At 53.6% G+C, this 57,671-nt stretch carries 50 protein-coding genes and 1 riboswitch (2 of these 51 cut by a window edge); of the genes, 26 read left to right on the plus strand and 24 right to left on the minus strand.

What is annotated here, in order from left to right:
* Positions 1–82, plus strand: the final stretch of a protein-coding gene (locus AINA4_RS02060) for a Gfo/Idh/MocA family oxidoreductase (protein ID WP_281787300.1). It extends 869 nt beyond the left edge of the window; only the last 82 of its 951 coding nucleotides appear in the window; the start codon falls outside the window, past its left edge; the stop codon is at positions 80–82.
* Positions 83–142: 60 nt separating this feature from the next.
* On the opposite strand, the gene AINA4_RS02065 is transcribed toward AINA4_RS02060, so the two are convergent.
* From AINA4_RS02065 to AINA4_RS02090, 6 genes are read right to left on the minus strand one after another with little or no spacing between them, the layout of a single operon-like run.
* Positions 143–919, minus strand: coding sequence for an NAD(P)-binding domain-containing protein (locus AINA4_RS02065; protein ID WP_281787301.1), 777 nt, complete (start codon positions 917–919; stop codon positions 143–145).
* A 7-nt stretch (positions 920–926) separates the two neighbouring features.
* Positions 927–1,907, minus strand: a complete 981-nt coding sequence (locus AINA4_RS02070; RefSeq protein WP_281787302.1) for an aldo/keto reductase — start codon at positions 1,905–1,907, stop codon at positions 927–929.
* Between the two features lie 15 nt (positions 1,908–1,922).
* Positions 1,923–3,317 (minus strand): class II fumarate hydratase, encoded by a 1,395-nt coding sequence (locus AINA4_RS02075; RefSeq protein ID WP_281787303.1) that lies wholly within the window; start codon positions 3,315–3,317, stop codon positions 1,923–1,925.
* Positions 3,318–3,352: 35 nt separating this feature from the next.
* Complete coding sequence (locus AINA4_RS02080) at positions 3,353–4,015, minus strand: carbonic anhydrase (RefSeq protein WP_281787304.1); 663 nt, start codon at positions 4,013–4,015, stop codon at positions 3,353–3,355.
* Entirely contained in the window at positions 4,012–4,656 is a 645-nt protein-coding gene (locus AINA4_RS02085) for a DUF4245 domain-containing protein (RefSeq protein WP_281787305.1), read from the minus strand. The genes AINA4_RS02080 and AINA4_RS02085 overlap by 4 nt, the downstream gene beginning before the upstream one ends.
* Positions 4,653–4,883, minus strand: coding sequence for an exodeoxyribonuclease VII small subunit (locus tag AINA4_RS02090; RefSeq protein ID WP_096381916.1), 231 nt, complete (start codon positions 4,881–4,883; stop codon positions 4,653–4,655). Before AINA4_RS02090 ends, AINA4_RS02085 begins: the two co-directional genes overlap by 4 nt.
* Positions 4,884–4,981: 98 nt before the next feature.
* On the opposite strand from AINA4_RS02090, the gene AINA4_RS02095 reads away from it, so the two are divergent.
* Positions 4,982–5,962, plus strand: coding sequence for a zinc-binding dehydrogenase (locus AINA4_RS02095; protein ID WP_281787306.1), 981 nt, complete (start codon positions 4,982–4,984; stop codon positions 5,960–5,962).
* A 24-nt stretch (positions 5,963–5,986) separates the two neighbouring features.
* Here the strand turns inward: AINA4_RS02095 and xseA are convergent, their stop codons facing one another.
* On the minus strand, positions 5,987–7,207 hold the full coding sequence (gene xseA, locus AINA4_RS02100) for an exodeoxyribonuclease VII large subunit (protein WP_281787307.1): 1,221 nt from the start codon (positions 7,205–7,207) through the stop codon (positions 5,987–5,989).
* Positions 7,208–7,295: 88 nt separating this feature from the next.
* Here xseA and AINA4_RS02105 point away from each other — a divergent pair, with 88 nt between their 5' ends.
* The gene (locus AINA4_RS02105; protein WP_281787628.1) at positions 7,296–8,291 is read left to right on the plus strand and encodes a 4-hydroxy-3-methylbut-2-enyl diphosphate reductase; all 996 of its coding nucleotides are present in this window, start codon (positions 7,296–7,298) and stop codon (positions 8,289–8,291) included.
* A 2-nt stretch (positions 8,292–8,293) separates the two neighbouring features.
* Here the strand turns inward: AINA4_RS02105 and AINA4_RS02110 are convergent, their stop codons facing one another.
* Entirely contained in the window at positions 8,294–8,779 is a 486-nt protein-coding gene (locus AINA4_RS02110) for a DUF6264 family protein (protein ID WP_281787308.1), read from the minus strand.
* Positions 8,780–8,782: 3 nt separating this feature from the next.
* Positions 8,783–9,808: a class II fructose-bisphosphate aldolase gene (fbaA, locus tag AINA4_RS02115; RefSeq protein ID WP_281787309.1), complete on the minus strand. Its 1,026-nt coding sequence runs from the start codon at positions 9,806–9,808 to the stop codon at positions 8,783–8,785.
* Between the two features lie 211 nt (positions 9,809–10,019).
* Between fbaA and glpX the strand changes: the two genes are divergently transcribed.
* Entirely contained in the window at positions 10,020–10,958 is a 939-nt protein-coding gene (gene glpX / locus AINA4_RS02120) for a class II fructose-bisphosphatase (RefSeq protein WP_281787629.1), read from the plus strand.
* Here the strand turns inward: glpX and AINA4_RS02125 are convergent.
* Both AINA4_RS02125 and rmuC read right to left on the minus strand, forming a co-directional pair.
* Complete coding sequence (locus tag AINA4_RS02125) at positions 10,955–12,190, minus strand: MFS transporter (protein WP_281787310.1); 1,236 nt, start codon at positions 12,188–12,190, stop codon at positions 10,955–10,957. The genes glpX and AINA4_RS02125 overlap by 4 nt on opposite strands.
* A 15-nt stretch (positions 12,191–12,205) precedes the next feature.
* A complete protein-coding gene (gene rmuC / locus AINA4_RS02130; protein WP_281787311.1) occupies positions 12,206–13,438 on the minus strand; it encodes a DNA recombination protein RmuC in 1,233 nt (410 codons plus the stop codon).
* Between the two features lie 79 nt (positions 13,439–13,517).
* Here rmuC and AINA4_RS02135 point away from each other — a divergent pair, with 79 nt between their 5' ends.
* The 8 genes from AINA4_RS02135 (at position 13,518) to AINA4_RS02170 (ending at position 32,028) form a co-directional block, all read left to right on the plus strand.
* The gene (locus AINA4_RS02135; RefSeq protein WP_280799163.1) at positions 13,518–15,014 is read left to right on the plus strand and encodes a CoA-acylating methylmalonate-semialdehyde dehydrogenase; all 1,497 of its coding nucleotides are present in this window, start codon (positions 13,518–13,520) and stop codon (positions 15,012–15,014) included.
* Positions 15,015–15,020: 6 nt separating this feature from the next.
* Positions 15,021–15,614, plus strand: coding sequence for a hypothetical protein (locus AINA4_RS02140; protein ID WP_281787312.1), 594 nt, complete (start codon positions 15,021–15,023; stop codon positions 15,612–15,614).
* On the plus strand, positions 15,611–15,829 hold the full coding sequence (locus AINA4_RS02145) for a DUF6186 family protein (protein WP_281787313.1): 219 nt from the start codon (positions 15,611–15,613) through the stop codon (positions 15,827–15,829). The genes AINA4_RS02140 and AINA4_RS02145 overlap by 4 nt, the downstream gene beginning before the upstream one ends.
* A gap of 21 nt (positions 15,830–15,850) precedes the next feature.
* A complete protein-coding gene (ychF, locus tag AINA4_RS02150; protein WP_281787314.1) occupies positions 15,851–16,924 on the plus strand; it encodes a redox-regulated ATPase YchF in 1,074 nt (357 codons plus the stop codon).
* The gene (locus AINA4_RS02155) at positions 16,917–17,477 is read left to right on the plus strand and encodes a dihydrofolate reductase family protein (protein WP_281787315.1); all 561 of its coding nucleotides are present in this window, start codon (positions 16,917–16,919) and stop codon (positions 17,475–17,477) included. Before ychF ends, AINA4_RS02155 begins: the two co-directional genes overlap by 8 nt.
* Before the next feature lie 20 nt (positions 17,478–17,497).
* Positions 17,498–18,178 carry an SOS response-associated peptidase gene (locus tag AINA4_RS02160; RefSeq protein WP_281787316.1) on the plus strand — a complete coding sequence of 227 codons (681 nt, stop codon included), beginning with the start codon at positions 17,498–17,500 and terminating at the stop codon, positions 18,176–18,178.
* Positions 18,179–18,285: 107 nt separating this feature from the next.
* Positions 18,286–19,089 carry a heliorhodopsin HeR gene (gene heR, locus AINA4_RS02165; protein WP_096381885.1) on the plus strand — a complete coding sequence of 268 codons (804 nt, stop codon included), beginning with the start codon at positions 18,286–18,288 and terminating at the stop codon, positions 19,087–19,089.
* A 192-nt stretch (positions 19,090–19,281) separates the two neighbouring features.
* Positions 19,282–32,028, plus strand: coding sequence for a YDG domain-containing protein (locus AINA4_RS02170; RefSeq protein WP_281787317.1), 12,747 nt, complete (start codon positions 19,282–19,284; stop codon positions 32,026–32,028).
* Here AINA4_RS02170 and AINA4_RS02175 read toward each other — a convergent pair whose 3' ends face one another.
* A complete protein-coding gene (locus tag AINA4_RS02175) occupies positions 32,029–33,327 on the minus strand; it encodes a threonine/serine exporter family protein (RefSeq protein ID WP_096381880.1) in 1,299 nt (432 codons plus the stop codon).
* 71 nt (positions 33,328–33,398) lie between these two features.
* Here AINA4_RS02175 and AINA4_RS02180 point away from each other — a divergent pair, with 71 nt between their 5' ends.
* Together AINA4_RS02180 and AINA4_RS02185 are read left to right on the plus strand one after the other, a co-directional pair.
* The gene (locus AINA4_RS02180) at positions 33,399–34,178 is read left to right on the plus strand and encodes an SDR family oxidoreductase (protein ID WP_281787318.1); all 780 of its coding nucleotides are present in this window, start codon (positions 33,399–33,401) and stop codon (positions 34,176–34,178) included.
* Entirely contained in the window at positions 34,178–34,642 is a 465-nt protein-coding gene (locus AINA4_RS02185; protein ID WP_281787319.1) for an SRPBCC domain-containing protein, read from the plus strand. Before AINA4_RS02180 ends, AINA4_RS02185 begins: the two co-directional genes overlap by 1 nt.
* Here AINA4_RS02185 and AINA4_RS02190 read toward each other — a convergent pair whose 3' ends face one another.
* Entirely contained in the window at positions 34,643–35,446 is an 804-nt protein-coding gene (locus AINA4_RS02190; RefSeq protein ID WP_281787320.1) for an SDR family oxidoreductase, read from the minus strand.
* A gap of 130 nt (positions 35,447–35,576) precedes the next feature.
* Between AINA4_RS02190 and AINA4_RS02195 the strand changes: the two genes are divergently transcribed.
* From AINA4_RS02195 to AINA4_RS02215, 5 genes are all read left to right on the plus strand, one after another.
* Entirely contained in the window at positions 35,577–36,002 is a 426-nt protein-coding gene (locus AINA4_RS02195; RefSeq protein ID WP_281787321.1) for a DUF1761 domain-containing protein, read from the plus strand.
* 30 nt (positions 36,003–36,032) lie between these two features.
* Positions 36,033–36,245, plus strand: a complete 213-nt coding sequence (locus tag AINA4_RS02200) for a YgaP-like transmembrane domain (RefSeq protein WP_280799151.1) — start codon at positions 36,033–36,035, stop codon at positions 36,243–36,245.
* Positions 36,246–36,320: 75 nt separating this feature from the next.
* Complete coding sequence (locus AINA4_RS02205) at positions 36,321–36,533, plus strand: DUF4287 domain-containing protein (protein WP_281787322.1); 213 nt, start codon at positions 36,321–36,323, stop codon at positions 36,531–36,533.
* A complete protein-coding gene (locus tag AINA4_RS02210) occupies positions 36,530–36,892 on the plus strand; it encodes a DUF1801 domain-containing protein (protein ID WP_281787323.1) in 363 nt (120 codons plus the stop codon). Before AINA4_RS02205 ends, AINA4_RS02210 begins: the two co-directional genes overlap by 4 nt.
* Positions 36,893–36,917: 25 nt before the next feature.
* Complete coding sequence (locus tag AINA4_RS02215) at positions 36,918–37,436, plus strand: heme-binding protein (RefSeq protein WP_281787324.1); 519 nt, start codon at positions 36,918–36,920, stop codon at positions 37,434–37,436.
* Positions 37,437–37,452: 16 nt separating this feature from the next.
* Here AINA4_RS02215 and AINA4_RS02220 read toward each other — a convergent pair whose 3' ends face one another.
* The 5 genes from AINA4_RS02220 to AINA4_RS02240 are packed head-to-tail and all read right to left on the minus strand — an operon-like array spanning position 37,453 to position 43,034.
* Positions 37,453–38,607, minus strand: a complete 1,155-nt coding sequence (locus AINA4_RS02220; protein ID WP_281787325.1) for a cysteine desulfurase family protein — start codon at positions 38,605–38,607, stop codon at positions 37,453–37,455.
* Between the two features lie 7 nt (positions 38,608–38,614).
* Positions 38,615–39,478 (minus strand): carboxylating nicotinate-nucleotide diphosphorylase, encoded by an 864-nt coding sequence (gene nadC / locus AINA4_RS02225; RefSeq protein WP_281787326.1) that lies wholly within the window; start codon positions 39,476–39,478, stop codon positions 38,615–38,617.
* 2 nt (positions 39,479–39,480) lie between these two features.
* Positions 39,481–41,019, minus strand: coding sequence for an L-aspartate oxidase (gene nadB / locus AINA4_RS02230; RefSeq protein WP_281787327.1), 1,539 nt, complete (start codon positions 41,017–41,019; stop codon positions 39,481–39,483).
* A 3-nt stretch (positions 41,020–41,022) separates the two neighbouring features.
* Positions 41,023–42,309, minus strand: coding sequence for a quinolinate synthase NadA (gene nadA / locus AINA4_RS02235; protein WP_281787328.1), 1,287 nt, complete (start codon positions 42,307–42,309; stop codon positions 41,023–41,025).
* Positions 42,306–43,034: an NUDIX domain-containing protein gene (locus AINA4_RS02240; RefSeq protein WP_281787329.1), complete on the minus strand. Its 729-nt coding sequence runs from the start codon at positions 43,032–43,034 to the stop codon at positions 42,306–42,308. The genes nadA and AINA4_RS02240 overlap by 4 nt, the downstream gene beginning before the upstream one ends.
* A gap of 200 nt (positions 43,035–43,234) precedes the next feature.
* Positions 43,235–43,326: riboswitch (glycine riboswitch) on the plus strand.
* A 132-nt stretch (positions 43,327–43,458) separates the two neighbouring features.
* Here AINA4_RS02240 and gcvT point away from each other — a divergent pair.
* The 5 genes from gcvT to AINA4_RS02265 all read left to right on the plus strand — a co-directional run bounded on the left by gcvT (position 43,459) and on the right by AINA4_RS02265 (position 49,525).
* Positions 43,459–44,598, plus strand: coding sequence for a glycine cleavage system aminomethyltransferase GcvT (gene gcvT, locus AINA4_RS02245; RefSeq protein ID WP_281787330.1), 1,140 nt, complete (start codon positions 43,459–43,461; stop codon positions 44,596–44,598).
* A 2-nt stretch (positions 44,599–44,600) separates the two neighbouring features.
* Positions 44,601–44,972, plus strand: coding sequence for a glycine cleavage system protein GcvH (gene gcvH, locus AINA4_RS02250; protein WP_114128703.1), 372 nt, complete (start codon positions 44,601–44,603; stop codon positions 44,970–44,972).
* Between the two features lie 71 nt (positions 44,973–45,043).
* Complete coding sequence (gcvP, locus tag AINA4_RS02255) at positions 45,044–47,944, plus strand: aminomethyl-transferring glycine dehydrogenase (protein WP_281787331.1); 2,901 nt, start codon at positions 45,044–45,046, stop codon at positions 47,942–47,944.
* A 181-nt stretch (positions 47,945–48,125) separates the two neighbouring features.
* Positions 48,126–48,917 carry a bacteriorhodopsin-like gene (locus tag AINA4_RS02260; RefSeq protein WP_096383469.1) on the plus strand — a complete coding sequence of 264 codons (792 nt, stop codon included), beginning with the start codon at positions 48,126–48,128 and terminating at the stop codon, positions 48,915–48,917.
* Positions 48,918–48,979: 62 nt separating this feature from the next.
* On the plus strand, positions 48,980–49,525 hold the full coding sequence (locus AINA4_RS02265) for a cysteine hydrolase family protein (RefSeq protein WP_281787332.1): 546 nt from the start codon (positions 48,980–48,982) through the stop codon (positions 49,523–49,525).
* Here AINA4_RS02265 and AINA4_RS02270 read toward each other — a convergent pair.
* The 5 genes from AINA4_RS02270 to AINA4_RS02290 form a co-directional block, all read right to left on the minus strand.
* Complete coding sequence (locus AINA4_RS02270; protein ID WP_281787333.1) at positions 49,522–50,124, minus strand: TetR/AcrR family transcriptional regulator; 603 nt, start codon at positions 50,122–50,124, stop codon at positions 49,522–49,524. The two genes, AINA4_RS02265 and AINA4_RS02270, sit on opposite strands and share 4 nt — an antisense overlap.
* A gap of 51 nt (positions 50,125–50,175) precedes the next feature.
* Positions 50,176–50,733 carry a hypothetical protein gene (locus AINA4_RS02275; RefSeq protein WP_281787334.1) on the minus strand — a complete coding sequence of 186 codons (558 nt, stop codon included), beginning with the start codon at positions 50,731–50,733 and terminating at the stop codon, positions 50,176–50,178.
* A gap of 84 nt (positions 50,734–50,817) precedes the next feature.
* A complete protein-coding gene (locus AINA4_RS02280) occupies positions 50,818–51,375 on the minus strand; it encodes a hypothetical protein (RefSeq protein WP_281787335.1) in 558 nt (185 codons plus the stop codon).
* A gap of 25 nt (positions 51,376–51,400) precedes the next feature.
* Complete coding sequence (locus tag AINA4_RS02285; RefSeq protein ID WP_281787336.1) at positions 51,401–52,180, minus strand: type II CAAX endopeptidase family protein; 780 nt, start codon at positions 52,178–52,180, stop codon at positions 51,401–51,403.
* On the minus strand, positions 52,181–54,430 hold the full coding sequence (locus AINA4_RS02290; RefSeq protein ID WP_281787337.1) for a hypothetical protein: 2,250 nt from the start codon (positions 54,428–54,430) through the stop codon (positions 52,181–52,183).
* 173 nt (positions 54,431–54,603) lie between these two features.
* On the opposite strand from AINA4_RS02290, the gene typA reads away from it, so the two are divergent.
* Positions 54,604–56,511, plus strand: coding sequence for a translational GTPase TypA (gene typA / locus AINA4_RS02295; RefSeq protein ID WP_281787338.1), 1,908 nt, complete (start codon positions 54,604–54,606; stop codon positions 56,509–56,511).
* 28 nt (positions 56,512–56,539) lie between these two features.
* Here the strand turns inward: typA and efeU are convergent, their stop codons facing one another.
* On the minus strand, positions 56,540–57,355 hold the full coding sequence (gene efeU, locus AINA4_RS02300) for an iron uptake transporter permease EfeU (protein WP_281787339.1): 816 nt from the start codon (positions 57,353–57,355) through the stop codon (positions 56,540–56,542).
* Between the two features lie 157 nt (positions 57,356–57,512).
* On the opposite strand from efeU, the gene AINA4_RS02305 reads away from it, so the two are divergent.
* Positions 57,513–57,671: the 5' portion of a hypothetical protein gene (locus tag AINA4_RS02305; protein WP_281787340.1), read on the plus strand. The gene runs 252 nt beyond the window's last position; the window shows 159 of its 411 coding nt (coding positions 1–159); the start codon lies at positions 57,513–57,515; its stop codon lies beyond the right edge, outside the window.

The following is a 57,671-nucleotide window of genomic DNA, read 5'->3' on the forward strand; positions in this document are numbered from 1 at the left end:
CCGTGAACCTAACGCGAGCGTTGCTCAGGTTCTTCCCTGCTACATCGTTCTCGACAAATTGCAGCAGCAGCTGGACTACTAAACCTTTCTGCCACCTCCAGGACAGAACGAGTTATCCCCTACACTGTGCGGGGATAACTCGTTAAGACTTCTTCGTCGGAGGCTGAGCGTGTGGAATTTTCTTCCCATGCATGATGCGGCCGTGCGTGAACTGGATGGGTGCAATCATGGTGCTTTCGTATCCGCTCTGCGCCAAAATCTCCACCACATCCTGCATTTCTATTTGGTGGCGCTTAAAGTTGTGCGCGGCATCGTTGATGAGTTCTTGAGCTGTGGCAGCAGTCATGCCCTCGAATTGCCGCTGAATTTCCTGCCAGGCAAAGTCCTGCATTCCGACGCTCTCGGCAGCCCACAGAGTATCTGTGAGAGCTCCAGTGAGGGATTTAGCCAAAAGATTTCTCAGAAGCTGACGCGTGGCAACATCACCTGCCTTATCTGAAATAAAGAAGGCAGGAAGGGATAAGACAGTGAGTTCAGACACAAGTCGCAACGCTGCAGCACCAGATGCTTCTACACCTACCTCTGCCACAAGGGCGGCATCTGCACAGGCGCCCTCAGGAACTGTTTGTTCAATGCGCTGTTTGAGGTCAGGAGTTCCTGCAGAGAAATCTGCATAGATTGCTCCTGCTTTCAGGACAGGAGCAATCTTCTCTGCAGTTGAATGAGCAAGATGGGGTGCGCTGTGCACGAGAACGATATCTGCACCCTCGACGGCGTCTTCGATGCTCGAACTGAACGGAATAGGGACATACCGCGAGACATGAGAATCAAAGCCCGCCACGTCTGCGCCGGCGCCCTTGAGTGATACGGCTAACTCAAGCAAGGAGTCAGATAAACCGATAACAGCGATACGAGTCATGGAGTTCCTAGCGGTCAAACATTTTCATCTGCGCGGCCGTGTGGTGATCACCAACGGGTTGAGTGACGTTATCCAGACGCGCCACCTGGTCATCACTGAGCACAACATCCACCGCCGCGAGGTCCTCTTCGAGGTGGTTAATGCGCACAGTGCCCGGAATGGGGGACCAGTCCGAACCCTTCGCCAACAGCCACGCAAGAGCGAGCTGAGCAGGCGTGCAGCCTACTTCTTCAGCAATGTTGATGACCTCGGTCAGGATTTCTTTGTTCTTCTCGAATGCTTCTGGCTCAAAGCGAGGATTGGTTAAACGCCAGTCGTCGGCGTCGAACTGGTCCAGTGACGTGATCTTTCCGCTGAGCATGCCACGACCTAGAGGGGAGTAAGGGACAAAGCCAATACCTAGCTCCCGCAACAATTCGAGAGTGCCGTCTTCACCATCTCGAGTCCACAATGAATATTCCGATTGCAAGGCTGTTATCGGGTGGACGGCGTTAGCCCGGCGAATGGTTTCTTTACCCGCTTCGGAAAGACCAATGTGGCCAATTTTGCCTTCAGTAATGAGTTCCTTTAGTGTTCCGATCACGTCTTCGATCGGAACAGACTTATCCACGCGGTGCTGGTAGTAGAGATCGATGTAATCCATATCCAGGCGCTTGAGGGATTGCTCCACGGCATAACGAATATTTGCTGGAGTTGAATCCATCCCTAACCTGCGATCAGGTCCCTCGCCAGTCATGAGGCCAAACTTGGTGGCAATAACAACTTTGTCGCGATGTGCCTTGAGGGCCTTGCCCACAAGGACTTCGTTCTTGAAGGGGCCATAGATTTCAGCAGTGTCGAAGAATGTCACACCGAGATCTAAAGCACGGTGAATCGTGGCAATGTGCACCTCGTCGGGCTGGTCCTTGCCCGTGAAGAGGTGTGACATTCCCATGCAGCCCAAGCCGATTCGAGAAACGGTGAGCTCGCGTAACTGGGTGTATTTCACGGGGGGATCTCCAAGTTAGGGATGTGTCATGGACAGTACATCTAGGGCACTGTCGAGTTGTTCAAGCGTGAGCTTCTTACCATCGACATAGCCGAGTTCCAGCGTGGCTTCGCGGATAGTGATGCCGTGAGCAACGGCATGCTTGGCGATCTTTGCTGCTGCTTCATAACCGATGTATTTATTCAGCGGTGTCACGATCGAGGGACTGGACTCAGCCAGCGCCCGAGCTCGCTTCACATTGGCCTCCAGGCCGTTAACGGTCTTATCAGCGAGGATGCGCGCAGAGGCAGAAAGTAAACGGATTGATTCCAGCACGGAGCTTCCCATCACGGGAATAGCGACGTTGAGCTCGAAAAGTCCAGACGCGCCACCCATCACAACAGCCGCATCATTACCAATGACACGCATGCAGACCATGAGTACTGCTTCGGGAACTACAGGATTCACCTTGCCCGGCATGATGGAGGAGCCTGGTTGCAGATCAGGGATATGAATTTCAGCAAGGCCGGTATTTGGCCCTGAGCCCATCCAGCGAATGTCATTACAGATTTTGGTCAAGCTCACCGCGATGGTGCGCAATGCACCTGAGGCCTCCACCAAGCCATCGCGATTGGCTTGGGCTTCAAAATGGTCACGGGCTTCAGTAATCGGCAACTTGGTTTCTTTGGCCAGTTTCTTAATCACCAATTGAGGGAAACCCTTGGGGGTGTTGATCCCCGTTCCCACGGCTGTTCCTCCGAGGGGAACTTCGGCTACACGGGGCAGGGCAGCTTTGATGCGTTCAATGCCGAGGCGAATCTGTGCTGCATAGCCGCCAAACTCTTGGCCGAGAGTAACAGGGGTGGCATCCATGAGGTGGGTGCGGCCTGACTTCACCACGTTTGCCCACTTCTTGGCTTTCTTCTCGAGTGCCTTAGCGAGATATTCCAAAGATGGAATGAGATCTTTGATGAGTGCACTGGTCACCGCCACATGCACGGACGTGGGAAACACATCGTTGGAGGACTGTGAGCAATTCACGTGATCATTGGGGTGAACAGGCTTCTTCAGTTTCTTTGAGGCGAGAGTAGCCAGCACCTCGTTCATGTTCATGTTTGAGCTGGTGCCAGAGCCTGTTTGGTAAATGTCGATAGGGAACTGATCGTCATACTTGCCCGCAATAACCTCATCGGCTGCCCACGCGATGGCATCTGCGAGGCGCTGGTTAAGCACACCCAGTTCAGCATTGGCCAGGGCAGCGGATTTTTTGATCTGCGCCAGGGCTGCGATGTGAGCTGCCTCGAGAGTGGAGCCTGAGATGGGGAAGTTCTCCACCGCGCGCTGGGTTTGTGCACCATAGAGAGCAGTGATGGGAACCAGCACTTCACCCATCGTGTCGTGTTCGACGCGGAAATCCTTGTTTGTGGCCACGAGTACTCCTGAGGTGGGGGAAGGGATGGGAAAAGTTAGATACCGATGTCTCCTACGACAACATCGGGCTTTACAGCACCTTGACCCAAGCGATAGTTGGCGCCCACGATGGCCAATTTGCCGTCGGCAATTGCTTGAGTAATAAGTTCTGAGCTTTCCATCAGCTCAGCAATGGTGTCGCGCAGGTGTTCGCGACCCACCTCGAGAGCATCTACGTCAGCGGGGTTGAGGGAACCATCCGGGGCAAACTGTCCTGCCTTGCCGGCAACGCGGCGAATGGCGGGAACAATGCGTGAGACCAAGCTCGCAATGTGTGGAGGAAGCTGTGAGGCATCTGGGCCCAGCATATTTATGGCGCCCTTGATTGCTCCACAGTTGTCGTGACCGAGCACCACAATGAGAGGAACTTCCAAGATTCCGACCGCGTATTCCAGTGAGCCCACGACAGAGTCAGAAATAATCTGGCCTGCATTGCGGACCACGAACAGATCACCCAGGCCTTTATCGAAAATAATTTCTGCGGCAAGACGGGAGTCGGAACAGCCAAAGAGAGCTGACAGTGGACGCTGCTCCTCCATGAGTTCGTTGCGGCGTTCCACATCCTGGCGGGGGTGAGCGGGGGCGCCTAGAACGAACAGTTCATTTCCGCGAATCATTTCAGCCCAAGCGTCTGCTGGGCTTAGTCGCGTTCGGTTCATTGGGTGCTCCTCAGGTCTGCCGTAATCGAGGTGGCCAGCTGTTCAAACTCAACAGGTTCAGCCGTGCCAAAGAGGACGATGGTGGCATCACCGGAGGTGGTGACCATCGCGTATTCAACATTGCCGGGATCACTCATTTCCCGGTTGTCATACACGGTCCAGACCTGGCCATCGATTGTCATTTCTCCCGTTGGGGGATATTCATTGAGAGTTTGTGAAACCCATGTCGCGTCAGCCTCAAAAGCTTCATTGAAAGCAATGAACTGATCGTTGGGAGTGATAAAGCCGATATACCAACTGGTCACTTTCCCATTGCTGGCATTACGCAGCTCTGCTGCGTTTGCACGCCAATCTTCGGGCATAGCAGGTACAAGCAAATCACGGTTTAACGTTTGCGCTGCAACCTCGCTCTGGGCCACGTAGTCAATGTTCCATTGGGGGTCACCATCGGGGCGAGGCACGAGGAAATAAATCACCAACACCAATGCCAGAGTGACCAGCATGGAATAGACAAGGTTGTTGATGGTCTTACGAGATTTGTAGAGCCTGGAATTTTCCGCCTTACGGGCAGCAGTCTCTTCCGGTGTCTCGGGCCTACCTAGCTCCGCGACAATCTTGGGTTCCTTCTTGCGAGGGCTCATTCTGCTGAGGCGCCTGCAGAATCTAAACCAGCTCGGGCGGCGTTCAGGCGCTCTTTGGCTCCGACCAGCCATTCTTCGCAGCGAGCGGCAAGTGCTTCACCGCGCTCCCAGAGGGTGAGAGTCTCTTCGAGAGTGGGGCTGCCTTGCTCGAGTTGCGCAACGACAGCGACAAGCTCGTTACGTGCTTCTTCGTAGCTGAGCTTGGAGACATCTGCTGGTGTTGCCATACCTCAATTCTACCTGCAGCGGTGGTGTGCGTTCACGTCCTGTGCACAGCATTCATGCGGGGCAGACAAACACCACCCTGGTGAGTCAGAATGAGGGTATGCGTGCAGCCGTAGCAATCAGTCAAGACCCGTCCAACCCTCTAGCGGGGCTTGTTGTTCAAGATATGCCCGAACCACAAGCGGTTCCTGGCTGGGTCAAAGTCAAAGTAGTTGCCTCCTCGTTGAACCCACACGATCTGTGGACCCTCAAAGGTGTGGGCCATCCAGCTGAGCGGATCCCGATGATATTAGGCTGCGATGCAGCCGGATATCTCGAAGATGGAACCCCTGTGATTGTTCACCCCGTATTTGGAGACGCAGAGCGCGGTCATGGTGACATCACCATGGATCCGCAGCGTGCTCTGCTCTCGGAAGTCCACAACGGTGGTTTTGCTGAATGGGTGCTCGTTCCAGAAACACATGTTGTGCCCAAGCCGGACTATTTCAGTTTTGAGGAAGCTGCTGTTCTTCCCATCGCGTGGGGTACCGCGTACCGCATGTTGTTCACACGTGCGGGACTCAAGCCTGGAGATAAGGTGCTGGTGCAAGGTGCCACCGGTGGTGTTGCCAGTGCCGCTATTTCTTTAGCCAAGGCAGCGGGTGCCACGGTCTATGCCACCACTCGAGATGAAGCGAACTTTGATTTTGCGAACAAGGCAGGAGCAGACGAGGTGTTCATCACCGGAGCCCGTTTGCCTGAACGTGTCGATATTGTCGTGGAAACCATCGGGGAAGCCACCTGGTCTCATTCACTCAAAGCGCTTCGCCCCGGGGGAACTGTTGTTATTTGTGGCGCAACTTCGGGCCCGAATGCCTCAGCAGACTTGAACCGTGTTTTCTATCAGCAGCTTTCGGTGATCGGTTCAACCGGATGCACCGTGGATGAATTTACCCACCTGCTCGCATTTATGCAGTCTGAAGGATTACGTCCCACCATAACCGACACGGTGAGCCTAGAAAACATCCACGAAGGATTCCAGAAGCTCCTAGCTGGCAAACAGCTTGGCAAGATTGCCGTGCGCGTCAGCGAAGAAAACTAAGCACTATGCCAAGAAAGAAGCAGACTACTTCTTTTTTGGTGCACCCTTCGAGACAGCATCAACCGTGCCCTCAGCGAGGGTGAGTGTAAATTCAGTGTTTGCTGGAGCATCCTTCGCACTGCGTGCGACGGAGCCGTCCGCCAAGACAGCGATGGCGTAGCCACGATCCAAGGTTTGCTGAGGCGAGAGCGCTCGCAGCTGAGTTTTCAAAGACACTGTCTCTTGCATGGCGTTGTGCAATGCGCGGTCGACAAGGTCAGAACCGCGCTGCACGTTGCGCACAATCTCTTCAGCCCGAGTGGCAATGATCCAATCAGAATCTGCCAGCACGGGTCGAGAACGCAGGCTCTCTAAGCGCTCCAGCTCAGTCGAGAGGAAACTTGTGACCTTGTTGCTGATTCGGCTCTTCGCATCAGCAACGCGAGCAAGTTCCTCACTCACGTCGGGAACAACCCGCTTGGCTGCATCAGTGGGGGTGGAAGCGCGCAGATCTGCCACGTTATCTAACAGGGGCGCATCGGCCTCGTGGCCGATGGCGCTGACCAGGGGAGTGACACAGGCAGCCGCCACACGCACTAGCTTTTCATCGCTGAACGGCAAGAGATTCTGGAAATCGCCACCACCGCGCGCAATGATGATGACATCAACCTCGGGGTCGGCATCCAGTTTCTGGATTGCGGCAATAACCTCGGGAACGGTTTGGTCACCTTGCACCTTGGTGTGAATGACCTTGAATTCAACCTGTGGCCAGCGCAGGTGAGCATTGCGTAGGACATCTTTTTCTGCGTCAGAGTCTTGACCGGTGATCAGCCCAATGCATTGTGGCAAGAACGGAAGTGGAACCTTCCGGTCAGCGTCAAAGAGGCCCTCCTTGGCCAGCTGAGCGCGAAGGCGCTCCAACTTCTCCAACAGATCGCCCAAGCCAACATGGCGTAATTCCAGAACATTAAGCCCCAACTGGCCATTCTTTTTCCAAAAGTCCACTTTGACCAGCGCAATAACGCGGTCACCCTGTTTGATGTCATCAGGCATCTTGGTGCGGGCGTTCGACCAAATGGTGAAGCCCATAGTGGAGTCTTCGGTGAGGTCTTTGAGTTTTCCAAAGATTCCCGAGGAACGCTGATCCCACTGGGTGATCTCGCCTTCAACCCACACCAGACCGAGGCGGTCTAGGTATGCCTTGAGCTTGGTCGTCAGGGCAGCAATGGGCCACGGCTCGTCCGGGGTCGATGCTACCTCACTCATACCTATCAGGCTAGTAGAGACCACGGGCAAACACTCATCTTCGTCGCCTAAGCTGGAGTACGTGAGCGCAACGAATATTGGACTGGGTATGCCCCGCATACCCCGCCCCATGAAGACCCTGGTTGAGATGCCGTCGCCGAACCCCAAGAAGGTTCTCCTGGCTTCTCCACGTGGTTATTGTGCTGGCGTTGACCGTGCAGTCATCACGGTAGAGAAGGCACTTGAAACCTACGGTGCACCCGTCTACGTGCGCAAAGAGATCGTTCACAACAAGTACGTAGTTTCAACCTTGGAAGAGGCAGGAGCCATTTTCGTCGACGAAGTCGATGAAGTTCCTGCGGGTTCACATCTCGTGTTCTCAGCTCACGGTGTCTCACCAGCGGTTGTGGCCAGCGCTGAAGCCAAGAACATGCAAACCATAGATGCCACCTGTCCGCTGGTGACGAAAGTTCACCGTGAAGCAGTGCGCTTTGCTCGCGACGATTATGAAATCCTTCTCATTGGGCATGTCGGCCACGAAGAGGTAGAAGGAACAGCAGGGGAAGCCCCGGACCATGTCACCATCGTGGATGGTCCTCACGCAGTTCCTGACATTGAGGTCAAAGACCCCAACAAAGTTGTCTGGTTGTCACAAACGACGTTGAGCGTGGACGAGACCATGGAAACAGTGCGCCTGTTGCGTGAACGTTTCCCCAACTTGCAAGATCCCCCCAGTGACGACATTTGTTATGCCACCCAAAACCGTCAGATTGCCATCAAGAAGGTTGCAGCAAACTCTGACCTTGTCATTGTTGTTGGCTCAGCCAACTCATCAAACTCCGTGCGATTGGTGGAGGTAGCACTGGAATACGGAGCCAAGGCGTCTTATCGTGTTGATTTCGCCGATGAAATTCAGCAGGAATGGTTTGACGGAGTTTCCACAGTTGGGGTGACCAGCGGAGCATCTGTTCCCGAAGAGCTCGTTCAAGATGTGCTCACAGTGATTGCAACTGCCGGATATACCGACATCGAAGAAGTAAAGACAGCCGAAGAAGACCTGATCTTCTCTTTGCCTAAAGAACTGCGGCCAAAGCGCGCGAGCTAAAACTACTTCGCAGAGTTCGCCATGTTGTTGATGGCTTCTTGGAATCCAGGGTCAGCCAACAACGAGATGAAGATGCATGCGGTGGAAAGAATATTGGAGATAACTGCTCCAATAACTGGAACCCACCACGACTTCTTCTTTGCTTGCATGCGCTCGCGTGATTTCCAAACAACTAAAGCAAGAATGACTGCCTGAATAGTGACGGCGATCCAACCCATTTGGGTGGCAAATGCCACACCTGTAAACGTGCCCATGTTGAAGTCGGGCATGAGGGTGTTGAGTTCATCAACGAGTGCGTTCATCACTGGGCGAGGGTTGATGTAATCAGCGAGGCCTGAAAAGACCGAATACACGCCAACGAAGATCAAACCCCAGGTAATGAATCGATCCAGAGCAAGGCTCCGCTCCTGCTTCTCCTCAGGAGTAAGCGGAGTCGGAGCCTGCTTGGAATCTTCAGGCTTGGGAGCCTGTGGTTTTTTATCTGACAAGAATTACTTTCCGGAGTGGCCGGCAGAACCAAGCTGCTCGGTTGAGTGGACGACGCGTGCTGCCATGGCAGTCTCCGCGATCTTTCCCCAGGCGCGGGGGTCGTAGATCTTCTTGTTTCCTACTTCACCGTCAACCTTGAGCACACCGTCGTAGTTGCGGAACATGGTGTCTGCAACAGAACGGGTAAAGGCGTACTGTGTGTCAGTGTCGATGTTCATCTTGACTACACCGTTGGCTACGGCTTCAGCAATCTCTTCATCCGTTGAACCAGATCCACCGTGGAATACGAGGTCGAAAGGCTTGGGGCCGGTGCCGAACTTGGTAGCTACACCTTCCTGGATGTCCTTGAGCAGTTCTGGACGGAGCTTGACGTTACCGGGCTTGTAGACACCGTGAACGTTTCCGAAGGTCATGGCGGCCATGTAGCGACCATTCTCTCCTAGACCAAGAGCTTCAACAGTCTTGATGCCGTCTTCCACGGTGGTGTAGAGGCTGTCGTTGATGTCGTGGGAGACACCGTCTTCTTCTCCACCAACAACACCGATCTCAACCTCGAGGATGGCGTGGATGTTCTTGGTCTTTGCCAGCATCATCTCGGCGATGTCGAGGTTTTCGGTCAGGGGCACTGCCGAGCCATCCCACATGTGGGACTGGAAGATGGGGTTGCGTCCTGCGCGAACTTCTTCTTCAGAAGCGTTGATCAAGGGGAGAACAAAGTCATCGAGAGCGTTCTTGGGGCAGTGGTCGGTGTGTAGTGCCACGGTGATGGGGTAGCTCTTTGCTACTTCGTGAGCAAACTTCGCGAAAGCAAGTGCACCGGTTGCACGTGCCTTAACGGTGTGGCCTGCGAAGTAGTCAGCACCACCAGTGGTGACCTGGATGATTCCGTCGGAACCTGCCTCGGTGAGGCCCTGAAGAACAGCGTTCAGTGTCTGAGAGCTCGAGACGTTGAATGCAGGGTAAGCAAAGCCTTTGGCTTTTGCTTTGTCGAGCATCTCTGCATACTGTTCCGGGGTTGCGACGGGCATGTCATCTCCTTGATTCTGGCGCGAATATACGTGGGAAAGCGCCTCTCTAGTCTAATCGGGATGTGAGGCCCCTCATTTATTGGTATTTCGCATCCAAATGTATTGCTGCGCGCTCGTCGAATAGAAGGTGACGCGCGTCGACGCCTAGGCTGAAATCGTGACGTCAACGAATACAGGCATTTTGAACCTCCACCCCGACCGCAACCTAGGTATGGAATTGGTGCGCGCCACCGAAGCCGCCGCGATTCGCGCAGTGCCATTTATCGGCCATGGCGACAAGAATGCTGCTGACAAAGCAGCAGTCGACGCCATGCGTGCTTTTCTCTCCACGGTGAACTTTGAGGGCGTTGTCGTCATTGGTGAGGGTGAAAAAGATGAAGCCCCCATGCTGTTTAACGGTGAGAAGGTGGGAACCGGACGAGGTCCTGCCTGCGATATTGCCGTAGACCCCATCGACGGCACCAGCCTGACGGCTGCGGGCCGCCAGAACGCAGTCTCCGTCATCGCCGTCTCTGACCGTGGCACCATGCTGGATGCCTCCTCCGTTTTTTATATGAACAAAATCGTCACCGGTGAAGCAGGCGTTGGCGTTGTTGATATTCGTAAGCCCATTGGTGAAAACATTCGTGCGCTGGCCAAAGCGATGGGTAAGCCAGTTGGCGACATTCGCGTCGCCATTCTTGACCGCCCACGTCACGAGGGTCTTATTCAGGAAATCCGCGATGCTGGGGCCGGAACACGCTTGCTGCTGGACGGTGATGTTGCTGGTGGTATCAACGCAGCCCGCTACGAGTCACGCATTGATATGTGTGTCGGTATCGGTGGAAGCCCCGAAGGTGTGGTCACCGCCTGCGCCATCAAGGCGCTCGGTGGCCAGATTCAAACCATGCTGGCTCCCAAGGATGACGAAGAGATGCAGCGCGGTATTGATGCTGGCCTCAAGTTTGATCATGTCTATGACCAAGACAGCTTGGTCACCAGTGACAACACCTTCTTTGTTGCTACCGGCGTAACCGATGGTGGTCTGGTTGAAGGTGTTCGCCGTAAGGGGCCGATTATCCGCACAGACAGCATCATTTTGCGAGGCAAGTCTGGCACCATCCGTCGCGTGCAGACGGACTACCGCGCAGATCGCTGGCTCGAGGTCTAAACCTTCGAGTGAAGTTCTACGTCAACCGTTCGGTTGCGACGCAGAATCACTGCGGCCGGCACGTTCAGTGCAACAGAGACAACCAACAGAGTAATTAGTACAACTGTCCAGCTACTGGTTGAACCATACAGAATTCCCATGAGTGGCGGAGCCAGGGCTGCGCTGAGATAGGCAACAATCTGAGCGAATCCGCTCAGTGCCATAGAACTTCTGACGTTTTCTGTTCGCAGATTCACCAGGGTCAGAGCCAGTGGAAACTCAAGACATCCTGTTCCGACGATGGCGACCCACAACCAAATCAGATGATCGGGTGCAAAAAGTAGGCCGAGATATCCCACGAGATAAAACACACTGGAGATTGTGACAAGCCAGTGAGCATGTTTCCCCATGCGCTTCGCTAGCCCTGGAACAACAAATGCTAGGGGTAAACCAATTCCAGCAAAGAGGGCAAGCAGCGCCCCGCTTTGTGCCGGGGTCACACCGGCAATATCAATCAAGATCACGGGCATCCAGGCATACATGGCATAACCGGTAATGGAAGACACGGCCAAGACGATGCCCACAGACCACGCTGTGGGGGAATGCCACGGGTGGACTCTGCGCACAAGGGGAGCGGCTTCGGGAGCATCAAAGCTGGAGTCTTTGCGGTGTGAGCGGTATTCCACAACCCATGGAATCAGGGCAAGGATGGCAAAGATTGCCCATTGCAATAGAGATCCTCGCCATGTCACAACGTGTGCAACCGGAACTGCAATCAGTGCAGGTAAGAAGGCGCTAATAGACATGACCGACATATAGATGGCCGTCATAGTGCTGACGCGATCTGGGAAATACTTCCTCACTGCGGGTGGCATGGCGACGTTGGCAAAGCCCATACCAACCAGAGCAGTGAGGGCTCCAAAAGCCAAGGTCTGCCAGTTTACAGAGAATGCGCGAAGAATGTGTCCTGCAATCATCAAGACAAGCGCCAGGATGAGTGTGCGCTCAATACCGATGCGCTTTTCAATTCGGGGAGTGAAGATACCTCCAGCGGCAAAGCTCAGAGGCGCAATGGCTCCGAGCAAGGCAATAGCTGCAGTGTTGAGCTCATAGGTAGCGCTGATTTCAGGAATGAGCGGAGAGAGCCCTGCCACAGCTGCACGCATACTGAACGCAACGAGAACAATGCCCGCAAACGCTAAAACGCGCCCGGCGAGCAAAGCGCGGGGCGCGTTAGAAGCTGGGGAACTCACGTTCCCATCATGGCACTAGCTCGCTTCAGGCTTGTCATCAGTGTCCACGAGCTCGCCTGCAGTAAGAGGTTTGGGAGCTTCATGAACCTCGATACCTTCGGGCAAGATCTTGGTGGGATCGATGCCCGGGAATTTGCGAGCTGTTGAAAGCACGCGAGTTTCGAGTGAGGAAATAAAGCCGTTGTAGTGCTTGACCGTGTTCTCGATTGCCTTACGCAGATCTTCAGTGTGCTTAGTCATGGTGCTGAGTCTGCTGTAGAGCTCAATACCGAGGTCAAAGAGTTTCTTTGCTTCATCGGTGACAACCTGCTGCTGCCAGGTGTAGGAAACAGTTTTGAGTACTGCCCAGAGGTTGACGGGGGAGGCGAGAGCTACGCGCTTACCAAAGGCGTAATCCAGCAATGTGGGGTCTGCCTCCAATGCTGAGGCCAGCAGAGACTCACTAGGAATGAACGCGAGAACAAACTCTGGACTGAAATCGAATCCACTCCAGTAGCTCTTGGAGCTCAGGGCATCAACGTGGGAGCGAACAGCCTTGACGTGCGCTTTCATGAGGCTTTCACGGCGGGCTGCTTCCTCACCAGTTGCGGTGACAGGTATCTGGCTCGCTTCCAAGTACGAATTGAAAGGTACTTTTGCATCAATCACGATGGTCTTGCCGCCAGGAAGATTAATGACCATATCTGGGCGGATGGTTCCACCATCCGTTGTCATGGTCGTTTGAGTATCAAAGTCCACGTGGGCAGTCAGGCCGGCAACCTCAACGAGGCGGCGAAGCTGTGCTTCACCCCAGGTGCCTCTGACGCTGTTAGAGCTCAAGGCTGAAGCAAGTGATTGCGTTGTCGCCCGAAGCTCTTCACCGAACTGACGAGATTGGCTGAGTTGCTGAGCAATTTGGCCATATTGTTCCTGGCGTTGATTTTCCAGATCGTTGACCTTGGTTTGCATCGCCTGCAAGGTCTCTTTCACGGGGGCGAGAGCTTCAAGAACTTTATGTTCCTCCTGAGCGCGGGCAGCATCATCTGCTTGCCTGCGGTCGTTCGCCTCACGCAGTTCAGAAAGCATGCGCTCTAGAGTCTGGATTTGCTCGTCTTTACCGGCAAGGCGGGCTTCGGCAGTTGCAGCACGGACGGCCAAATCTCCAGAATCACTCGGTAGTGATTTGCGTGATCGCAAAGCCCAACCGATGGCAATACCAGCGATGAGCCCTGCAATTAATCCCAGAACCAGAAAGAGAGTGAAGTCCATGTATTTAGTGTGTCAGCAGGTACTGACATTTCCCGGTCGCCACGGCTAGAGTAGGTACGCACAGAAGGAACTGATATTTATGTCGCAACTCCCCGTTGTTTCTCACTGGATTGATGGGGCAGAGTGCCCCTCCACGTCCGGTCGTACCGCTCCTGTTTATGACCCAGCTCTTGGTGAAATCACCAAAGAGGTTGCGTTAGCAAATCAGGCGGAAATCAATGCAGCAATTGCTTCCGCAAAAGCTGCTTTTCCCGAATGGCGTGACTCCTCTCTCGCCAAACGTCAACAGGTTATTTTCAAGTTCCGTGAGCTGCTCAACGAGCGCAAGGGTGAACTCGCAGAAATCATCACCAGCGAGCATGGCAAGGTTCTTTCGGACGCCATGGGTGAAATCACTCGTGGCCAGGAAGTGGTCGAGTTTGCCTGCGGCATCAACCAGATGCTCAAGGGTGAATACTCCGAAAACGCCTCCACGGGCGTTGATGTTTACTCAACTCGTCAGCCACTTGGAGTTGTAGGAGTGATCTCTCCTTTCAACTTCCCCGCTATGGTTCCCATGTGGTTCTTCCCTGTTGCTATTGCCGCAGGTAACACTGTTGTCTTGAAGCCTTCAGAAAAAGACCCTTCTGCAGCCATCTGGCTCGCCAAACTTCTCAAGGAAGCTGGTCTTCCTGACGGTGTCTTCAACGTTCTCAACGGTGACAAGGAATCCGTCGACGGACTTCTCGAGCACCCCGATGTTCAGGCCATCTCTTTCGTGGGATCCACACCTATTGCGAAGTATGTCTACGAAACCGGCGCCAAGAACGGTAAGCGAGTTCAAGCTCTCGGTGGCGCCAAGAACCACATGCTTGTTCTCCCCGATGCAGATCTCGACCTCGTAGCCGACTCAGCCATCAACGCTGGATTCGGTTCTGCCGGTGAGCGTTGCATGGCAATCTCGGTTGTTGTGGCTGTTGAACCAGTTGCCGACCCACTGATTGAGAAGATTGTGGAGCGCATGGGCAAGCTCACTACCGGTGATGGTCGTCGTAACTGTGACATGGGACCTTTGGTTACTGAGGTTCACCGTGACAAGGTTGCTTCTTACATCGATATTGCCAAAGCAGATGGTGCGACAGTTGTTGTCGACGGCCGCGAACAAGAATTTGACGGCGCTGCCGGCGGATTCTGGCTCGGCCCCACCCTCATCGACAACGTTCCCACCACCTCCAAGGTCTACACCGAGGAAATCTTCGGCCCTGTGCTCTCCATCGTTCGCGTGAAGAGCTACGACGAGGGTGTTGAGCTCATCAACAACGGTGCGTTCGGTAACGGAACCGCGATCTTCACCAACGATGGTGGTGCAGCTCGTCGCTTCCAGAACGAGATAGAGGTCGGCATGATCGGCATCAACGTGCCGATTCCTGTGCCTGTGGCTTACTACTCCTTCGGTGGTTGGAAGAACTCACTGTTCGGTGACACCAAGGCACACGGCGCTGAAGGGGTTCACTTCTTCACCCGTGGCAAGGCCATCACCAGCCGCTGGCTCGACCCCAGCCATGGAGGCATCAACCTGGGCTTCCCGCAGAACTAAGCATTCATGCCAGCGACCACCGAAGTTTCACGACCTCGGTGGTCGCTGAGCGCTGTTTTATGGATTTGTGTGTTGGCCATCATGGCTGGTTTCCAAACCTGGCGGGGGGCATATGTTGATGGGGCGTTGTTCTTTGCCTTAGTGGCAATGCTGATTATTGATCGGCTTACTGGCGGCCGCATCATTTTGTTGAAACAACCCGTGGTGGCTCCCAAGATAGTTATCTTGGCTATCACTGGAGTTTTGGGACTCGTCCTAGTTCTTGCCCCTCGGCACAGCTGGATCGATTTGGTTGCTTTGGTGGCCATTGGAGTCACTGTTCTTATCGTTGCCTGGGCGCCAACCCCTGAACGCCCTGAGCGCTCCCACACCTCGCTGCTGCGTTCAATGTGGTTTTGGTCGATGGCGGCAGTGGCATTGTGCGTCTGGGAGGCAACCGCCTTTGTGTTGAGCGTGACCGTCCCAGATGGGATCGACATGTTTCCGACAATCTCTGTGCTTCTTGACCCGTTCGTAGAAAACATCTGGGGCCGGATTGTTTTTGTTGGATTGTGGCTTGCTGCCGGCTTAGGTCTCCTCCAGTTGTGGAGGAAGCCATGATGTGGAATCTCGTTGCGTTCGGTTATCTCGTGATAGTCCTCACAGCAATTGCCGTTGAGATTTATGCTCAGAGAAAACCTCATGTCATTGCCCCACTGGGGGACATGCTCGATCACGTCATGAAGTCACGAACTACCAGAGTTGCCGTCATTGCGGCATGGTGGTGGTTTGGTTGGCACTTTGCCTTTGCTGAAACTGTCCAGTTGACTCTCTAGTGCCCGGTACGCTTAACCCTTGTGGCTCTAACTATCGGAATCGTCGGACTGCCCAACGTAGGCAAGTCCACCCTCTTTAATGCACTGACCAAAAACCAGGTTCTCGCGGCGAACTATCCCTTCGCAACAATTGAACCCAACATTGGTGTGGTCAACCTCCCTGATGCGCGCTTGAACAAGCTGGCTGAAATCTTTGGCAGCCAGCAGCTGTTGCCAGCTGCGGTGTCCTTTGTTGACATCGCCGGCATTGTGAAGGGGGCCTCCGAGGGTGAAGGTCTGGGAAACAAGTTCCTGGCCAACATTCGTGAGGCAGACGCCATTGCCCAGGTAGTTCGCGGATTCTCTGACCACGACGTTGTTCACGTTGATGGCAAGATTTCTCCCGCAAGTGACCTGGAGACCATCAATACCGAGCTCATTCTTGCTGACCTAGAAACCTTGGAAAAGGCAATCACGCGCCTCGAGAAGGAAGTCAAAGCGAAGAAGGCAGAACCTGCAGCCCTTGAGGCGGCCGTTGAAGCGCAAAAGGTGCTTAACGAAGGCAAGCTTCTCTCTGTTTCTGGCATCGATCTTGCCCCCATCAAGGATCTTGGTCTCATGACTGCGAAGCCGGTGATCTTCGTATTCAACGTGGATGAGTCTGTGTTGACCGATGAAGCGAAGCGCGCTGAATTGGCTGCTCTGGTTACTCCTGCGAAGGCAGTGTTCTTGGATGCCAAACTTGAATCTGAACTTATTGATCTTTCTCCAGAAGATGCTGCTGAATTGCTAGCCTCCACAGGTCAGGAAGAGTCCGGCTTGGATCAACTCGCTCGTATTGGCTTTGACACCCTCGGTCTGCAGACCTATCTCACCGCGGGTCCTAAAGAAGCTCGTGCGTGGACCATTGGTAAGGGCTGGAAAGCTCCCCAAGCAGCCGGTGTGATCCACACTGACTTTGAAAAGGGTTTCATCAAAGCTGAAATCATCTCCTTTGAGGACCTCGTTGAGACCGGTTCTGTTGCGGAAGCTCGCGCCAAAGGCAAGGCCCGCATGGAAGGTAAGGACTACGTTATGCAAGATGGCGACGTGGTCGAATTCCGCTTCAATGTCTAACATTGTCTACTTTGTCGCCTCAACTCTTGATGGCTACATCGCTGACTCTGACGGATCACTAGAGTGGCTCACCTCTATTGAGGGAGCTCCCGAGGACATTACCTCCAGCTTTATCTCAACCGTGGGTGTTCAAGTCATGGGTTCGCGAACCTATGAGTGGTTACTCGAGAATGAAAACATCCTGAGCCACCCAGAAAAATGGTCACAGTTCTTTGGTGAGATGAAAACTGTTGTGTTCAGCTCGCGGGCGCTTCCTGTACCAGAGATGGCAGACATTGCATTCGTTCATGGGTCACCTTCTGAGCTTGTAGACGAGATCACCACCCGGGCTGGTGATGAAAACATCTGGCTGGTTGGCGGTGGTCAACTGGCTTCGCAATTTCTTGCGGCGAATCTGATTGACCGTCTGGAAATCACCTACGCTCCCGTAGTGCTCGGCAGCGGGGTCAAGCTTTTTGGTGATCTCAGTGACTTTGTTCGGGTAGATATTCGTGAAACACTTCCGAGTGGAAACTTTATTCACGTAAAGTGTGACGTTTCTCTCACGTCCTAAGTAACCCTAAGGAGCACAGCATGTGTGGAGGTTACGCGCTCGCGGAACCCACTGAAGTGCTTGAGGACGTCTTTCATGTGGAAGTCATAGGTGAGAACCTGCCTGGTCCGAGTTGGAATATTCGGCCGACCAATCAGGTTCCTATTGTGGTCGACACCATTGATGCGCAAACAGGTGCTCAGCTTCGGCGCTTAGAAAGCGCCCGCTGGTCCCTTATTCCTTCATGGGTAAAGGGGGAACCACCCAAGTTCTCCACATTCAACGCTCGCAGTGAAGATGCGGCGTCCAAAGCATCTTGGCGTGATGCGGTCAAATCCAAGCGCTGCCTTGTTCCGGCCTCTGGTTATTTCGAGTGGGTTGTCGAAGACGGTGTGAAAGTTCCGCATTACATTCACTCAGACCACCTGATTGCTTTTGCAGGGTTGTATTCGTGGTGGAGAGCAGCCGAAAGTGATCCGTGGATGCTTACCGCCACCATCTTGACTATGCCGACCGTGCCGGAGCTGGCAGCGATTCACGATCGCAATCCTGTGCCACTACCTGAGCAGTACTGGGATGAGTGGCTGAACCCTTCAACGGTGGGAACTCAAGAATTGGTTGATGCCGCTGTGGCGGCAGCTATCCCTGTTGCGGCTTGCTTGCGAGAGTATGCGGTCAACCCTTTGCGCGGCAATGGGCCTGAACTTATTGAGCCTCGCTAACTGAAGTATTCACTGAAACTTCAGCCCCATTTATTGCATTAGTAGGCTCAAGCGACCAGACTGACACCTAACTGGGTTTTTCCCCAGCCAACACAGGACGGTGCACAGTGGCTCGCAAAATTCGCAGTGAAGACGAACAAATTAAACGCCTCCGGGTGTACAACATCGTTGCTGGAGCAATACACCTGCTGCAAGGTCTTGCATTCCTCTTCATTCTCACCAAGCTCAGTTCTCAAGTGATGTTCCCGGTCACCGTGGACTATATGACAGGTCCTCCCGGTGTCGATCTCCCCACCGAGCGGGTGACCCTGTTTGAAGTCAACCTGGGTCTGGGAGTTGTGGCGTTCTTGTTTATGTCTGCTTTCTTCCACTTCCTTATTTCACTACCTGGGGTCTTCACTCGCTATGCCAACGGGCTCAAGCTCAACCACAACTACTTCCGGTGGACCGAGTATTCCTTGAGTTCCTCTGTGATGATCTGGCTTATTGCTCAACTCAATGGCGCGACAGATTTCGCAGCACTGTTTGCCATCTTCGCCGTCAACGCCTCCATGATCTTCTTTGGTGCTTTGCAGGAGAAGTATGAAAAGCCTGGAAATAAGAAGTTCCTGCCGTTCATCTTCGGTTCCATGACCGGTATTGTTCCCTGGATTATCATCGCGATTTACACTCTGCAGCCAGGTTCAACCAGCGCTGCAGAGGTTCCCGGCTTTGTTTATGGCATCGTCATTTCACTGTTCATCTTCTTCAACACCTTCGCGATCAACCAGGTGCTGCAGTATCGCCAAATTGGTGGCTGGAAGAGCTACCTGCGCGGTGAGCGTGCATACATCACGCTCAGCCTGGTAGCCAAGAGTGTGCTTGCCTGGCAGGTTTTCTCCGGCGCTCTTGTTCCACTCTTTGTGAGCTAATTCAGGGCCCCTCTGGACCGTCAACGACTCGATAATTTTCCCAGCATTTCTGGTTGAGAGACTTCTGAGTCATAACACGGATCTTTGGTAGCCAAAATCCTGTTCACAGCAAACTTTCACACTACTTTCGAGTTAGACCTGAGGTCTAAAACAAGGTACTTTTAAGTGGTAACGAGTGTTACATCGTCTCCTATGAAGTATCTGAAGATTCATCTGCAACGGCGCATCGTGCACATCTATGCCACGGTGCTGTCAGTCGCAACCAAATGTTGGGAGTCCAGTCGAAAGTTTGTTGGCAGAGTCTGGAAAAAACCTCAACTTTCTCTCGGTAAATCTGTTTTCATTCCTGGATCAGCTAATTTCCTTCGAAAGCTTTGGGCAACCTGTTCAACCCTCAGCATTTTTGGGTTGCTGGCAGGTTTTCTCGTATTTATCGCAACACCGCAGCCTGCTTCTGCTGCGGCTGCGTGCGTGCCATCCAGCAGTAACTCAGGCGGTTTCACCACACTGACGTTTACCAACACCTCTGAATGTACCTGGACGGTTCCCAATGGTGTGGTTGCCTTTGATGTCCTGGCTGTGGGTGCAGGTGGTGGTGGTGGAGCTGACGCCGGAAGCGGTGGTGGTGGTGGCGCCTATTACTTCAACTCTGTGAATCTGGGTTCTTTGGTGTCGCCGTCATTCAACATCACAGTTGGTATTGGTGGTCGTCCACAAATTCACACCTCAAACTCTTCGATTCCCTCAAGCTATTTCACCAGTAACAACTTTGCAGGTTCGGCAACCACGTTTGTTAATTCAACATCTACCTTTTCAATTACGGCGTATGGCGGAGGTGCCGGTCAGTGGTCGGGACCTGATTCCGCTGCAGGATGGACTGCTGGTGGTTCAGCTCCTGCCGTAACAAACTCTCTCGGACTCACACTGGGAACTGCCACCTCGAGTGTTGGTGGCTCGGGTGGTGCCGGAATCGCATTTGGCTCGACTTGCGGTAACACCTCAGGTGCAGCCGGTATTGCAGGTACGGGGGGAATAAATGGGATAACAAGTTTTCCTGGTAGTTACGCCGGTGGTGGTGGAGGTGGTGCTTGCCTCAACGGTGCCTACGCTGCCATCGATACATCACGTCGTGGTGGTGCCGGTGTCAATGGCGGCGGTAACGGTTCTGGTGGATACGTAGGCACGACAGCTAAGTTTTTGTCTCGTGTAGCTACCGCAAACTCTGGTGGTGGTGGTGGTGCAGGTGCATCACACGGTGACATCTCACTCATTACTGACCCAGAAACTGGAATCCAGGGCTACTCCCGAAACGGTGCCAAGGGTGCCGATGGTGTTGTTAAGGTTCGCTACAAGAATGCTCCAACAAGCGTCTCAACAATCACGAGCCCAAGCAATGTCTTCGCCGCGACAGGAACATCGCCAACCTTTAGTGTCTCTTCAACTGATCCCGGCGGTGGAACAGTCAGAATCCAGTGGCAGGTTTCCACTGACTCTGGTTCAAGCTGGTCGAATGTTGGCACGCTGAATACAGGCACGAGCAATACCTACACAGTGAGTTCTGTTACGACCACCCAAAATGGCTATCAATACAGGGCTTTGGTGAGAAACTACGATGCGGGCGGAAACTATTCCGAAACTGCTTCCAACGCAGCAACACTGCGAGTCACTGCCTCAACATTGAGCAGTATTTCCTTTAGCCCAAGTACCGTCACGACGGGCACAACCACGCAATACCTTGTCAACGGGAGTGCATCAGTACAACAATCTTTCTTCGGGTGTTACTCCGATCGAACAGACGCAACAAGAACGCCCCTAGTCGGGTCTGGAACATGGATAGGTTCAGCTAATTTCAGCCGCACTAATTCAGGCACCACGCCTGAAACGTTCGTTCGAGAATTGTGGTTTAACAGGGACTCCAACGGTAATCCAGTCAACTCAGTCCCTTCTGCTGCTGACTGCACGAGAATTGCGGGAGCCTTCAGCCCAGACATCAGTGCAACGCTCGTGACTAACCCCACAGCAAGTGTGACCTCTTCCGCATCGGCATACACGCCAGCCGTGGGATCAAACTTTTCTACTACTTTGACAAGCTCCGGAATCGGAAGTTCTGTGAGCTACAGTGTCAGCCCCTCACTTCCGGCTGGATTGACGCTTTCACCCAGTACTGGAGTAATTCAAGGCACACCGACAACTGTTCAAGGAGCAACGAGTTATACAGTCACAGCAACCGGCTCCACGTATGGTTCAGCTACTCGCTCGTTCACCATTGAGGTAGTCAAGGGCACACAAACGGTTGCCTTCACCTCTTCTGCGCCATCAACTCCGTTGCCTAACGGAACGTATACTCCGACCGCGACAAGTTCTATTGGACAGACGGTTACCCTTTCGGTCAGCTCGTCCAACGGTAATGTCTGTTCAATTTCTGGGGGAGTTGTCACATTCCAGGAATCTGGTGACTGTGTCATCACAGCGACACAGGCTGGAACCTCAAATTACCTTTCCGCCACGGCAACCCAAACGATTACTGTTGGCCGTCTCTCGCAAACTGTGACTTTTAGTTCTGTACCTGCGAAAACCTTTGGGGATGCAGATTTTTCTGTATCTGCAACGACAACTGCTGGATCGCTTCCCATCGTTTACGCATCTACAGATACTGCGAAATGTACTGTCGCAGGCTCTACTGTTCGAATTGTTGAAGCCGGTAACTGTGTCATTACAGCCACGCAAACAGGAACTGCGGTTTACCTCCCCGCGTCGCAGAGTCTGACTATCTCTGTTGCTAAGGCCTCCCAGGCAACAGTCACCGTCACTAGCAACTCAACCGTTGTGTACGGTTCCACTTTGTCGCTGACAGCCTCTGGAGGTTCTGGAAGTGCGTCTGGATACGTCTTCACGAAAGTTTCTGGACCTTGCACTATTTCTGGCACAACACTGAGCACTAGTGCCGCGGGAGATTGCGTTTACAACGCTTACAAAGCCGGAGATGCAAACTACAATCAGTCGGCCACTTCAGCAAATTTCACCACCACGATTACACCCAAGCCCTTGACGCTTTCTGTGACGGTGTCACCCTCTTCTCGCGCCTATAACACCACCAGGGATGTGACCCTCGGAACAACTACCGCGTCTAACCTCACAGGAATTATCAACGGCGACGATGTCTCGGTAGATCACACCAAACTTTCTGCCACCGTTGCGACCGCAGATGTGGGCACAAATAAAGCGGTCACTGTTGCTGTGGCAAGTGGGTACCTCACTGGAACCAAGGCAGGAAATTACCAACTTCCTACAATTTCTGGTTCGCCAGTTTTGACAATTACACAGGCGACACAATCCTCCATCACATTCTCGAGTGCACTTACAACAATTTTTGGTCAAAACATCACCCTGGCTGCCTCGGGTGGTAGCGGCACAGGCGCGCTCACATTTGCAACCTCAAGCGGTGCTTGCCAAATTGCGTCATCTATTCTGACCCCGGTCAGTGCGGGAACCTGTGTTGTTGTCGCTACTCGTGCAGCTGACACCAACTACACCGCCCAAACAGCAAGCTACTCTGTTTCAATTGCCTATGCCGACCAAGCTGTCGTATCGATGACCAGTGCAACCACGGTTGAATACGGTACTAACCTCACGCTTGGTGCCCAGGGTGGTAGCGGAACTGGTGCCTATGAGTTTGCCAAGGTTTCAGGAAACTGTAGCGTTTCCGGAACCACGATGACGCCCTCTGCTGTTGGAGACTGTGTTGTCAAAGCTCGGAAAGCCGGAGACTCCGGTTACAACGTCTCCGCGTGGAGTGCGGATGTCACCATCAGCATTACTCCCAAGCCGTTGACTATTGTGGTCACTCCTTTTCCATCCTCCCGTGATTACAACGGATCACGTACGGTTATCCTCGCGACATTGTCTTCTGCGCACGTAACGGGTCTTGTTGGCAACGACTCCATCACTTTGGATAATTCCAAGATCAGTGCCACAGTTCCCGACGCTTCCGTTGGCGTCAACAAGCCCGTCACCACAGTTATCTCCAGTGGCTTCTTAGGTGGAACTCACGCAGCTAACTATCAAGAGCCCACGGTCTCAAACTCTCCGGTGCTGACAATTACCCAAGCAACTCAATCCGCTGTGACCATGAGTAGCGCAACTACCTTTGTCTATGGCAGCTCACTCACGTTGACCGCTACAGGTGGCACAGGCACTGGTGCTCTTGAATACGCTGTTGTTTCTGGAAACTGTTCTGTAACCGGCGACAGCTTAACTGCTTCCTCGGTAGGCGATTGTGTGGTCAAGGCCCGCCGCGCAGCAGACACCAACTACAGCATTTCTGAATGGTCCGCGAGCCAGACAGTGACTGTGACGCCCAAGCCTCTTACCCTCGCAGTGACTGTAAATCCCTCGTCACGTGCATTTGACACCACTAGAACTGTGACCCTCGCAGACACCACTGCAGCTGATCTCACCGGCATCATCAATAATGACGTGGTAAATGTCGATAACAGCAAGCTTTCTGCCACGGTGGCATCAGCCATTGTGGGGGATAACAAGGCAGTAACCGTCACCGTTGCCTTGGGCTATCTAACCGGTGCTGATGCGGGAAACTACCAGCTCCCCACTATTTCTGGTTCACCCACGATAAATATTGTGAAGGCAGATCAAACCACGGTGACCATGACCAGTGCCACCACAGTTGTCTATGGAAACACGCTCACACTGTCAGCGAGCGGTGGCGAAAGCGTCATGGGTTACGAGTATGAGGTTGTCAGCGGCCCTTGTTCCGTTTCTGCTGCGACTTTGAGCACAACCGCGGCTGGAACCTGCGTGGTTCGTGGCCGTCACCTGGGCGACACGAACTACAACGTTTCTGCTTGGTCAGCGAATGTCAACATCAGTGTCACTCCAAAACCATTGACTCTGTCTGTGACGGTTGATCCCTCATCAAGGCCCTACAACACCTCTACTGCTGTGGGATTGGCGGCAACATCTTCGTCCAATCTGACTGGAATTATCAACAATGACGTCGTCACTACTGACGACACCAAGCTCAGCGCTGCAGTAACCACTGCAGATGTTGGAACGAATAAGGCTGTCACGGTTACTGTCAACGCTGGGTTCTTGACTGGAACTAATGCAGCCAATTACTCGGTAAGTTCGGTCTCAGGTACTCCTGTACTCACCATTACACAGACTTCTCAGGCCTCGTTGTCATGGACCAGCGCACTCACCACGGTTTATGGCAGCACGCTGACACTTTCCGCCTCGGGCGGTTCAGGAACAGGAGCTCTGAGCTACGCCACCACTAGTGGACCCTGTACAGTCTCAAGTTCAATCGTGACGCCAACCAGTGTCGGAACCTGTGTGGTTGTTGTTACCCGCGCAGCAGACACCAATTACACAGCGCAGACATTGACCGGAAACGTTTCCATTACTCAGGCAGCCCAAGCGACAGTTTCGGTGACCAGCGCTACAACAGTCGTTTATGGGAGCACCCTAACGCTCACGGCAACTGGTGGAAGTGGAACCGGGGCTTTTGACTACGCAGTTGTCACAGGTGACTGTACTTTGTCCGGCGACGTTTTGACGGCGGGCAGCGTTGGGGACTGTGAGGTTAAAGCTCGTCGTCTCGCTAGCACCAACTATCTGGATTCGGCATGGTCGAGCAATGTCACTGTCTCCGTCACGGCGAAGCCAATCACTCTCACCGTCTCTCCCGTCAATCGTCAGTGGAATGGCGAAACCGCTGTATCGCTGGGAACCACAACCGCTGCAAGCCTCACCGGTATTGAAGCTGGTGACAGTGTCACCGTGGACCACAGCAAGCTTTCTGCATCAGTAGCAACTGCAGCTGTGGGTGATAACAAAGCAGTGACTGTGACTGTCGCTGCAGGTTATCTTGGCGGCACTGATGCTGGAAACTATCAGCTGCCGACAATCGCCGGTTCTCCCACCGTCAATATAACCCGCGCTAACCAGTCGGCACTTTCGTTCACAAGTGCAACCACGATGGTTTATGGTCAAACCCTGACCCTGGCAGCTATCGGGGGAAGCGGAACTGGTGCAATTTCGTACAGCGTCGTCAGCGGAAGTTGTACCGTGTCAACAGCTTCATTGTCAGCCGCGAATGCGGGGGACTGTGTGATCCGCGCAACCAAGGCCCAAGACTCCACCTACCTCGTTGAAACAGTTGATTACACGGTGTCAGTTGGCACAGCCACACAATCAACCGTTTCTGTGAGCAACTCCAACACTGTTGTCTACGGCCAGACCCTCACCCTCACCATCTCAGGAGGTAACGGAACGGGTGCTGCAGAATTTGAGCGCATCAGCGGCCCCTGTTCTATTTCAGGAGACACCCTGTCAACCACAGCTGTAGGGGACTGTGTCATTCACGCTCGAAAGCTCACAGATGGGGCATATGACACTTCGGCTTGGTCGGCGAACTTCACCATTACCATCACACCTAAGCCGATTAGTCTCTCGGTTTCAGTTTCGCCCAGCTCGCGCGCGTATGACACCACACGAAATGTTGCGCTCGCTGCAACCTCAGCGTCCAACCTCACTGGCATTATCAATGGCGACACCGTCACTACCGATGACACCAAGCTCACAGCCACAGTTTCTTCTGCAGATGTGGGAACCAACAAGGCCGTCACGGTAACAGTTGCTTCTGGTTATCTCACTGGAACCCACGCAGCAAACTATTCCGTCAGTTCAGTCACGGGAACCCCAGTTCTGACCATTACCCAGGCAAACCAGGGAGCCCTGTCGTGGGTTAGTGCCCTGTCGACGGTCTATGGTCAAGACATCACACTCTCCGCAACTGGCGGAAGCGGTACCGGCGCATTGAGCTATGCCAAAACAAGCGGTCCATGTACTGTTTCTAGCTCGATCGTGACCCCCACAAGCGTGGGAACCTGTGTAGTAGTTGTAACTCGTGCAGCAGATACGAACTACACGGCACAAACCCTTACAGGAAACGTGGCTATTGGGCAGGCAACCCAATCAACCGTGAGCGCAACCAGTGCCACGACGGTTGTGTATGGCTCGACCCTCACTCTCACCGCAACCGGCGGTAACGGAAGTGGAGCCTATGAGTTCCAACACATCAGCGGTGACTGTGATGTCACGGGATCAACCTTGACACCCTTGGCCGTCGGGGATTGTGAGTTCAAGGTGCGCAAGCTCAGCAGCACCAACTACCTCACTTCTGCCTGGTCAACAAATGTCACCGTCTCTATGACCGCAAAGCCACTCACCCTGACGGTGTCACCGGTTTCACGCCAATATGACGGAACACGTGTCATTACATTGGCTACGAGCACCGTGGCAGATCTGACTGGAATTGAAGCTGGCGACCAGCTCACTGTTGATCATTCACAACTCAGTGCCACAGTGGCTAACTCGGCAGTAGGCACCAACAAAGCAGTTACGGTAACGGTCGGAGCTGCTTTCCTCAGCGGTGCGGATGTGGCGAACTACCTTCTGCCCACTATTGCTGGTTCTCCTGTGGTGGACATTACCCGCGCTAACCAGGCGTCGTTGAGTTTTACCTCTGCAAACTCAACCACTTACGGCATCGATATTCCGTTGAGTGTCAGTGGTGGCACAGGAACCGGTGCTGTTTCGTATTCCGTGAGCAGTGGGCCTTGTGCTGTTTCTTCAACCACACTGACTCCTACTGCGTCAGGAACTTGTGTTGTCACAGCGACGAAAGCCCAAGATTCCACCTACCTTGCCGAATCGGTGAGCTATAACGTGGCCGTGGCTGCCGCTGACCAGGCTTCCGTCACTGTGACGAACTCCAACACGGTGGTTTATGGATCAACGCTTGCGCTCACAGCATCAGGAGGAACAGGTTCCGGTGCTTTTGAATTTGCACCAGTTTCAGGCCCTTGTTCCGTATCTGGATCAACTCTCTCCACCAGTTCAGTGGGAACCTGTGTTATCCAGGCCCGAAAGCTGGGAGATAGTGCATATAACGCATCAGCATGGTCAGCGAACTACTCAATTGCCATCACGGCAAAGCCGTTGACGTTAAGTGTTACCGTCTCACCCGCATCTCGCGCTTATGACACCACTCGTAATGTGTCACTGGCTGCCACAAGTGCAGCGAACCTTTCCGGCATCATCAACAATGATGTGGTTTCCACTGACGACACCAAGCTCAGCGCCACGATTGCTACTGCGGATGTTGCGACGAATAAAGCAGTGACGGTGACTGTTGCTAACGGATACCTCATCGGCACACATGCGGCGAACTATCAACTGCCCACAGTTAGTGGCTCACCAGTTTTGACGGTGACTCAAGCCAGCCAGACTGCACTGTCATGGACCACTGTGCTCACAACAATCTTTGGCCAGAACCTCACCCTTTCTGCCTCTGGTGGAAGTGGCACGGGAGCGCTGAGCTATGCCACAACCAGTGGTCCGTGTTCTGTTGCCAGCTCGATAGTTACTCCGTCGAGTGTGGGTACCTGTGTGGTTGTCGTAACCCGTGCCGCCGATACGAATTACACAGCTCAAACCCTCAGCGGCAATGTAGAAATCAGCCAGGCGTCTCAGGCGACGGTGACAATGACTAACGCAACCACCGTGGTTTACGGCAGCACGCTCACACTGACGGCAACAGGAGGTAGCGGCTCAGGCGCCTTCGATTTCGCCAAAGTGAACGGAAACTGTGTTGTAGAGAATGGTGTGCTCACACCATTGGGTGTGGGTGACTGTGTAGTGCACGCGCGCAAACTCAGCAGCACCAACTACACAACTTCCGCATGGTCAAACGATCTCACCGTCACAATGACTGCCAAGCCACTGACGCTGTCAGTAACTGCGCAAAACCGTCAATGGAACGGTGGTACCTCTGTCTCCCTGGCCTCAACTTCGGTGGCAGATCTCACCGGTGTTGAGGCTGGCGACTCCATCACCGTAGACGATTCTTACCTTTCTGCCTCAGTTGCAACAGCAGATGTAGGTACAAACAAGGCTGTTACCGTCACTGTCTCTGCTGGTTATCTCTCTGGTGTTGATGCCGTGAACTACCAGCTTCCTGTGATTGCCGGTTCCCCCACAGTTAACATCTCCAAAGCAGACCAAGCAACATTGAGCTTCACTTCGGCGACGTCATTCGTATACGGACAGACTCTTACGTTGACCACCACGGGAGGAACTGGAACTAGTACCACCAGCTACGCAGTCGATAGTGGTCCGTGTAGCGTTTCTGGTTCGACCCTGTCTTCTTCTGCAGCTGGTTCCTGTGTCATCACAGCAACCAAGGCACAGGATGCCAACTATCTGGCGCAGACAGCGACCTCAACTGTTGAGATTGCCTTCGCTAACCAAGCGGCGGTATCAATCACTAGCGCCACCACTGTTGTCTATGGTTCAACCCTGAAATTAACCGCCACTGGTGGAACGGGAACCGGTGCTTTCGAGTTCGCCAAGGTCTCAGGTCCCTGTTCAATCTCCGGAACGACCCTGAGCACTACCGCAGTTGGAAACTGTATCTTCCAAGCGCGTAAGCAGGCAGACAGCGGATATAACGCTTCGGCATGGACCTCAAACTACACGGTTACCATCACGCCTAAGCCACTTTCGTTAGCGGTCACCGTTGACCCCAGTTCCCGTCAATACAACACGTCCCGCACAGTGACGCTTGCGCCCACGAGCGCATCAAACCTGACAGGCATCATCAACAATGATGTGGTGAGCACAGACGATTCCAAACTCTCTGCTCAGGTTTCCACTGCTGATGTGGCAACCAACAAAGTAGTCACGGTTACCGTGGCGCAAGGCTTCTTGACTGGCGCAAACGCTGGAAACTACCAGCTCCCCACAGTCTCAGGAACACCCGTCATCACAATCACTCGCACCGCACAGGCGGCAATCACTGTCACAAGTGCACTCACAACGGTCTTTGGCCAGAACATTTCACTTTCGGCCACAGGCGGAAGTGGCACAGGTGCCCTCACGTTCGCTACAACCGGCGGCCCATGTATGGTGGCCTTATCCATCATGACCCCCACCAGTGCAGGTAGCTGTGTCGTTGTTGCAACACGTGCAGAGGACACCAACTACTTAGCTCAGACCCAGACAGAAACTATCTCAATCGCGGCAGCAACCCAGTCCACCGTTACCATCACAAGTGCAACAACAGTGGAATACGGTTCAACGCTGACATTGACCGCTTCAGGTGGCTCGGGAACCGGCGCCTACTCATTTACTGAAGTCTCAGGCGCATGTGATGTTGTTGGAACAACTCTGATCCCGCTTTCTGCGGGTGAATGTGTCATTCACGCTCGTAAAGCTGGGGATGCGTCCTATGCAACCTCTGCCTGGTCCGCTGATGTGACTATCACCTTGACGCCTAAGCCACTCACTCTTTTCGTGACTCCTTCCCCAGGGCTGCGGCCTTATAACGGCAGCTCAATTGTGGAACTGGCAACCACCACTGCAGCGGATCTGGTGGGTATCGAACCAGGCGATGACGTCAGCGTAGATCACTCCAAGCTTGTCGCGACTGTGTCCTCACCGTCTGTGGGAGTAAATAAAGCTGTCACTGTAACTGTCAACGCTGGGTATGTCATTGGACCTGACTCTGGCAACTATCAACTCCCCACCATTGTGGGGACCCCTCTGCTCACGATTACGCAGACAAACCAAGCAGGAATCTCTTTTGCCAACGCGTCGAGCGTTCAATATGGACAAAACCTCAACCTTGTTGCTTCGGGTGGTTCAGGTAGTGGTGCACTAACCATCGTTCGTACCAGTGGGCCATGTACTGTGACAAACAATGTCATGACCTCCACGGGTGTGGGTACCTGTGCGGTCACGGCCACTCGTGCAGCTGATGCGACCTACCTAGAGGAATCCACGACAGCAAACATCACAATTACACGTGCTTCGCAGACTCTGAACTTCACCTCTAATGTTCCTGAAGAAGCATTGCCTGGAATGACCTATACACCCGTTGCGGTTTCTAGTGGCGGTGCCTCTGTTTCATTGAACATCACTAACGGTTTAGCGACGGTGTGTTCCATGAGTAATGGGGTAGTTACTTTCCTTGCTCGGGGACAATGTGTGATTACGGCAAGTCAGTCTGGAACCACCAACTACCTTCCAGCGTCCTCTGTCTCGCAAACAATCGTGGCTGGAATGCTGAACCAAACCATCACGTTCCCTGCGATATCTGATCGAAACTTTGGCTCTTCAGCATTTTCTGCTTCAGCCACCGTGAACTCAGGTTTGAGCCTTGGCTATAACACCACGACCGGTTCGATTTGTAGTGTCAACTCATCTGGTTTGATTACACCGTTGGCTGTAGGAACGTGTTCAATCACGGTCACCCAAGCTTCAGGAAATGACGTTTATGCTCCTGCAAGCCCGGTAACACGCACATATAGGGTTCTTGCTATAGTTCCTACCGCGCCACAGATTACCTCCGTATCTTCAGGTGATTCTTCGATTACAGTTGCCTTCACTCCACCTGCAAGCCGCGGTGGGGCGCCCATCACTAACTACGTGCTCACAGCTACTCCGACCTCTGGGCCTTCCATTATCAAGAGTGACTGTGCGGCAGTGCCTGTACTGACACCTCCTGCCTGCACAATCTCAGGACTCATAAACGGTGAAAGCTACACCGTTGCTATTGCTGCGACAAACTCCGCAGGTACAGGCCCTGATTCAAATACTTCACCCTCAATCGCGCCCGCCACCGCGCCAGATTCTGTTGCTTCTTTGGCTGCAATTCCAGGAAACACCACGTTGACCGTCACCTGGCGTCCTCCGACAAACTTTGGTGGAGGAACCTTCAGTCGTTACGAGGTGACAATTACTCCTCGAGGAGAAAGCCCGCTTCCAACCGTTAACCTTTTCGCTTCAACCGCTAACAGGCACACTTTCACTGGGCTGACAAACGGCGTTGCATATGACGTAGAAGTGGTTGTCATAAGCTCTGCAAACACAACAGATATGGGATCCAACCGAGCTAATGCAATTGGTATTCCGGCCACTGAGGCATCCGCTCCACGCAATGTCGTCATTACGCCAACTTCCTCGAGCACCGCGCTCGTCACCTGGGAAGTCCCCACTTCTAATGGTGGTTCTCCGATTACCGGCTACTCTCTGAGCCCTGGAGGCTGCATCTTTAGCACCCCAACAGCTACTCGCTGTGAATACCGCGGACTGACGCCAGGGTCCACTCTCAATGTTTCTGTAACTGCCATGAACATCATGGGTGGATCGCCTGCAGCTGAGGCATCAGCAGTGATGCCTGCCGCACCTGTAGCAGTTGTTTCTGCAGCCCGCACAGTGAGCCCAACAGTAACCCCAACACCTCCAGTTGAAGCTCCTCCAGTTATTTCCTCTATTCCAGAATTTAGGGATGCTCCATATCCAGGAATTCAATTTGATGCTCCTGCAACAGGCAATGCAAAGGCGCTATTAGATGGCAATGAAATAGAGGCGTGGCTTTCAGTTTCTGAACAAAAAGTCACAGTCCAAACCGAGCAGGGAGTTCTTGTAACCCTGGAGAATACAACCCAATCAACAACCAATGGATCATCCCTGGTGTTAAATCCTGGATCAACAGTGGCCGTGGAAGCTCAGGGATACACACCCAACTCGCCTTTGGAAGCCTGGATTTTCTCAACTCCAGCTCGCTTGGGTTCAGGAATTGCCGATGAAACCGGGGCATTCAAGGGCGAGTTCCCACTCAGCTCAGCATCACAGCTGGGGCAACATACTGTTGTATTGCACGGACTTTCCACTCAAGGTGAAGTTGTCACGGTTGCAATTGGCGTGAAGATTGTTGCGCCGGTGAGCCAGACACCTGAACCCGAATCAGGATCAGATTCGCTGCTGTTTAGCTCGGTACTCATGTTCTTGGCAGTCATGGTTACCCTGACGGTCTTGGTTATGCGCCGCAGAGCACGAAAGTCAGGCGAGTAATTATTTCTCAGGCTTGATTTTCACGGTATTGAGAATCAGGCCAGCCCCGTTACGCATAATGAGCTTGGCATCCGGGGTGATCTTGGTCAGTAGTGGATAGACCGCAGTGGCCAACATCATGCCGATCGCCATAGCAAAGAAGGTAAGTCCGGCCGTTCCGGCAACATCGCTGAGATTTTGTGAAGCTTCCAGCTCTCCCGTGAGCGCAACGAAGCCTGTCGAGCCAGGGACAATCAGCCAAAACGTGGGGAGGAAGATAGCCAAATCTCCCGGGCCACCACCTAACCGAGCATTAATTGCCCAGGAGGTAATCAATCCTGCAGCTGTGGCGATGCCTGCAGACAGGGGAACACCCAGGCTTGGAACTGCCAGCACAGAGATGGCAAAACTGAACATCATCACAAACAAGCTGGGAAGCCAGAGTCGAAGAGGTGTGCAGAAGTAGAGGAAAGTTCCCACGCCATAAATTGCTGCACCTGCCCAGGCCACCCATGCGGGGGTGAGGGTGACTGTGACATCCTCGAGTCGGCTGGCGGGGATGCCGCTTACTGAAATGGCCAGAACACCTCCGAAGGCCATACTGCCCAAAATCATGAGGGCATACATCAGTCGGGATGCGCCGGAGACCATATAGCCGCTCACTAGTTCAATAATTCCCGAGGTCAGTGTTGCTCCGGGCAGCAACACCACAATGAGCATCGCGACCATGCGAACAGGGTCTGGCTTATCCAACAAGATTGAGATTCCAGCGACCATGAGGCCAGCAACAAAGGTAGCCATGAGAGGCAGTAAAGCTGCAAAGCGAGTACTTCTGCTGAGGTTGAGCACCATGATGCCCACCAACAAACCCATAATCGTTACCGCGGCCAATGCGGGGAGGTCTAGGCGGAACGCTGCACCAAAACCTAGCGCTGACAGTGAATAGCCAATCACTCGCAACCAGGCAGGATAGATGGGCTTCATCGTTGCGATGGAGCGCAGGCTCTCGGCAACATCATGGGCATCGTCATGGTTATGACGGGCTTGGGCAAGAATTGATTGCACCTTCGTCATTTGGTCAAAGCGGTAACTCGTCTTCACTACACGAATCTGGGGAACGCCGTGTTTTTTCGTTTCCGTGAGCACCAAAGTCGGCAGTAGAGCAATTTCTGCATCAGCGTTATAGGCATCAGCAAGATCACGCAGCACAAGTTCTGCTTGGGGAGCTGGATAAGTCGAGCTCACCATCGCAGCTGCTGCTTCAGTGAGCATGTTTGTCACATCAGGTCGGGTGGAAGGTTGCCCCACTTGCTCAGTCATGACTCAACGCTAACAAATCACCAGCACAACCTAGACTTGAGGCCACAACATCTTTGTTGAAAGAGGATTCCATGGAATACACCGGAAGTACTGCGCTGATTACCGGAGCAAGTGCCGGCATCGGTGTTGCCTATGCGGATGGTTTCGCCGCTCGCGGAGCAAACCTTGTCCTGGTTGCGCGCCGAAAGGGCCGTCTTGATGTCCTTGCAGCGCGTTTGCGTCAGCAATACTCGGTCAACGTGGAGGTCATTGCACTTGATCTCACCTCAGCAGGTGCCGTGGCCAAGCTGGAAAAAGAGATGGCCAAAAAGAAACTTACCGTTGATGTTCTGGTCAACAACGCAGGCTTTGGGCTCAATGGTTTCTTCGTTAACGAAGACAGGGCACTAACCCAGCAAGAAATCACGCTCAATATCGGTGTTCTTGTCGACCTCACCGCAGCTTTCTTGCCTGGAATGCTTGAGCGTGACCGCGGTGCTGTGGTCAACATTGCCAGCACGGCATCCTTCCAACCTGTGCCAGGCATGGCCGTCTATGGCGCCACGAAAGCATTTGTGCGCTCCTTTACCGAAGCTCTCTGGGGAGAGCTGGGAACCTCGAAGGTTCGCGTGCTGGCAGTCAGCCCCGGTGCAACCGAATCAGAATTCTTCATCGTTGCCGGCGGGAAGCCCTCGGGCAAAGCCGTTCCTGCAACAGATGTGGTGGAGAAAACTTTCTCGGCACTGGAGAAAAACACCCCCTCTGTTGTGGTCGGCGGAGCAAACGCTGTCGGTGCTGGTCTTGTGAAGTTTTTCCCCAAGAAAACGACCATCAGCCTGGTGGGCAAAATGTTCCTCCCGAAGGAGAAGTAATGCAGCACAATTTCCTCTACTCCGTCGAGCGTGAGTACACCCAGCCCATGTCCCGTATCTGGGAGGCATGGACCGACGCAGCCCAGCTTGAGGCGTGGTATCACCCGACAGAGCTAAAAAATGTTCCCGGTTCTTCAATCTCAGAGCCAGAAGTTGGTGGAATGTGGGCTATCGCTGTTGATGTTCCAGAGTATGGATTCCAGTCCTGTTTCTGGGGCACATACACTGCTGTCGAACCAGGCAAGCTCATCGAGCACACCATGTTTTACTCCCAAGACCCTGCAGAATTCGCAGCCAAAGATCTTTCGGGAGAATTTGCCAAGATTGTGGTCGATTTCGAGGAGCGCCCAACCGGAAGCTGGGTTCGCTTTACTCAGTATGGTGAGCTGCCAGAAGAACACATCCACATGGCCAAGGCGGGGATGGAGAGTTACTTCCAGTCCTTAGCTGACTACCTGGCTTAGTTAGCCCAGCAGAGATTTCATCTGCTTATAAATCATGGCCGCTGCCTTCTCGGGCATGAGCCTGGTGAGCTTGTCCATGGTTTTGGCGTCAGAGCCAATGAAGACTTTGTAAGCATTCTTTTCAATAGCGCCAATGATGGTGTGTGCAGCCACCTCAACACTGGTTGTTTTGAACTTATTAGCCTCATGAGGATCCATGTTGGCAGGCATGGCCATACCTGAGTTCTGGGCAATATTGGTTGCAATGGCACCGGGGTAAATGGCAGTGACATGAACCTTTGTGTCCATGAGCTCAGAATGAAGACCTTCGGTCAGAAGTTTCACAGCAGCCTTGGTAGCCCCATAAATTGTCTGACCAGGTACGGGGGCGTAACCACCCATGCTGGAGACATTGGCAATGTAACCCTCCGGGCGCTTGAGCAGTTCAGGCAGGAATGCCTTCACCGTGTTGATGGTGCCATAGAGGTTGACATTCATGACGCGTTCGATGGCGTCAAAGTCGAGGTCGTTTACTTTTACAAAGGGCTGAATAATGCCTGCCACGTTTACAAGGGCATCAACCTGGCCGTGCTTGCTAATTACTGTTTTCGGGAGTGCCAATACTTTGGCTCTGTCAGTGATGTTGAGGGTGTGCGTAGAAAGCTTGGCACCTGCGCCGGCAAGCTTCTTTGTCTCTTTCAAACCTTCCGCGTTGAGGTCAACCGCAGCAACGATGGCACCTTTGGCGAGAAGTTGTAATACAAGCTCGCGTGCAATTCCGTTACCTCCACCGGTAACGACAAATACTTTTCCTGCAATGTCCATGAGTGAACTCTTTTCTGGATGAGGACAACCCATCCAACTTCAGTATGCTCCTGCTGGAGAGCTGGCGGATAGTGGATTCTGCCACTGAGCGGTCCTAGACTAAAACGTCACTTTCTCACTAAGGAACACCATGTTTTTACTTGAATTGAACTGGATTGCCATTCTTGTAGCATTCGTTGCCGCATTTATTGCTGGAGCAATCTGGTTTGGACCAAAGACGTTCTTCCCTGCGTGGTGGCGTGCCATGGGTAAAGATCCAAACAACATGGAAGTCACCGGCAACATGGCGGTCACCTTCAGTGCCACCGCCATAGCCGCATTCATCGAGGCAGTGACTGTTGCATCCGTGATTTATTTTGTGGCACAGTCAAACCCCAACTTTGGTGTTCTCGAGGGTGGTCTCGTCGGCCTTCTCCTTGGTCTAGGTTTAGCAGCAGCCTCGTCTCTGTCCCACCGTTTGTTCGCCGGTCAAGGCTTCAAGGTGTGGATTCTTGAGGTCGGCAGCGATGTCGTAAATCTCACAATTATGGGTCTCATTATTGGAGCCTGGCGATAATCTAGAAACACCCAAGGAACAGGAGTCATCATGGGTTTCACCGCATTTATGTCATCGACCTTCGGACGCTGGGCTCGCATCGTCGTCGGCCTAGTTCTTGCTATCGCTGCACTGACCTGGGGCCCAATTGGCGCTCTCTTCTTTCTCGTCGGCCTCATGCTGATTTCAGCCGGAGCATCCGATACCTGTTATTTTGCGCCATTGTTTGGCCGTGGCTTCAACGGCAACGACAATCGCCGCTAACTCGTTTCCCAAGAATGCCTCCGAAGGATTTTCGGAGGCATTCTTCTTTCTCTCGAAAATCAGTACTCTGTTTTCATGACCGAAAAAGTTCAGGGACCCGCCTCCTATTTCCCCTCGATTGAGAAGAAGTATGGTCAACCGATCGATCACTGGATGAGTCAGCTTGATGCAGTAAAAGATAAAAAGCACATGGAGCAGGTCGATTACCTCAAGACCGAGCACGGCATGGGTCATGGCCATGCCAATGCTGTTGTTGCTGTGTATCGCGCCAACAATGGTTTGTCATGACAGCCGCTGAGGTTGACGCCTATATTCAGGCTCAACCTGAACCCCAACGCAGCACTTTGGAGCACCTACGCTCCCAGATTCTCGCTGTGATTCCTGACGCAGAACAGTGCATTTCCTATGCCATGCCAGGATTCCGAGTCAATGGCAAGGTTGTTGCCGGGTTTGCTTCTTACAACAAGCACATTGGGTACTACCCCCACTCGGGGCAGGTTTTCCGGGTGATGATGGATGATCTGGCCGGCTATGAGGTCTCTGAAAAGGGTGGGGGAGTGAAGTTTCCAATCGATCACGCAGTTCCTGATGCACTGATTGAAAAACTTATTGCCGTGCGAATGGCTCAAGCTTTCCAAGCTGAATAACAGTCGGCAGGAATACACTCGCACTATGACTGCTGAACAGCCCTATACGCTCGTTAAGCACTACGACGGGTTCGATGTGCGTCACTATCCGGACTACGTCCTCGTCCAAGTAGACGTCGTCGGCGATTTCATGCGTGCTGGGAATGTGGCCTTTGGCCCACTGGTGAGCTACATCTCAGGAAACAACATGGCGAACAAGAAGTTCGCCATGACTGCGCCTGTCATTCAAGAAACTACTGCCCAAGAAACACATACGGTTTCCTTCGTTCTTCCCGAAGGTGTCGATATTTCTGAGGTTCCTGTGCCTGCCAATGCACGCGTGCGCACGACACACGTTCATGCTCACGATGCAGCAGTGATGAAATTTGGGGGCGGCTGGAATGCAACCCGTTTTCAGAACAATGGGGAACTCCTGCTTGAGCGTGTGAAAAATGCAGGCCTCATTCCAGAGGGCAACGTCTACTTTGCGCGCTTTGACCCACCCTGGAAACCTGGTTTCCTCAAGCGCAACGAGGTCTTGGTTGCCTTAGCGCCACGCGGCTAAGCCTAAGCGGCAGGATCTATTGCACCAGCCCGCTCACTGCTGAAACCGCGCTGACAAATGCTTTGGCTGCCATATTCAGCTCTTCTGCTGCGGTGTTATGGCTGAAGCTAAAGCGGATAGATGTTCTCGCAATATCCGGATCAATCCCGCACGCCACCAGAACGTGAGAGGGCTCATCGCTTCCGGCAGCACATGCTGATCCACTCGAAACAATGACGCCGCGCTGTTCTAACTCCAACAACAACGTCTCACCGTTGAGCCCAGCGCAGGTGAAGCTCGCAATACCAGGATGGCGCTGGGTGGGATTACCCGTCAGGGCTGCCTGGGGGATACTTCCAAGCACTTGCGAAATGAAGTCATCACGTAATGTGCTCACTCGAGCGGCTTCTGCTGAGTGTTCAGGAAGCTGGTGCAGTGCTGTCGAGAGTGCTACCGCCCATGCAACGTTTTCTGTCCCAGAGCGGCGACCGAATTCTTGGCCGCCTCCGTGGAGCAGAGGCTCCACGGCCAAACGTCCACGAATATAGGTCAGGCCAGAACCCTTGGGGGCGCCAAGCTTGTGACCGGAGATTGTCAGCGCATCCATTCCACGAACAACAGTTCCAGATGCACCCACACGCAGATCACACCAGCCAGCCGCTTGAACTGCGTCCGTGTGCACAAGTGCGCCAACCTCATGGGCCGCGTCAATAATCTCGGCCAGAGGATGCAGGGTGCCAATCTCGTTATTGGCCAGCATGAGGGTGACCAGGGTGGTGTCTGGTCGTAGCGCAGCGGTGAGCTCGGCGAGATCGATACTTCCTTGGCCATCAACCTCAAGCCACGTGATTTCGAAACCGTGAACCCGTTCCAAAAAACGCAGTGTCTCGAGTACCGCCTCATGTTCCGTTAGGGCAGAGATGATGTGTTTGCCTCGGGGATAGGCCAGGGCAAGACCGTTGATGGCGAGGTTGTCTCCCTCGGTTCCCCCAGAGGTGAAAATAATGTCTGAGGCGGGAACATCCAACCACGCACCGCAGATAGCGCGCGCGTTCTCAAGTGCCTGCTTGGCGCGCAACCCAAGTTCATGGGTGCTTGAGGAGTTACCAAAATCTGAAGTCAAATAAGGCCAAGCCGCCTCCAGCGCGGCAGGAACCACCGGGGTGGTTGCGGCATTATCTAGGTAAATCATGGGAGCTCTAGTTCTCGGGAGTATCGATGGTGACGTCAAGCCCGAGGTCGAGTGCGCGGGCGGAGTGGGTCAATGCTCCAACGGAAATGACATCCACACCGGTTTCGGCGATGGCGCGAACGGTGTCGAGGTTCACCCCGCCGCTTGCTTCAACCACCGCACGACCGGCGACCTGGGCGACGCCGGTCTTCAAATCTTCGAGGGAGAAGTTATCGAGCATGATGATGTCGACACCGCCGGCAATGACGGGTTCAATCTGGTCAAGGCGATCGACTTCAACCTCAAACTTCACGCCTTCGGGAAGTTCTTTCTTCACGCGCTGTAGTTCGGTGGTGAGATCCTTGCCTCCAGCAAGAAGCACCGCGAGGTGGTTGTCTTTGGCCATGAAAGCAGTGGAGAGGTTGAGGCGGTGGTTTGTTCCGCCACCGCACACCACAGCGTGGCGTTCAAATGCTCGCAAGGTTGGAGTCGTTTTACGCGTATCCAAGATGGTTGCTTGAGTTCCCTTGACGGCATCAACATAGGCGGCTGTCAACGTGGCAATACCGCTCATGCGCTGGGTGAAGTTCAACCCAATACGTTCTGCGGTCAAGATTCCTCGTGCCGGACCAGACACCCGGGCCAGAACATCCCCGGGTATAAACCGATCGCCATCATGTTTGATGAGTTCGACGTTAATGCGGGGGTCTGTCAGCTCAAATGCTGCCTGAAAAACCTCAGCACCAGAGAAGGTTCCTGCCTCGCGCGCTGAGAGCACTGCTGAGGCGGTGGCGTCTTCGGTGATGGCCAGCAGTGATGTGATGTCTCCGGTCGGTGCATCTTCTAATAAGGCAGCTTTCACGACGGTGTCGATGGTCTGTTTGTCCAACATGGTTAAGCCTTTCGAACCAGCGTGATCGGGCGAGCTTGTGCAGGGTTGGTGTCGGGGAAATCAAGGCGGTAGTGGCCGCCGCGAGATTCTTCGCGAGAAAGCGCAGCTTCGGTCACCGTGCGAGCAAGCAGAAGCAGGTTGGCATCCTCCCAGTCAGGAAAGAGGCGGTGTGCGGGATCTGCCGGACGCCAAGAATGTAGTTGATCCAGTGCGCTTGTGAGATCTTTCCCTGTACGTGCCAGGCCAACGCTGTCCCACATCAATGTCTGTAACTCCACACGGTCTACAACCTGTGCGGTTGAGGTGTGATTGGGCTCGAGAAGTTCGAGTTCTGCCAGCGGTTCTGTTGAAGCCCAACGCACACTCGGTGCATCGGTAGGCCACGCTTCACCCAGGGCAGAAACTGCTCGGTGTGCGAAGACGATGCTCTCCAATAGAGAGTTTGAAGCCAACCGGTTGGCACCGTGTGCTCCGGTGCAGGCAACCTCACCCACGGCAAAGAGCCCTGGGATAGATGTGCGCCCAAAGGTATCGGTAGCGATACCGCCCATCCAGTAGTGCGCAGCTGGTGTTACCGGGATTGGGTCGCGGCCCCAGTTCAAACCATAGGAACGGCATGCCCTGGTAATGCTGGGGAAACGTTCCGCAAGGAACTCGCTTCCCAACGCTGTTGCATCCAGTAATACAGGCTGCCCACCCTGTTCAATCATGGTTTGTTGAATGCCGCGAGCAACAACATCACGCGGTGCCAACTCTGCCAGGGGGTGAATCTTCTGCATAAAGCGCTCACCCTGCGCATCAATGAGGACAGCGCCTTCACCACGCACTGCTTCGGAAATGAGGAAGGAACCAGGCACTGCCAGCGCTGTGGGGTGGAATTGGTAGAACTCCACATCAGCCAACACAGCTCCGGCACGAAATGCTGCAGCGACGCCATCTCCGGTGGTCACGGTCGGGTTGGTGGTGTGGCGGTAGAGCTGACCGGCACCGCCACTGGCCAAGATGACAGCATCTGCAGCAATAAAGTGCATGCCGTCAGCATCGAGGACCTGGACGCCGTTGACGCTGCCGTTATCGACAACTATTTCGGCCACAAAAGTGTATTCACGAATTTCTGTAGCACTCTTGCGCGCCGTTTCAACCAAAGCATCACTGGTCACTGCACCAGTAGCATCGCCACCTGCGTGCAAGATACGCGGATGCGAGTGGGCTGCTTCTAAGCCCATTGCAAAGTCAGTTCCGCTACGGTCAAACTCCACACCAAAGTTCACAAGGTCGTTGATACGTACTGGTCCTTCGGAACACAGGACTTCGACCGCTGGCTCCCAACACATACCCGCACCAGCAAACATGGTGTCTGCCATGTGTTCTGCCACGGTGTCTTCAGTTGACACCACCGCAGCGATACCACCTTGGGCATAGTGCGTGTTGCTTTCGGCGAGGTTGGCCTTCGTCACGAGGACAACCTCGTGCTGTCGGCTCGCCTGAGCAGCAGCGATCAGTCCTGCGACGCCACTGCCGATAACAACTACTTTGGCCATGGATTAGTTGGCTGGCTTAGCAGCCAACATCCTCTCCAAGGCAACACGCGCTGGCTCAGCAACACTTTCATCGACCGAGATCTGATTAACCACTTCTCCAGCGACAAGGCGCTCCAGCACCCAGGCGAGATAGCCGGGGTGGATGCGATACATCGTGGAGCAAGGGCACACGACAGGGTCGAGGCAGAAAATGGTGTGCTCAGGGTGCTGCGCCGCAAGGCGCTGCACCATATTGATCTCGGTGCCGATTGCAAAGGTGGTCGGTTCTGTGGCCGCTTCGACGGTCTTACGGATGTAATCGGTGGAACCGTATTCATCCGAGGCGTCGACGACAGCCATCGGGCTTTCGGGGTGAACAATCACCCTGACACCGGGGTGTTCGGCACGGGCCTTCTCAATCTGCTCGACCGTGAAGCGTTTGTGCACGGAGCAGAAACCATTCCACAGGATCACTTTGGCGTCGCGGAGTTCTTGTTCTGTGTTGCCACCGAGAGGCTTGCGACCCCACCACAATGGCATCTGCTCAACAGGGATTCCCATCGCCTTGGCAGTGTTGCGTCCTAAATGTTGGTCGGGGAAGAACAGTACGCGCTGTCCTCGTTCGAATGCCCACTCCAACACTGTTGCGGCATTTGAGGAGGTGCAGACAATGCCGCCGCGTTCACCACAGAAACCCTTGAGCGCCGCAGATGAGTTCATGTAGGTCACGGGAATAACTGGAACCCGGCCATTCTCATCAGGTTCTGTCCCATAGAGTTCCTCGAGCTGTTCCCAGCACTGAGTTACAGAGTCGATATCTGCCATATCGGCCATCGAACAACCTGCTGCCAGGTTGGGCAGGATCACCTTCTGGTTATCTCCGGAGAGAATGTCTGCGGTTTCCGCCATGAAGTGCACCCCACAGAACACAATGGCCTCTGCCTCGGGGCGCCCCTTAGCGGCAACAGCGAGCTGGAACGAGTCGCCGAGGTAGTCGGCGTGCTGCACGATTTCATCGCGCTGATAGAAGTGGCCAAGAACAACAACTTTGTCACCAAGGATTTCTTTGGCAGCGCGGATGCGCGCATGGAGTTCCTCGTTACTTGCGCTCTTGTATTCCTCGGGAAGTCCACCTTGAACGGGGGAGCCGGTTGGGATGACATCACCCATGGATGCTCCAGGACCGTATCCAGGCGCACCTTTATCAAACTCCCAGGGGCCCTTCGCCAATGACGGAGAGCACGTAGTGTCCTCACTCTTGCCTGCGGCAATGAGTTGAATGCGGTCGTTGACCGAGGCGGTCGGGGTCATGAGTGTTCTCCTCGGGTGAATGCCAGAGTGCGGGATGCCTCGAGCTGTGAGAGTGGACCGTTGTCCGATAAATCAATGGAGGTGTTGTAGCGATAGAGCTGGGGAGGGCGGTGTGGCGTACCGGCGAGGCGCTCGCCGGTGGGCACCACAGTTCCACTGGCTTCGACCATGCGGCGGAAGTTGCCAGGATCTACAGGCTTGCGCAGAACCACTTCGTAGACTTCACGTAGCTGAGCAAGGGTGAAGGTTTCACCTAAGAAGCCGTGGGCAATGCGTGAGTATTCCAGCTTGGTGCGCAACCGCCACAGGGCGTATTCGACAATGAGGTTATGGTCAAAAGCTAGTTCGGGCAGGTCGTCGGCAGTGAACCACTGGACATTCTCGCTCTGTATTGCGCGATCTGCTTCGTCGCCGGCCACGAGTGCCCAGTAAACAATGGAGACAACGCGGTCATCGGGGGAGCGGTCAAGCTGGCCGAAGGCGTAGAGCTGTTCTAGATAGCGCGGCTCCAGTGCTGTCGTTTCCAACAGGGTGCGTGAGGCTGCCTGAGACAAGTCTTCATCCAAGTTCAATGGTCCGCCAGGCAGAGCCCATTGACCTTGGTAGGGCTCCCGAATACGCCGTACCAATGGAAGAACCAGCTCCGGTGTTCCCGAGCTGTGTGGACGCAACGCAAAGATCACCGTGGAGACGGCGAGGGAAACCTGGCTTTGCTCGGTTGACATAGCTCCAACTTTGTAAGAGTCAGGATGACTCTAAGTAAATCCATCTTAGTGTCATTCTGACTCAAACGCGATGCCTTGTTTTCTACCTTCAACCCTGACTTGAGGCATCTTTGCTTTATCGGAAGTTTTCGCTCGTCTCGGTGGGAGCAAATAGGAAATACCGCCGTAGACTTGGCATAACAACTGAATATCGAGGTCAATCGATCATTGCGGGAGAGTTCACCCTCGAGGTGAACACCGAAGGAGCAATCCTCCCCGACAATCTCTCAGGTACGCGTACCGCAGTGAACGGGCCACTCTGAAAAGAAGATGGTGGAACAACCATCTCGCCCACGGTGAAAACTGCCCTAGGTAGTGAAGCTCTCAGGCACAAATGACAGAGGGGGAGTTCCCTACGAAGGTTTCTAACCGATCGGAGAACTCAATGTCTGATACACCTCGATACTCAACTCTGCACGCAGTGCATGAGTCACTCGGCGCAAGCTTCACTGACTTTGCAGGCTTCATGATGCCTGTTCGTTATGACAGTGACCTCGCCGAGCACCACTCCGTGCGCACTGCTGCAGGTATCTTCGATATCTCCCACATGGCAGAAATCTCCATAACGGGCCCTGATGCAGGTGCGTTCTTGGACTACGCACTCGCCGGGAAGCTCTCAGCTTTGAACATCGGTCAGGCTAAGTACTCACTTCTTCTCAACGAAGCAGGAGGCATCATTGATGACCTCGTGATCTATCGTTTGGGTGAGACGCACTGGTTGGTTGTAGCCAACGCAGGTAACCGTTTCCCCGCCGTAGAAGCACTCAACCACCGCACTGCAGGTTTTGACGTCAACGTCAAAGACGAAAGTGACGCAACCGCACTGATTGCAGTGCAGGGACCCAACTCACTCGACATTCTCTTGCACACGGTTGGTCTCGAGCTTTCTGCTGAAGCGCAAGATCGCCCAGAAAACACCTTGGAGACACTCAAGTACTACTGGTCTTTGCCCGCAGTGTTCTTGGGTAACCCTGTCCTGATCGGACGTACCGGATACACCGGCGAAGATGGTTTCGAACTTTATGTCGACGTTCAGCACGCCGCCGCATTGTGGAATGCTCTCATGGTTGCCGGCGAAGGGCGTGGACTTGTTCCTACCGGTCTTGCGTGCCGCGACACTCTCCGTCTGGAAGCAGGTATGCCTCTCTACGGCCACGAGCTCAACCTCACCACCGCTCCAGTTCAAGCAGGCCTGGGAAAGGTCGTTGCCCTCTCCAAAGAAGGCGACTTTGTTGGCCGTGCCGCAGCAGAAAAGGGTGTCGCCGCTGACGCACCCGTGCTGGTGGGTCTGGTTGGTGAAGGCAAGCGTGCTGCGCGAGCAGACTACGAGGTCTATTCCGGTGAAAACAAGGTCGGCGTGATTACCTCAGGTGCTCTTTCACCCACCCTGGAATACCCCATTGCCATGGCTTTTGTTGACCCCTCTGTCTCCGAGATTGGCACCGTCATCGATGTGGATATCCGAGGCACTCGTCTTCCCTATACCGTTACCGCTTTACCGTTTTACAGCAGAAAGAAGAACTAATCATGGCTAACCCCTCACACCTCAAATACACCGAAGAGCACGAGTGGCTCGACATTAACGGTGACAGTGCCACCGTTGGCATCACCGCGTATGCGGCTGAGAAGCTCGGCGATGTTGTTTATGTTGAACTTCCCAAGGTTGGTTCCTCCATCAACGCCGGAACTGTAGTTGGAGAGATCGAGTCCACCAAGAGTGTTGGCGAACTTTACGCTCCTGCATCAGGAACAGTCGTCGAGGTTAACGACGCTGTCGTTGCAAGCCCAGAATTGGTCAACGAAGACCCATTCGGTGCTGGTTGGTTGATCAAGATCAGTATCACTGACTTACCTGCACTGCTTGAGGCTGACGCTTACACCGCGCTTACCGGCGAATAATTCGTCGCTACCTTTTGGTAGCCCCCGCACCACTCTCAAATAGCCCTGCCCTTTTCACGCAAGGAACATACATGTCGAACGCGTTCGTCAACCGCCACATCGGAACAGATTCTTCTGCTCAAGCACACATGCTTAAGCAGTTGGGATATGACAGCATTGAGCAGCTCATTGAGGCTGCTATCCCTGAGTCCATTCACGTGGACCAGTTCCGTGCTGCGGGTTCTTCACTACTTCCAGAACCTGCCACCGAACGTGAAGCACTGGCTGAACTGCGTGAGTTGGCGTCGAAGAACACCGTTCGTCGCTCACTCATTGGTCAGGGCTATTACGACACCATTACTCCTGCAGTGATTAAGCGCAATGTTCTGGAGAACCCCAGCTGGTACACCGCGTACACCCCGTACCAGCCTGAAATCTCGCAGGGTCGTTTGGAAGCCATCATCAACTTCCAGACCATGGTGACTGACCTCACTGGCCTGTCCACTGCGAACGGTTCCATGCTGGATGAGTCGACTTCTGCTGTAGAGGCCATGCTGCTGGCACGTCGCTCCTCCAAAGTGCAGTCCAATGTGTTTGTTGTTGACTCTGATGTCTTGCCACAAACCAAGAGCCTCATTGCTGGTCGTGTTGGTGCTGTGGATATCGAGGTCGTGGAACTGGATCTCGCCTCCGGCGCACAGCTGCCCGAGGCTTTTGGTGTGCTCATTCAATACCCCGGAGCCTCGGGTCGTATTTGGGACCCCAGTGATGTCATCGCCAAGGCTAAGGAAGCAGGTGCTGTCACCATCGTGGCAGCAGACCTGCTGGCACTAACTCTCATTACATCCCCTGCAGAATTGGGTGCTGACGTTGCTGTGGGTTCCTCACAGCGCTTTGGCGTTCCGCTGGGCTTTGGTGGGCCACACGCCGGTTACCTCGCTGTTCGTGAGGGTCTTGAGCGCAGCATGCCCGGTCGTCTCGTCGGTGTTTCGCTCGATGCCAACGGTGAGCCTGCATACCGTTTGACTCTGCAAGCTCGTGAGCAGCACATCCGTCGCGATAAGGCGACCTCCAACATTTGTACCGCACAGGTTCTGCTTGCTGTGATGGCCGGCATGTATGCCGTGTACCACGGTCCAGAAGGCCTCAAGGAAATCGCTACCCAGGTGCACGAGCGTGCAACCGCTTTGGCAGCGATTCTTCGTGCCGGCGGTGTCCAGGTCGCACACGAGAACTTCTTTGACACTCTCACCGTGTCAGTTCCTGGCAAGGCTCAGGCCATCTTTGATTCTGCCAAGCAGGGTGGTTTCTTGCTCAACCTCGTTGATGCAGACACTCTCTCCATTTCGGTGGATGAAACCACCACCCCAGGTGAGGTGGAAACTGTCGCTGGCTTCTTCGGCGCTGACGCTGCTTACGAAGCAGTTGCCGCTGCTGTTCCCGCCAAGCTAGTTCGTACCTCGAGCTACCTTGAGCACCCTGTGTTCAACACACACCGAAGCGAAACCAGCATGATGCGCTACCTCAAGCGTCTTGCGGACTTCGACTACGCCCTCGATCGCGGCATGATTCCTCTGGGATCGTGCACAATGAAGCTCAACTCGGCTACCGAAATGGAAGCAGTGACCTGGCCCGAGTTTGGCGGATTGCACCCCTTTGCACCTGCTGATGATGTAGCTGGATATGTTGAGATGATTGCTCAGCTGGAGAAGTGGCTCATTGACCTCACCGGGTACAACACCATCTCTCTCCAGCCCAACGCTGGAAGCCAGGGAGAGCTTGCCGGATTGCTTGCTATTCGCGGATACCACCTGGCTAATGGGGACACTCAGCGCACCATCTGTTTGATTCCTTCCAGTGCACACGGAACCAACGCGGCATCTGCAGTTCTTGCAGGCATGAGCGTGGTTGTTGTTGCTTGTGACGAGGTTGGAAACGTTGACCTCGATGATCTGCGGGCAAAGATCGCCGAGCACGGCGACAAGCTAGCCGCGCTCATGATTACCTACCCTTCCACTCACGGTGTCTACGAGCACGCTGTGCTCGACATCACTGCAGCTGTTCACGCAGCTGGTGGCCAGGTTTATGTTGATGGTGCAAACCTCAATGCAATGACCGGGTTTGCTCGCTTTGGTGACTTTGGTGGTGACGTCTCTCACCTGAACCTGCACAAGACCTTCTGTATTCCTCACGGTGGTGGTGGCCCCGGTGTTGGACCAGTTGCAGCCAAGGCGCACCTTGCACCCTATCTGCCCAGCCACTTTGCTATCCAGAACCCACACCACGTGCTCGTTGAAGATGGCAAGGTCACCACGGTTACACACGATGGTGTTCAGATCTCGGCAGCTCCCTATGGTTCACCGAGCATCTTGCCTATCTCCTGGGCATATGTGCGCATGATGGGTGAAGAGGGCATCCGCCAAGCAACAGCGTCTGCTGTGTTGGCTGCAAACTACATCTCTCAGCGTTTGGCGCCGTATTTCCCCACTCTCTACACCGGAGATAACGGTCTTGTCGCTCACGAGTGCATTCTGGATATCCGTCCTCTGACGGCGGAGACTGGTGTGACAGTGGATGACGTAGCCAAGCGTTTGGTGGACTTTGGCTTCCACGCTCCCACGATGAGCTTCCCTGTTGCGGGAACTCTCATGATTGAGCCCACCGAATCTGAGGACCTCGAAGAGATCGAGCGTTTCATCAATGCCATGATCACCATTAAGGCAGAGGCAGATGCTGTTCTTGCAGGCGAGTGGCCAGCTGATGACAACCCTTTGCACAACGCGCCTCACACTGCAGCGTCGATTGCTGGTGAGTGGAACCACCCTTACTCGCGAGAGAAGGCTGCCTACCCCTTTGCTGAGGGTCTGGATGCCGTTACTCGAACGATGCGCGTGCGCAGCAAATACTGGGCACCAGTTCGTCGTGTTGATAACGCTTACGGTGACCGTAACCTCGTGTGTTCATGCCCACCGCCTGAGGCATTCGAAAACTAAGGTTGAGCCCCTCGAAAGAGGGGCTCAATTCATTTTGCGACACGATTAAAAATTAACGATATATCGCTGTAAGCTGAGAATGTTCTACCAATATGGTGACGCCAAGCCTCAAAGTAGGGGTTAGGACTTTGAGGCTTTCCGCCGCCATTAGTACGTCTCACTAATGGAAGGTTCCACCCCAATGAATAATCTGTCCGAACTGTTGACTGATACCCAGTTCAACATTGTTTTCAACATGCTCTCGCTGGGTATTGCCAGCATGTTGTTCACTACGTTCTTCCTGGTATTAGCCAGAGATCGTGTGCTCCCGCGTTATCGTCTCGCAGTCCTCATCTCTGCAACAGTGACAGGCATTGCCGCCTATCACTACTTCAGAATGTTCGACTCGTTCAACCACGCATTCTCATCACTCGATGGTGCAATGAACAATGCAGCTGTCTACAACGTGGGTTACCGCTACGTTGACTGGCTGCTGACCGTTCCGTTGCTTCTGATGGAAATTGTTGCCGTCCTAGCACTGACCAGACAGCTCCAGAGCTCACTGCTCAAGCGCCTGGTGCCTGCGGCAGCACTGATGATTGTTCTTGGATATCCCGGAGACGCCAAGCTTGACATCTGGGGTATTGCTCCATCTGTCTGGGGTCTGCTCTCCACCATCCCCTTCCTCTACATCCTGTATGTGCTCTTCATCGAGCTCAGCAAGAGCCTGGTTCGCCAGTCTGCAGGAGTGCAGAAGAAGATCAAGCAGCTTCGTCTTTTGCTGATCGCAACCTGGGGCGTTTACCCCATCGCCTTCATCTTCGCGATGAACAGCGATGGTTTCGTAGCTGACCAGTTTGTCGCTCGCGAAGTTGGATACACCATCGCCGACATCCTGGCGAAGTGTTTGTTCGGTCTGCTCATCTTCTCGATTGCTCGCATGAAGTCCGCAGAGGACGATGCAGAGTTCGCGAAGACTGAGTTCCGCGACTAAGCACCACATCAGAAAAGGCAGGTCCCCTATCGGGGGCCTGCCTTTTCTCTTATGCTCGAGACATGACAAAGAATGCACTGATTGTGGTTGATGTTCAGCAAGGCTTTGACGACCCCCGCAACGGTCCTAGAAATAACCCACACTGTGAAGACAACGTTCGTGCGTTGTTGAATCAATGGCGTTCTTCGGGCCAACCTGTCGTTCTAGTGCGTCATGACTCCATTAAGCAGGGATCTCCGTTGGCTCCCGGTCAAGCCGGTAATGACCTCAAACCCGGTATTGATGGCCCACATGACCTCTTCGTCACCAAGACGGTCAACTCCGCCTTCTATGGCACCCCAGATTTGGATGCGTGGCTAAAGAAAGAAAACATCAATGCCATAACTGTCTGCGGAATTATGACGAATTTCTGCTGCGAAACTACCGCACGCATGGGCGGAAACCTGGGTTACGACGTGACCTTTGTGTTGGATGCCACGCATACTTTCGACAAGAAGGACATCGACGGCAACATCATCCCTGCTGAGGAGGTCGCACGTATGACAGCAGCAAACCTGCATGGTGAATTTGCTACCGTGAAATCAACCGCGGAGGTGTTGGCAGGCTAAGTGAGAATAGCTTTGTCGATCACGCGCATGATCAAATCAATCCATGCCTCGGTGTTCACCTTCTCAGGTGCGATGTCGTCGACGACTCGACCAACGGTGTAGGCCTGAACAAAAACTGCTGCTGCACGAGCGTCAACTTCGTTAGACATCCAACCCTTGTTTTGAGCTTCAACAAAAACGTCCGTGAAGGCGTCGGTGAGACGTTGTTGCTCTACTCCCAGGGCATCGTGGAATCGAGGGCTGCTGTAGGTCAAACCCGCAGCTCGGGCACGCTCGAGACGGAAACGAAAACGTGATTGGTCTTGGTCAAAATCGTTGACTTTACGCAAAGAAGCAAGAAGCTCATCGCGGGAACTAGCAACGGCAAGAATGGAGGCAAGCTGGTCAATTGTGGCATCCACGTTTTTGCTGAACCGAGAGATGAGGGCAGCCTCGAGTAGATCTTCAAAATCCTCGAAGTGGTGATACAGCGATCCCTTGGAAACACCACTGGTATTCAGTACCTGGTCTGCTGTGATGTGTTCAGGGTCTGAACCATCCAACAGCTCAGCCATCGTCTCGATGAGACGGTCGCGAGTGGGGTGGGAGGTTTTAGCCATAGTTAATTCTAGGCGTAATGTCTCCCTGAATAATTGGACGAAAGGTATTGATTACTGTGCTGCGGCAGGCTCTTTCGCATTGTCAAAAAGCTTGCGTGCCTCGTCACTGATGCCGTAAGAACTCACCACAATTTGGGGGAGAGTTGAGCCGGTTGCTTTTCCGGAAATAACCGAGGTCATCAGCAAGTCATCTTTGGTGTGAAGCTCAATACGAAATTCATTGCCTGTAATCGTGAAGATGTTGTCGCTGAGCTTGAACTCAGCATCCTTCAAGACGTCAGAGGAGAGAAGTTTCTTCAACGACGTTATTGATATCGCCGACTTCTCGCCAAAAACCGGCTCGGAATTGTTGGCAAGGTTAGCTGTCACCACTTGCTTACCCTCAGGCGCAGCGGGGTCATAAATCAGCACGAATTCATTGGAACCTACGGAGAGAGTCTCCGTGCCACCCTCTGCAGTGAATTTCTTGATGGAGTTATCAACTACTGCTGTGGCGGCATCACGGGCGGCATTTCCAGACATGTTCCTGTTGTCTGTGATACTGCAGGCGGACAATACTGCAGTTAGCAGGAGTGAAACCAGCGCAGCACCAATAAATCGCTTAGACATAGGCTCAACCTTATCGACTCTCTGTGTTTGTTCTGCTGTGAACATCCTGAAGAAGTTCATGCAGAACCTAAATCTTTCTGAGAGCTACTGCGCTGCTGCTGGCTCGGTTGCGCTGTCAAAAAGCTTTTGCGTTTCCGCACTGATGCCATAGGTCGTCACAATGACCTGCGGATCTTGTGAACCAGATGCAGTGCTCCAAATGTTGGATTTGTAGACAATATCGTTAGTGACAAAAATTTCTACAAGAAAATCCGTACCTTGAATCGTGAAGACATTCTTTGCAAGTGAAACTTCTGCTTCTTTTACTTTGCTGGATTTCACCAAATCACGTAAAGCGTGCATAGAGACTGCCTCAGGCTTATCAAAAGTTGGAGCACTCTTGTCAGACAGATTGGCGGAAACTACTTGCTTGCCTTCAGGCGCTGTCGGGTCATAAATCACGACATACGTGGTTTGACCAACTGCCAAGGTTTCAGAGCCACCTGCTTTATCAAATTCAGCGACTGATTTATCGACCACGATATTGAGTGCTTCTTGAGCAGCTTGACCGGAAATCGTCCGGTTATCGGTTGCACTACATGCACTCAGACCAACCATGGCGGTGATTGAAATCACCAAAAGCATGACAAAGCGTTTGAACATAGTTTCAAGCCTAGGTGCTGTGGGCCTAGGTTCCTGGCAGGAAGCCGGGAGCTAGCGCCTTCATGGCGGCGTAGCCGGTGAAGGAGACAATATCTAAAATCCAGTGCGCAATAACCAAGGGCATTGTGCGGCCCCAGCGCTGATAGGCCAATCCAAAGACCACACCCATCACGACATTGCCGATAAAGGGCCCAAAGCCTTGATAGAGGTGATAGCTACCGCGAAGAAGTGCGCTAGCGGTGATGATCTGCCACGTGCGCCAACCCAGCTCACGTAGGCGAGTAAACAGGTATCCCACCACGATGAGCTCTTCTACAAGTGCGGCACGCAACGCAGCCAGCACCAGCACAGGGATTGTCCACCAATAGGTATCCAAAGCTGTTGGAACAATCGTGACGGTAATTCCCAGCGCGTGGCCAATCAAGTACAACGCAAGACCGGGAATGCCGATAACTGCAGCAAGGCCGAATCCGCGTAGGAGATCTTTGCCTGGTTCCTTGAAGTTGAAACCTAGTTGGGTGAAAGCACTCTGGCCTGGCTTCGCCAAGAGCCAGAACACGAGCACCACAGGGACCAAGCCAAAAGCAATACCTAAGAGTTGGTAAACCAGATCAAAAATCGGCTGGTCAGATAGCGGCTGGTTAATCACCGTCTTTTGCGCATTGAGCGCTTCAGGAGTGGTGAGCTTTCGTATCAGCGAAACGATGGAGTACACCGCTGAAGAACCCAACGAGAGCGCGAGAACAATGGCTATTTCCAGCCAAGTTCGCGCTCGCTGTTGCTGGGGTGTCCAGTCTTTATTCATTTACGTGCTCAGCTTGTCTTTCTTGCGTCGCAGAGCAATGAACATCAACGCGATTCCGGACCCCAGTAATCCGATTCCAAGGGGCGCTGCGCTCAGAGAAGAGCCCGTAACTGCGAGACCTGCGATGGTAACTGTCACCGATGCTTCAGGAGTGATGGCGTCCAAGAATGGAGTATCTGAGGTAGCGACTGCAAGGTTGGTGAAGGTACCTCCGCGATCAGGTATGGAAATCTGATAGACCAAGGTTGTCACAGAAGCAGTGGCCAGTGTGCCCAATGCACAAGTCAGTGTTTGTCCTGTGCTCGTGCAGCCTGAGGGGAGATTCAGCAGTGTTGTTCCAGATGGAAGGGTATCTGTAATTACGGTGTTCACTGCAGCACTAGGCCCTGCATTGATAACAGTCACTTGATAACCCAAAGGAACTCCTGCCTCAGCCGGAGTAGTGAGTTCTTTGAGGACAACCACATCAGCCACGTTGTTGGCTGTGATGGTCGCTGAAGAACTCTGGCCGTTACTCAAGCTTGCGGTATTGGTCAGTACAGTTCCGTTGCCCACTGTGGAGGCAAGGTTTCCTGAGATAACCACGGTGTAGCTATTGCCTGCATTGATTCCACTAGGGAAGGTACACAGGGGCGTAGCGCCGAGAGTGCACGTTACCGTTGGATCGCCGCCTTGGTTGTTGATGGCTGGGATAACCGTGACGCTCGTCGCAGTGAATCCTTGAACTGCCGGATCACTGAGAGTCACTGGCCCTGAGGTTGCTGAACTTCCCGCATTGTGCACGCTAATGATCCAGCCAGCTTTTCCACCCGCGGTCGTCGCCGTCGGGCTTGACACCTTCTGAATCTTTAGTGCCCCAGTTGTATCGGGCCGGATGGAAAGCGGAGCAATGGCCACGTCGTTGACGGGGTTGGGGTCGAAACTTGCAGAGCTAATACGGGCAGTGTTGAACACTTCAATGGGTGTAGCTGTTGTGGCCGCGTCGACATTGAGAGAAATTGTCTCTGATTGGTTCAACGTCATGGAGTTGATGACGCAGGTCAATACAGTATTTCCACCAGATTGAGCGGTAGAACAGCCGGCGGGCAGTGCCCCAGAGATTGTCAGTGAAGAAGGAACGACATCGGATATGGTCACATTGCTTGCAGTACTGGGGCCCAGGTTCGTAACAACGAAGTACATTGTCACTGTTCCAGCAGACGCAATGGTGCCAGATGTAAATCCTTTTTGAATTTTGACGTCGGCTGCAGCATTAACCGTATTCGCAACCTCATTAGTCGTGAAGTTATCGATTGCGATGCCGTTGTCAGAACTGACCGAAGCGCTGTTGCGAATAGTGGTTTGAGCCGCCGCCGAATTCACGGTTACTTGGAAAGAGACAACCGCTGTTGCTCCCGGTTCTACAACTCCTAAAACCCCACTGGTTCCAGCTGGTCTCAACGTCAGAGTTGAACCTGACAGCGAGCCTGAGGGCGAAGCAGAACCAGCAACATAGGTGGTGTTTGCAGGAATCACATCGGTAATGGTGATGTCCCGGGTTGCTGCACCACCCTCGTTCGTCACCGAGACCACATAGGTGAGTGTTTCGCCAACATCGACCGGACCTTGGGGGTAAACATCTTTTGTTGCAATCACGCAGGCAGGAGTACCAAAGGAAATGTCATCCAGGAAGTTTCCTATGCTCTTATTTCCGCCTGCTGTTGAATCGGCGATGAACGCAAAACGTGTTGTGAACTGCCCTGCGGGAACGGTGTAACTTCCGGTCCAGCGACCCCATGCGGTGTTTCCATCGCTGATGGTTCCTGAGGAATAGTTGGATGCCCCGCCGGCGGGGCCAATTTCGACGTGCATGGTGTCAACGCCTTGGCGTCCGCGGTGAGAAAGGCCCCAAGTGAGGGTTTGGCCAGGGGTGGTGGGGAGATCTTGATAGAGCGCCGCGTTTTGAGTGGCATTGATTTCTGCAAATTGCAGTCCTGACGCAGCGGGAACCCCGTTGAATCCGCTCTTCCAAATCTCAATGAGACGATCTGTGGCAGTAGTTGACCAGCCGGGCACCTGCGCATCATTGAGTTGCTGATAGGTGTTGTTTGTCAGCACGGGAGCTTCAAAACTGGGGTTATCAAGTTCGGTGATTGCCGGAGGGCAGCTACTTGCTGCCTCAGCAGTCTCTGTCTGGGTGACTAACCCCACAATGACCAGTCCACTGGCAATCAGGCACAGAGCTGTCAGGAGGGAAATCACGCGGCGCATTGACTCATTATTTCAGTAACAGAGGCGTCGAAATCAAGAAGTTCAGGCCCTGCGGTATGCTGGAACTGCTCGATTTTCCCGGCATCGCACACTTGTGGTGCCGCTGGTACACGTTATTCGGGCGCTCACTTTTCACAAACGATGACCATGTGAGGTCATCGAGAGGATTTTTCATGGCGCACGCCCTCCGCTCAGACCTGCGCAACGTCGCAATCGTTGCACACGTTGACCACGGTAAGACCACTCTTGTTGACGCAATGCTCAAGCAGACCAACTCGTTCGACGCCCACTTTGCTGGCGAAGACCGCATGATGGACTCCAACGATCTTGAACGCGAAAAGGGCATCACCATCCTTGCGAAGAACACGGCTGTGTCTTACGAAGGAAAGCACGCAACACATGGTCCAATCACCATTAACGTGATTGACACTCCTGGCCACGCTGACTTCGGTGGCGAGGTGGAGCGCGGTTTGTCCATGGTGGACGGCGTTGTGCTTCTGGTTGATGCTTCTGAAGGTCCTCTTCCTCAGACCCGCTTCGTGTTGCGCAAGGCACTGGAAGCAAAGCTTCCCGTGATCTTGTTGGTGAACAAGACTGACCGTCCCGACGCACGTATCGATGAGGTTGTAGGCGAAAGCCAGGACCTGCTTCTTGGTCTTGCATCCGATATGGCTGATGATGTTCCCGATCTAGATCTGGACTCCATCCTGGATGTTCCTGTTGTTTATGCTTCTGGCCGTGCAGGTGCCGCAAGCCACAACAAGCCAGCAGATGGTTCGCTGCCAGATAACGATGACCTCGAGCCTCTTTTCGAAGCAATTCTCAAGCACATTCCTGCTCCCTCTTACGATGACGAAGCACCACTTCAGGCTCACGTCACCAACCTGGACGCTTCGCCCTTCCTGGGCCGTTTGGCTCTGATTCGTGTGTTCAACGGAACCATCAAAAAGGGTCAGACTGTTGCCTGGGTCAAGCACGATGGCACTGTCTCCAATGTTCGCATCACCGAACTTTTGAAGACCAAAGCCCTCGAGCGTTTCCCCGCTGAGAGCGCTGCTCCCGGTGACATTGTTGCTGTGGCAGGTATTGATGAGATCACCATCGGTGAAACTCTTGCTGATCCCGATGATGTTCGTCCACTGCCGGCCATTACAGTCGACGACCCCGCTATTTCGATGACTATCGGAACCAACACCTCTCCTCTGGTCGGTAAGGTCAAGGGTCACAAGCTCACCGCTCGTATGGTGAAGGACCGCCTTGACCGTGAACTCATCGGTAACGTTTCGCTCAAGGTTGTCGACATCGGCCGCCCTGACACCTGGGAAGTCCAGGGCCGTGGTGAACTTGCGCTGGCCATCTTGGTTGAGAACATGCGCCGTGAAGGTTTCGAGCTCACCGTGGGTAAGCCACAGGTAGTGACCAAGAAGGTTGACGGCAAGGTTCACGAACCCTACGAGCACCTCACCATTGATGCACCAGAGGAATACCTTGGTGCGATCACTCAGCTCCTTGCAGCTCGCAAGGGACGTATGGAATCGATGGTTAACCATGGAACCGGTTGGGTTCGTATGGAATTCATCGTTCCTTCACGTGGTCTGATCGGTTTCCGCACCGAATTCCTCACCGCAACCCGTGGTACTGGTATCGCTAACGCTATTTCTCACGGATATGAAGAGTGGGCGGGTCAGATTGTGACCCGTGTCAACGGCTCTATTGTGGCTGACCGCGCCGGTGTGGTCACCCCCTTCGCCATCATTGGCCTGCAGGAGCGTATGAGCTTCTTCGTTCAGCCCACTGAAGAGGTTTATGAAGGCATGGTTATTGGTGAGAACTCTCGTGCTGATGACATGGATGTGAACATCACTAAGGAAAAGAAGCTGACAAACATGCGTTCGTCAACTGCAGACAGTTTCGAGTCCATGACTCCATCACGTCAGCTCTCTCTCGAGGAGTGCCTCGAGTTTGCTCGTGAAGACGAGTGTGTTGAGGTTACACCTGAAACGGTGCGCATTCGTAAGGTTGAGCTCGATGCTCAGTCTCGTGCACGTAACGCGAGCCGCCTCAAGAAGCAGAACGAGTAATCAGTATTTGTTACGACAAGCCCTCGCCTTAATTGGCGGGGGCTTTCGTTTTCATTGAGCGCAGGAAAATCGTCATGGTAATTCCGGCGTAGAGAACCCAGCCGATAACCTGCAGCCAAGACATTTCTGGTGTGAAGCCAATTGTTCCGCGAAGTAATACGGCATACCAGGTGTCTGGGGCAATGACAGCTTCCACGTTGAAGGCCTTGCTGGCGTCACCAGGGAGCAAACCTGCTTCTTGCCACTCATGGATTCCGTAGCTGAGGATTCCAGCTGCAACGATAATGAGGAAAGCTCCTGACCACGTAAAGAACTTCTTGAGATCGAGCCGCACCATTCCCTTGAATATCAGCCAACCCAGTAGAGCTGCTATCCCGAGACCAATGACGGCGCCCAATGTTGGCAGCAGGCGTTCACCTGTTGCGTTGGCTGCCGCCCAAATAAAGACGGCAGTTTCTATTCCTTCACGTCCGACAGCTAAAAATGCGACAAGCATGATTCCCCAGCCGTTGCCGGCAAGGTTCTTATCTATGTCTGATTCCAGATGTGCCTTGATGCTGCGAGCAGTTTTGGCCATCCAGAAAATCATCCAGGTCACGAGGACAACTGCAAGAAAGGACAGTGTCCCAGCGAGGATTTCTTCTGATCTGTCATCCAGTGTTGCAACACCAACACCGAGAAGAATTCCAACTGCTGCTGAGAGGAGCGCAGCTATTCCTACGCCTGCCCACATCTTGGGCAACACATCACGGCGATCAATTTTGATGAGATAAGCGCCGAGGATTCCGATGATCAGTGCCGCTTCGAGGCCTTCACGAAGACCGATGAGCAAGTTAGCGAACATTTTCTGGCACTGGTCTTTCTGGTTGCTGCAAAGGAGTTAGGTTTACCTAACTTAGGTTTACCTTAGTAAGGATTACCTAACTTGGTCAAACTGATTATTCTTGCCGATGGAATAATCATACGGATACGAATGATATTTAGCTAGGTACACTACATAAATGCCCGAACAAAACCCCACCCGCCCCTGGACCACTCGTTTAGTGCTGTGTGTAGGAGCACTCTTCATGGGGCTCCTGGTTGGTTCCATCACTACCGTGGCACATCAAAACGTAGCCACCGTGTTTGGAATCGATATTCCCTGGGGCATGATTCTTTCA

The sequence above is a fragment of the Aurantimicrobium sp. INA4 genome, assembly GCF_027924525.1.
Lineage (GTDB): Bacteria > Actinomycetota > Actinomycetes > Actinomycetales > Microbacteriaceae > Aurantimicrobium.

Excerpts from the sequence above, each read along its gene's own strand:
- AINA4_RS02065 (WP_281787301.1), bottom strand. The coding sequence starts at position 919 with ATGACTCGTATCGCTGTTATCGGTTTATCTGACTCCTTGCTTGAGTTA.
- AINA4_RS02080 (WP_281787304.1), bottom strand. The coding sequence starts at position 4,015 with ATGAACCGAACGCGACTAAGCCCAGCAGACGCTTGGGCTGAAATGATT.
- AINA4_RS02085 (WP_281787305.1), bottom strand. The coding sequence starts at position 4,656 with ATGAGCCCTCGCAAGAAGGAACCCAAGATTGTCGCGGAGCTAGGTAGG.
- AINA4_RS02090 (WP_096381916.1), bottom strand. The coding sequence starts at position 4,883 with ATGGCAACACCAGCAGATGTCTCCAAGCTCAGCTACGAAGAAGCACGT.
- AINA4_RS02095 (WP_281787306.1), top strand. The coding sequence starts at position 4,982 with ATGCGTGCAGCCGTAGCAATCAGTCAAGACCCGTCCAACCCTCTAGCG.
- xseA (WP_281787307.1), bottom strand. The coding sequence starts at position 7,207 with ATGAGTGAGGTAGCATCGACCCCGGACGAGCCGTGGCCCATTGCTGCC.
- AINA4_RS02105 (WP_281787628.1), top strand. The coding sequence starts at position 7,296 with ATGCCCCGCATACCCCGCCCCATGAAGACCCTGGTTGAGATGCCGTCG.
- fbaA (WP_281787309.1), bottom strand. The coding sequence starts at position 9,808 with ATGCCCGTCGCAACCCCGGAACAGTATGCAGAGATGCTCGACAAAGCA.
- glpX (WP_281787629.1), top strand. The coding sequence starts at position 10,020 with ATGGAATTGGTGCGCGCCACCGAAGCCGCCGCGATTCGCGCAGTGCCA.
- rmuC (WP_281787311.1), bottom strand. The coding sequence starts at position 13,438 with ATGGACTTCACTCTCTTTCTGGTTCTGGGATTAATTGCAGGGCTCATC.
- AINA4_RS02135 (WP_280799163.1), top strand. The coding sequence starts at position 13,518 with ATGTCGCAACTCCCCGTTGTTTCTCACTGGATTGATGGGGCAGAGTGC.
- AINA4_RS02140 (WP_281787312.1), top strand. The coding sequence starts at position 15,021 with ATGCCAGCGACCACCGAAGTTTCACGACCTCGGTGGTCGCTGAGCGCT.
- AINA4_RS02145 (WP_281787313.1), top strand. The coding sequence starts at position 15,611 with ATGATGTGGAATCTCGTTGCGTTCGGTTATCTCGTGATAGTCCTCACA.
- AINA4_RS02155 (WP_281787315.1), top strand. The coding sequence starts at position 16,917 with ATGTCTAACATTGTCTACTTTGTCGCCTCAACTCTTGATGGCTACATC.
- AINA4_RS02160 (WP_281787316.1), top strand. The coding sequence starts at position 17,498 with ATGTGTGGAGGTTACGCGCTCGCGGAACCCACTGAAGTGCTTGAGGAC.
- AINA4_RS02170 (WP_281787317.1), top strand. The coding sequence starts at position 19,282 with ATGAAGTATCTGAAGATTCATCTGCAACGGCGCATCGTGCACATCTAT.
- AINA4_RS02175 (WP_096381880.1), bottom strand. The coding sequence starts at position 33,327 with ATGACTGAGCAAGTGGGGCAACCTTCCACCCGACCTGATGTGACAAAC.
- AINA4_RS02180 (WP_281787318.1), top strand. The coding sequence starts at position 33,399 with ATGGAATACACCGGAAGTACTGCGCTGATTACCGGAGCAAGTGCCGGC.
- AINA4_RS02185 (WP_281787319.1), top strand. The coding sequence starts at position 34,178 with ATGCAGCACAATTTCCTCTACTCCGTCGAGCGTGAGTACACCCAGCCC.
- AINA4_RS02190 (WP_281787320.1), bottom strand. The coding sequence starts at position 35,446 with ATGGACATTGCAGGAAAAGTATTTGTCGTTACCGGTGGAGGTAACGGA.
- AINA4_RS02195 (WP_281787321.1), top strand. The coding sequence starts at position 35,577 with ATGTTTTTACTTGAATTGAACTGGATTGCCATTCTTGTAGCATTCGTT.
- AINA4_RS02200 (WP_280799151.1), top strand. The coding sequence starts at position 36,033 with ATGGGTTTCACCGCATTTATGTCATCGACCTTCGGACGCTGGGCTCGC.
- AINA4_RS02205 (WP_281787322.1), top strand. The coding sequence starts at position 36,321 with ATGACCGAAAAAGTTCAGGGACCCGCCTCCTATTTCCCCTCGATTGAG.
- AINA4_RS02210 (WP_281787323.1), top strand. The coding sequence starts at position 36,530 with ATGACAGCCGCTGAGGTTGACGCCTATATTCAGGCTCAACCTGAACCC.
- AINA4_RS02215 (WP_281787324.1), top strand. The coding sequence starts at position 36,918 with ATGACTGCTGAACAGCCCTATACGCTCGTTAAGCACTACGACGGGTTC.
- AINA4_RS02220 (WP_281787325.1), bottom strand. The coding sequence starts at position 38,607 with ATGATTTACCTAGATAATGCCGCAACCACCCCGGTGGTTCCTGCCGCG.
- nadC (WP_281787326.1), bottom strand. The coding sequence starts at position 39,478 with ATGTTGGACAAACAGACCATCGACACCGTCGTGAAAGCTGCCTTATTA.
- nadB (WP_281787327.1), bottom strand. The coding sequence starts at position 41,019 with ATGGCCAAAGTAGTTGTTATCGGCAGTGGCGTCGCAGGACTGATCGCT.
- nadA (WP_281787328.1), bottom strand. The coding sequence starts at position 42,309 with ATGACCCCGACCGCCTCGGTCAACGACCGCATTCAACTCATTGCCGCA.
- AINA4_RS02240 (WP_281787329.1), bottom strand. The coding sequence starts at position 43,034 with ATGTCAACCGAGCAAAGCCAGGTTTCCCTCGCCGTCTCCACGGTGATC.
- gcvT (WP_281787330.1), top strand. The coding sequence starts at position 43,459 with ATGTCTGATACACCTCGATACTCAACTCTGCACGCAGTGCATGAGTCA.
- gcvH (WP_114128703.1), top strand. The coding sequence starts at position 44,601 with ATGGCTAACCCCTCACACCTCAAATACACCGAAGAGCACGAGTGGCTC.
- gcvP (WP_281787331.1), top strand. The coding sequence starts at position 45,044 with ATGTCGAACGCGTTCGTCAACCGCCACATCGGAACAGATTCTTCTGCT.
- AINA4_RS02260 (WP_096383469.1), top strand. The coding sequence starts at position 48,126 with ATGAATAATCTGTCCGAACTGTTGACTGATACCCAGTTCAACATTGTT.
- AINA4_RS02265 (WP_281787332.1), top strand. The coding sequence starts at position 48,980 with ATGACAAAGAATGCACTGATTGTGGTTGATGTTCAGCAAGGCTTTGAC.
- AINA4_RS02270 (WP_281787333.1), bottom strand. The coding sequence starts at position 50,124 with ATGGCTAAAACCTCCCACCCCACTCGCGACCGTCTCATCGAGACGATG.
- AINA4_RS02275 (WP_281787334.1), bottom strand. The coding sequence starts at position 50,733 with ATGTCTAAGCGATTTATTGGTGCTGCGCTGGTTTCACTCCTGCTAACT.
- AINA4_RS02280 (WP_281787335.1), bottom strand. The coding sequence starts at position 51,375 with ATGTTCAAACGCTTTGTCATGCTTTTGGTGATTTCAATCACCGCCATG.
- AINA4_RS02285 (WP_281787336.1), bottom strand. The coding sequence starts at position 52,180 with ATGAATAAAGACTGGACACCCCAGCAACAGCGAGCGCGAACTTGGCTG.
- AINA4_RS02290 (WP_281787337.1), bottom strand. The coding sequence starts at position 54,430 with ATGCGCCGCGTGATTTCCCTCCTGACAGCTCTGTGCCTGATTGCCAGT.
- typA (WP_281787338.1), top strand. The coding sequence starts at position 54,604 with ATGGCGCACGCCCTCCGCTCAGACCTGCGCAACGTCGCAATCGTTGCA.
- efeU (WP_281787339.1), bottom strand. The coding sequence starts at position 57,355 with ATGTTCGCTAACTTGCTCATCGGTCTTCGTGAAGGCCTCGAAGCGGCA.